General features: G+C 72.1%; 48 protein-coding genes, 1 tRNA gene and 1 pseudogene. 25 read left to right on the top strand and 25 right to left on the bottom strand.

Annotation, left to right across the window (positions count from 1 at the left end; translation table 11 throughout):
* Window positions 1-588: 588 nt before the first annotated feature.
* Window positions 589-660: transfer RNA gene (locus ABT294_RS41190), tRNA-Arg, on the bottom strand.
* Window positions 661-774: 114 nt separating this feature from the next.
* Here ABT294_RS41190 and ABT294_RS41195 point away from each other — a divergent pair.
* Entirely contained in the window at window positions 775-1,164 is a 390-nt protein-coding gene (locus ABT294_RS41195) for a response regulator transcription factor (protein ID WP_350811893.1), read from the top strand.
* A gap of 35 nt (window positions 1,165-1,199) precedes the next feature.
* Here ABT294_RS41195 and ABT294_RS41200 read toward each other — a convergent pair whose 3' ends face one another.
* Window positions 1,200-3,938 (bottom strand): ATP-binding protein, encoded by a 2,739-nt coding sequence (locus ABT294_RS41200; RefSeq protein ID WP_350811894.1) that lies wholly within the window; start codon window positions 3,936-3,938, stop codon window positions 1,200-1,202.
* 103 nt (window positions 3,939-4,041) lie between these two features.
* Here ABT294_RS41200 and ABT294_RS41205 point away from each other — a divergent pair, with 103 nt between their 5' ends.
* Both ABT294_RS41205 and ABT294_RS41210 read left to right on the top strand, forming a co-directional pair.
* The gene (locus tag ABT294_RS41205; protein ID WP_350811895.1) at window positions 4,042-4,662 is read left to right on the top strand and encodes a LysE family translocator; all 621 of its coding nucleotides are present in this window, start codon (window positions 4,042-4,044) and stop codon (window positions 4,660-4,662) included.
* A gap of 4 nt (window positions 4,663-4,666) precedes the next feature.
* A complete protein-coding gene (locus ABT294_RS41210; protein WP_350811896.1) occupies window positions 4,667-5,212 on the top strand; it encodes a TetR/AcrR family transcriptional regulator in 546 nt (181 codons plus the stop codon).
* 19 nt (window positions 5,213-5,231) lie between these two features.
* On the opposite strand, the gene ABT294_RS41215 is transcribed toward ABT294_RS41210, so the two are convergent.
* The 6 genes from ABT294_RS41215 to ABT294_RS41240 all read right to left on the bottom strand — a co-directional run bounded on the left by ABT294_RS41215 (window position 5,232) and on the right by ABT294_RS41240 (window position 13,639).
* Window positions 5,232-6,428: a hypothetical protein gene (locus ABT294_RS41215; RefSeq protein WP_350811897.1), complete on the bottom strand. Its 1,197-nt coding sequence runs from the start codon at window positions 6,426-6,428 to the stop codon at window positions 5,232-5,234.
* Window positions 6,429-6,437: 9 nt separating this feature from the next.
* Window positions 6,438-6,818 carry a RidA family protein gene (locus ABT294_RS41220; protein ID WP_350811898.1) on the bottom strand — a complete coding sequence of 127 codons (381 nt, stop codon included), beginning with the start codon at window positions 6,816-6,818 and terminating at the stop codon, window positions 6,438-6,440.
* 9 nt (window positions 6,819-6,827) lie between these two features.
* Window positions 6,828-7,910 (bottom strand): alanine racemase, encoded by a 1,083-nt coding sequence (locus ABT294_RS41225; RefSeq protein WP_350811899.1) that lies wholly within the window; start codon window positions 7,908-7,910, stop codon window positions 6,828-6,830.
* A 34-nt stretch (window positions 7,911-7,944) separates the two neighbouring features.
* A complete protein-coding gene (locus ABT294_RS41230) occupies window positions 7,945-9,474 on the bottom strand; it encodes an N-acyl-D-amino-acid deacylase family protein (RefSeq protein WP_350811900.1) in 1,530 nt (509 codons plus the stop codon).
* Window positions 9,475-9,554: 80 nt separating this feature from the next.
* Window positions 9,555-12,959, bottom strand: coding sequence for a DUF4153 domain-containing protein (locus ABT294_RS41235; RefSeq protein ID WP_350811901.1), 3,405 nt, complete (start codon window positions 12,957-12,959; stop codon window positions 9,555-9,557).
* Window positions 12,956-13,639 (bottom strand): response regulator transcription factor, encoded by a 684-nt coding sequence (locus tag ABT294_RS41240; protein WP_502912207.1) that lies wholly within the window; start codon window positions 13,637-13,639, stop codon window positions 12,956-12,958. The genes ABT294_RS41235 and ABT294_RS41240 overlap by 4 nt, the downstream gene beginning before the upstream one ends.
* A 73-nt stretch (window positions 13,640-13,712) precedes the next feature.
* On the opposite strand from ABT294_RS41240, the gene ABT294_RS41245 reads away from it, so the two are divergent.
* The 4 genes from ABT294_RS41245 (at window position 13,713) to ABT294_RS41260 (ending at window position 17,563) form a co-directional block, all read left to right on the top strand.
* Window positions 13,713-14,594, top strand: a complete 882-nt coding sequence (locus tag ABT294_RS41245; protein ID WP_350811902.1) for an arylamine N-acetyltransferase family protein — start codon at window positions 13,713-13,715, stop codon at window positions 14,592-14,594.
* 214 nt (window positions 14,595-14,808) lie between these two features.
* Window positions 14,809-15,894: a protein kinase domain-containing protein gene (locus ABT294_RS41250; protein WP_350811903.1), complete on the top strand. Its 1,086-nt coding sequence runs from the start codon at window positions 14,809-14,811 to the stop codon at window positions 15,892-15,894.
* Window positions 15,891-17,264, top strand: coding sequence for a glycosyltransferase family 39 protein (locus tag ABT294_RS41255; protein ID WP_350811904.1), 1,374 nt, complete (start codon window positions 15,891-15,893; stop codon window positions 17,262-17,264). The genes ABT294_RS41250 and ABT294_RS41255 overlap by 4 nt, the downstream gene beginning before the upstream one ends.
* A 104-nt stretch (window positions 17,265-17,368) precedes the next feature.
* Entirely contained in the window at window positions 17,369-17,563 is a 195-nt protein-coding gene (locus ABT294_RS41260; protein ID WP_350811905.1) for a tail-anchor membrane protein, read from the top strand.
* 17 nt (window positions 17,564-17,580) lie between these two features.
* On the opposite strand, the gene ABT294_RS41265 is transcribed toward ABT294_RS41260, so the two are convergent.
* Both ABT294_RS41265 and ABT294_RS41270 read right to left on the bottom strand, forming a co-directional pair.
* On the bottom strand, window positions 17,581-17,898 hold the full coding sequence (locus tag ABT294_RS41265; RefSeq protein WP_350811906.1) for a DUF3817 domain-containing protein: 318 nt from the start codon (window positions 17,896-17,898) through the stop codon (window positions 17,581-17,583).
* Window positions 17,899-17,900: 2 nt separating this feature from the next.
* Window positions 17,901-18,677, bottom strand: coding sequence for an SURF1 family protein (locus tag ABT294_RS41270; RefSeq protein WP_350811907.1), 777 nt, complete (start codon window positions 18,675-18,677; stop codon window positions 17,901-17,903).
* Window positions 18,678-18,781: 104 nt separating this feature from the next.
* On the opposite strand from ABT294_RS41270, the gene ABT294_RS41275 reads away from it, so the two are divergent.
* Complete coding sequence (locus tag ABT294_RS41275; RefSeq protein ID WP_350811908.1) at window positions 18,782-18,955, top strand: hypothetical protein; 174 nt, start codon at window positions 18,782-18,784, stop codon at window positions 18,953-18,955.
* Window positions 18,956-19,171: 216 nt separating this feature from the next.
* On the top strand, window positions 19,172-20,626 hold the full coding sequence (locus ABT294_RS41280) for a flavin-containing monooxygenase (RefSeq protein ID WP_350811909.1): 1,455 nt from the start codon (window positions 19,172-19,174) through the stop codon (window positions 20,624-20,626).
* 17 nt (window positions 20,627-20,643) lie between these two features.
* Here the strand turns inward: ABT294_RS41280 and ggt are convergent, their stop codons facing one another.
* Complete coding sequence (gene ggt, locus ABT294_RS41285) at window positions 20,644-22,422, bottom strand: gamma-glutamyltransferase (RefSeq protein ID WP_350811910.1); 1,779 nt, start codon at window positions 22,420-22,422, stop codon at window positions 20,644-20,646.
* A 95-nt stretch (window positions 22,423-22,517) separates the two neighbouring features.
* Between ggt and ABT294_RS41290 the strand changes: the two genes are divergently transcribed.
* Together ABT294_RS41290 and ABT294_RS41295 are read left to right on the top strand one after the other, a co-directional pair.
* Window positions 22,518-23,633 (top strand): sensor histidine kinase, encoded by a 1,116-nt coding sequence (locus ABT294_RS41290; protein ID WP_350811911.1) that lies wholly within the window; start codon window positions 22,518-22,520, stop codon window positions 23,631-23,633.
* On the top strand, window positions 23,630-24,277 hold the full coding sequence (locus ABT294_RS41295) for a response regulator (RefSeq protein WP_350811912.1): 648 nt from the start codon (window positions 23,630-23,632) through the stop codon (window positions 24,275-24,277). Before ABT294_RS41290 ends, ABT294_RS41295 begins: the two co-directional genes overlap by 4 nt.
* 7 nt (window positions 24,278-24,284) lie before the next feature.
* On the opposite strand, the gene ABT294_RS41300 is transcribed toward ABT294_RS41295, so the two are convergent.
* The 5 genes from ABT294_RS41300 to ABT294_RS41320 form a co-directional block, all read right to left on the bottom strand.
* Window positions 24,285-25,337, bottom strand: coding sequence for a hypothetical protein (locus ABT294_RS41300; protein ID WP_350811913.1), 1,053 nt, complete (start codon window positions 25,335-25,337; stop codon window positions 24,285-24,287).
* A 103-nt stretch (window positions 25,338-25,440) separates the two neighbouring features.
* Window positions 25,441-26,631, bottom strand: a complete 1,191-nt coding sequence (locus ABT294_RS41305) for an ABC transporter permease (RefSeq protein ID WP_350811914.1) — start codon at window positions 26,629-26,631, stop codon at window positions 25,441-25,443.
* A gap of 43 nt (window positions 26,632-26,674) precedes the next feature.
* Entirely contained in the window at window positions 26,675-27,385 is a 711-nt protein-coding gene (locus ABT294_RS41310; RefSeq protein WP_350811915.1) for an ABC transporter ATP-binding protein, read from the bottom strand.
* Complete coding sequence (locus tag ABT294_RS41315; RefSeq protein ID WP_350811916.1) at window positions 27,382-28,443, bottom strand: efflux RND transporter periplasmic adaptor subunit; 1,062 nt, start codon at window positions 28,441-28,443, stop codon at window positions 27,382-27,384. The genes ABT294_RS41310 and ABT294_RS41315 overlap by 4 nt, the downstream gene beginning before the upstream one ends.
* Window positions 28,440-28,970, bottom strand: a complete 531-nt coding sequence (locus ABT294_RS41320; protein ID WP_350811917.1) for a hypothetical protein — start codon at window positions 28,968-28,970, stop codon at window positions 28,440-28,442. The genes ABT294_RS41315 and ABT294_RS41320 overlap by 4 nt, the downstream gene beginning before the upstream one ends.
* Before the next feature lie 130 nt (window positions 28,971-29,100).
* On the opposite strand from ABT294_RS41320, the gene ABT294_RS41325 reads away from it, so the two are divergent.
* The 7 genes from ABT294_RS41325 (at window position 29,101) to ABT294_RS41355 (ending at window position 34,627) form a co-directional block, all read left to right on the top strand.
* Window positions 29,101-29,754: a response regulator transcription factor gene (locus tag ABT294_RS41325; protein ID WP_350811918.1), complete on the top strand. Its 654-nt coding sequence runs from the start codon at window positions 29,101-29,103 to the stop codon at window positions 29,752-29,754.
* Complete coding sequence (locus ABT294_RS41330; protein ID WP_350811919.1) at window positions 29,751-30,977, top strand: sensor histidine kinase; 1,227 nt, start codon at window positions 29,751-29,753, stop codon at window positions 30,975-30,977. The genes ABT294_RS41325 and ABT294_RS41330 overlap by 4 nt, the downstream gene beginning before the upstream one ends.
* A 15-nt stretch (window positions 30,978-30,992) precedes the next feature.
* Window positions 30,993-31,190 carry a helix-turn-helix domain-containing protein gene (locus tag ABT294_RS41335; RefSeq protein WP_350811939.1) on the top strand — a complete coding sequence of 66 codons (198 nt, stop codon included), beginning with the start codon at window positions 30,993-30,995 and terminating at the stop codon, window positions 31,188-31,190.
* Between the two features lie 7 nt (window positions 31,191-31,197).
* Window positions 31,198-31,659: a Clp protease N-terminal domain-containing protein gene (locus ABT294_RS41340; protein ID WP_350811920.1), complete on the top strand. Its 462-nt coding sequence runs from the start codon at window positions 31,198-31,200 to the stop codon at window positions 31,657-31,659.
* Window positions 31,660-31,804: 145 nt separating this feature from the next.
* Window positions 31,805-32,053 carry an SHOCT domain-containing protein gene (locus tag ABT294_RS41345; protein WP_350811921.1) on the top strand — a complete coding sequence of 83 codons (249 nt, stop codon included), beginning with the start codon at window positions 31,805-31,807 and terminating at the stop codon, window positions 32,051-32,053.
* Window positions 32,054-32,138: 85 nt separating this feature from the next.
* Window positions 32,139-33,173: a sulfite exporter TauE/SafE family protein gene (locus tag ABT294_RS41350; protein ID WP_350811922.1), complete on the top strand. Its 1,035-nt coding sequence runs from the start codon at window positions 32,139-32,141 to the stop codon at window positions 33,171-33,173.
* Between the two features lie 53 nt (window positions 33,174-33,226).
* The gene (locus tag ABT294_RS41355; RefSeq protein ID WP_350811923.1) at window positions 33,227-34,627 is read left to right on the top strand and encodes a tetratricopeptide repeat protein; all 1,401 of its coding nucleotides are present in this window, start codon (window positions 33,227-33,229) and stop codon (window positions 34,625-34,627) included.
* Here ABT294_RS41355 and ABT294_RS41360 read toward each other — a convergent pair.
* Window positions 34,624-34,992, bottom strand: coding sequence for a VOC family protein (locus tag ABT294_RS41360; RefSeq protein ID WP_350811924.1), 369 nt, complete (start codon window positions 34,990-34,992; stop codon window positions 34,624-34,626). The two genes, ABT294_RS41355 and ABT294_RS41360, sit on opposite strands and share 4 nt — an antisense overlap.
* Before the next feature lie 48 nt (window positions 34,993-35,040).
* On the opposite strand from ABT294_RS41360, the gene ABT294_RS41365 reads away from it, so the two are divergent.
* Together ABT294_RS41365 and ABT294_RS41370 are read left to right on the top strand one after the other, a co-directional pair.
* A complete protein-coding gene (locus ABT294_RS41365) occupies window positions 35,041-35,367 on the top strand; it encodes a PadR family transcriptional regulator (RefSeq protein ID WP_350811925.1) in 327 nt (108 codons plus the stop codon).
* Window positions 35,364-35,810, top strand: a complete 447-nt coding sequence (locus tag ABT294_RS41370; protein ID WP_350811926.1) for a VOC family protein — start codon at window positions 35,364-35,366, stop codon at window positions 35,808-35,810. The genes ABT294_RS41365 and ABT294_RS41370 overlap by 4 nt, the downstream gene beginning before the upstream one ends.
* Before the next feature lie 30 nt (window positions 35,811-35,840).
* On the opposite strand, the gene ald is transcribed toward ABT294_RS41370, so the two are convergent.
* Both ald and ABT294_RS41380 read right to left on the bottom strand, forming a co-directional pair.
* Entirely contained in the window at window positions 35,841-36,956 is a 1,116-nt protein-coding gene (ald, locus tag ABT294_RS41375; protein ID WP_350811927.1) for an alanine dehydrogenase, read from the bottom strand.
* A 59-nt stretch (window positions 36,957-37,015) separates the two neighbouring features.
* Complete coding sequence (locus ABT294_RS41380) at window positions 37,016-38,398, bottom strand: aspartate aminotransferase family protein (protein ID WP_350811928.1); 1,383 nt, start codon at window positions 38,396-38,398, stop codon at window positions 37,016-37,018.
* A gap of 231 nt (window positions 38,399-38,629) precedes the next feature.
* On the opposite strand from ABT294_RS41380, the gene ABT294_RS41385 reads away from it, so the two are divergent.
* Window positions 38,630-39,985 carry a dipeptidase gene (locus ABT294_RS41385; RefSeq protein WP_350811929.1) on the top strand — a complete coding sequence of 452 codons (1,356 nt, stop codon included), beginning with the start codon at window positions 38,630-38,632 and terminating at the stop codon, window positions 39,983-39,985.
* A 73-nt stretch (window positions 39,986-40,058) separates the two neighbouring features.
* Here the strand turns inward: ABT294_RS41385 and ABT294_RS41390 are convergent, their stop codons facing one another.
* From ABT294_RS41390 to ABT294_RS41415, 6 genes are all read right to left on the bottom strand, one after another.
* Window positions 40,059-40,382 (bottom strand): STAS domain-containing protein, encoded by a 324-nt coding sequence (locus ABT294_RS41390; RefSeq protein ID WP_350811930.1) that lies wholly within the window; start codon window positions 40,380-40,382, stop codon window positions 40,059-40,061.
* 106 nt (window positions 40,383-40,488) lie between these two features.
* Window positions 40,489-41,055 carry a DUF5994 family protein gene (locus tag ABT294_RS41395; protein WP_350811931.1) on the bottom strand — a complete coding sequence of 189 codons (567 nt, stop codon included), beginning with the start codon at window positions 41,053-41,055 and terminating at the stop codon, window positions 40,489-40,491.
* 221 nt (window positions 41,056-41,276) lie between these two features.
* Complete coding sequence (locus ABT294_RS41400; RefSeq protein WP_350811932.1) at window positions 41,277-41,819, bottom strand: TetR/AcrR family transcriptional regulator; 543 nt, start codon at window positions 41,817-41,819, stop codon at window positions 41,277-41,279.
* Between the two features lie 31 nt (window positions 41,820-41,850).
* Entirely contained in the window at window positions 41,851-42,075 is a 225-nt protein-coding gene (locus ABT294_RS41405) for a hypothetical protein (RefSeq protein ID WP_350811933.1), read from the bottom strand.
* Between the two features lie 22 nt (window positions 42,076-42,097).
* Window positions 42,098-42,685 carry an ArsR/SmtB family transcription factor gene (locus ABT294_RS41410; protein ID WP_350811934.1) on the bottom strand — a complete coding sequence of 196 codons (588 nt, stop codon included), beginning with the start codon at window positions 42,683-42,685 and terminating at the stop codon, window positions 42,098-42,100.
* Window positions 42,645-43,097: a winged helix-turn-helix transcriptional regulator gene (locus ABT294_RS41415; RefSeq protein ID WP_350811940.1), complete on the bottom strand. Its 453-nt coding sequence runs from the start codon at window positions 43,095-43,097 to the stop codon at window positions 42,645-42,647. Before ABT294_RS41415 ends, ABT294_RS41410 begins: the two co-directional genes overlap by 41 nt.
* Window positions 43,098-43,193: 96 nt before the next feature.
* Between ABT294_RS41415 and ABT294_RS41420 the strand changes: the two genes are divergently transcribed.
* The 4 genes and pseudogenes from ABT294_RS41420 to ABT294_RS41435 form a co-directional block, all read left to right on the top strand.
* Complete coding sequence (locus tag ABT294_RS41420; RefSeq protein ID WP_350811935.1) at window positions 43,194-43,832, top strand: alpha/beta fold hydrolase; 639 nt, start codon at window positions 43,194-43,196, stop codon at window positions 43,830-43,832.
* Window positions 43,833-43,917: 85 nt separating this feature from the next.
* Entirely contained in the window at window positions 43,918-44,484 is a 567-nt protein-coding gene (locus ABT294_RS41425) for an ABC transporter ATP-binding protein (protein ID WP_350811936.1), read from the top strand.
* 5 nt (window positions 44,485-44,489) lie between these two features.
* Window positions 44,490-45,467, top strand: a complete 978-nt coding sequence (locus tag ABT294_RS41430; RefSeq protein ID WP_350811937.1) for a YhgE/Pip family protein — start codon at window positions 44,490-44,492, stop codon at window positions 45,465-45,467.
* Window positions 45,440-45,528, top strand: a pseudogene (locus ABT294_RS41435) (hypothetical protein); the annotation flags it as partial. The gene ABT294_RS41430 and the pseudogene ABT294_RS41435, both read left to right, overlap by 28 nt.

A 45,528-nucleotide genomic window follows, 5' to 3' on the forward strand; every position in this document is an offset into this window, starting at 1 on the left:
CCGGGGCGACCGAGGGTCGCAACCAGAGGGGCCACCGCGGGAAGGGCGAGAAGGGGAGTGGCGGTCGCCCTCCGGGGCGACCGAGGGTCGCAACACCCACGCCGGTACGAGCCGTAGAGGCCGCGCCGCAGGGAAGTGGCGGTCGCCCTCCGGGGCGACCGAGGGTCGCAACCAGAGGGGCCACCGCGGGAAGGGCGAGAAGGGGAGTGGCGGTCGCCCTCCGGGGCGACCGAGGGTCGCAACATGACGGTCTGCCCCATGCTGCCCTTGATCATGTGGGTGGCGGTCGCCCTCCGGGGCGACCGAGGGTCGCAACTTCGGCTTCCCTGCCCGTGAGCTGGCCATGCACAGGGGACGAGGAGTTCGACCGCTTCCTGCTGCGCCCGCTCAACACCCTCGTCCAGCTCATGGGCAACAGCAGCCTCCGGCTGTCTTTAGGCATGGATCAGACCGATCACGGCTGGCCCACAACTGGCCCACAGCCAGCGAGCGTCAACGAGAACGGGCGGGACTCCGTGAGACTGGAGGCCCGCCCGTTCCTGCGATGTTTGCCCTGGTCAGCGGCTGGAACCGCTGGTCAAGATCGAGTGCCCCCTGCAGGATTCGAACCTGCGCACCCGGCTCCGGAGGCCGGTGCTCTATCCCCTGAGCTAAGGGGGCTCGACGAGTGATAAGGCTACCAGCATCCGCCCACCACTCGGGACAGCGAAAAAGTCCTGGCCACATCCTGGGAAAACCGCACGTGACCGCTCGGCTACGGGTAGCTTTGCGGCCGTGGGTGACGTTCTTGGCAGAGTACTGGTCGTGGACGATGACGAGGTCATCCGTCAGTTGATCGCGGTGAACCTGAGCCTGGAGGGCTTCGAGGTCGCCACCGCCACCGATGGGCAGGATTGTCTCGATCGGGTGCTCGAGGTGAACCCCGACGTCATCACTCTGGACGTGATGATGCCGTGCCTCGACGGGTGGGTCACGGCGGAGCGGCTGCGGAACGATGAGGCGACTCGCCACATCAAGGTGGTGCTGATCACCGCGCGGGCGCAGGATGACGACAAGAGGCGCGGGCGGCGCATCGGGGTCGACGCCTATCTGACGAAGCCGTTCGACCCCGCTGAGCTCATCCAGGTGGTCAGAGATCTGGCCGCTGGCACGTACGTCCCCTGAGCCGCTCCAGCCGCCGTGCTGCTGTTCCTGAGGTCTCAGGTGAGGAGGCCGTGTTGGCGGGCGGCGGCCGCTGCCTGGGTTCGGGTGGAGACGTCGAGTTTGCCCAGGATGTTTGAGACGTGGACGCTGACCGTCTTCTGGGCGATGAAGAGCCGGTCGGCGATCTCGCGGTTGGTGAGGCCTTCCGCGACGAGGTGGAGCACCTCCAGCTCGCGGGCCGTCAGGCCGCGGTCGCCGTGGCCGCCGGTGAAGCGGGCCCGGCGGCCGAACTCCGCCAGGACCTTCTCCAGGGGCGCGGCTCCGAGCTTGCCCGCCGCCTCGCGGGCGAGGTTCCACTCCGACTGGGCCGCGGCGCGGTCGCCGGACGCCAGAAGTGCCTCGGCGAGGCGCCAGCGGGCGCGGGCCGTTTCGTAGACGAAGCCGAAGTCGAAGGCCTCCACCACCTTCCGGCACAGCTCGACGTCGAGGCGGCCGTGGACGCGATACCACTCCGCCTCCACCCGCAGCGCCCACGCCTGGCCCTCCGGGCCCATCTGGCCGCGCTGGCCCACCGGGCCGGACGTCACCGCGAAGCGGGCGCGCTCCGCCAGGTCGTCGGCTCCTTCGGTGGTTCCGAGTTCGGCGAGGGCCCACAGGCCGGTGGCCGCGACGCGGAGGGTGCCCGCGCCGCCGGGGCCCAGCGCGGTCAGGGCGGCGTGGACGTGGTCGAGTGCCCCGGCCGGGTCGCCCTGCCAGAGGGCGTGCTCCGCCGCGAGCCCGCGCGACATGTAGAGGGCGAGCTCGTCGGACCAGAACGGGCGCAGCCACGACAGGCGGTTCTCCACCGCCGGCAGGCCGCGGGCCACCTCGATGAACAGCGCGAAGGACGACAGGGTCGCCTCGTGGATGGTGCCGACGCGGGCGCCGAAGCCGGCCGCGACGGCCTCGGCCTGGTTCCACTCCCCCGCCACGTAGTGGATGAGGAAGCGGAGGAAGCGCAGGTCGGTGCCGTAGGTGCTCCATTTGAGGCCGGTTTCGAAGGCCATCTGGATGCCTTCGTCGGCCACTTCGGCGGCTTGGGTGAGCAGGCCCTGCTCGTAGTGGATGCGGGCGTGGTGGAAGCGGGCGCGCAGGTCCATCGCCAGGTCGCCGCTGCCTTCGGCCATGGCGGTGTCGACGAGGTCGTGGGCGGCGCCCGTGTCGCCCTGGATCTCCTTGTACGTGGCGAGGATGAGCAGGGCGCCCACCTCGGCGTCGCGCGCGCCCACGGCTCGGGCGGTGTCGAGGGCGCGGCGGCCGAGTTGCTCACCTTCCCGATGCCGGGGGCTCCAGGCGATGCTGCGGGCGTAGGTGGCCAGGGCGCGGGCGAGGGCGGCCTGGTCGTCGGACGCCTCCACGGCGCGCTCCGCGGCGGCGATGGCGCCGTCCTGGTCGTCGAGTTCGATGAGGTAGTAGGCGAGGCGCTCGCTCACCTCGGAGGTCTGGGGCAGGGCGCGGAGCTGGGTGACCGCGCGGTGGTTGTCGCCGCTGTCGGCGGCCATGACGGCGCTGCGGAAGGCGAGACGGGCGCGCGACTCGCCGACCTGGGCGGCCGCGTCGTCGACCCGCTCCCACAGGCTGAGGACCTGGTCGTAGTGGCTGTGCGCCTCGGCGGGGGCGCCGAGGCGTTCGGCGAGTCGCCCGGCTTCGACGGAGGCGCGCAACGCTCCCGCGAGGTCGTGGCCCGCCAGGTAGTGGTGGGCGAGTTCCGCCGGTGAGGTCAGCAGCCGGGCGAAGTCGGCGTGCAGCCTGGTGCGCTCGCCGGGCAGCAAGTCGGTGTAGACGGCCTCCTGTAGGAGTGCGTGCCGGAAGGCGTAGCCGTACCCGTCGACGCGCAGCAGGCCGCGCGAGACGATCTCCCGCACCGCGTCCTCGAACTCGGCCAGGGGCAGCCCGGAGACCTCGCGGAGCAGTTCGTCCTCGACCCGGCGGCCGGCGACGGCGGCGGCACGCAGCACGCGCTGGCCGGCCTCCGACAGCACCTCGACGCGCGACATGAGCAGGCTGGCCAGCCCGTCGGGCAGGCTGTCGCCCTCGGCCATGGCGGCGAACAGCTCTTCGGCGTAGAAGGGGTTCCCGCCGGCGCGCGTGACGATCATGCCGAGTTCTTGGGCGTCGACATCGCCTAACGTCGCGACATAATCCGACATCTCGCCAAGATCCAGCGGCCCCAGCTCCACCGCCGTCACCGCGGGCAGCCGCTTCAGCTCGGCGAGCACCGAGCGCAGCGGGTGGCGGCGGTGCAGGTCGTCGGTACGGTACGTGCCGACCATGCACACCTGCTCGGCCTGCACCATGCGACTCAGGAAGACCAGCAGGTCGCGGGTGGACCGGTCGGCCCAGTGCATGTCCTCGATCACGAACAGGACGGGCTGCATCTCGGCGAGCAGCCCCAGCAGGGACCCGAACAGGCGCTGCTGGGTGAGCCCGGCGGAAGGAGCCGACTCCACCCCGGGCAGCAGCTGGCCGAGCATCGGATGGGCCGCCGCCGCCTCGCGCACCGCGGGCTCGGCGCCCCGCAGCGCGTCGGCGAGCGGCAGGTACGGCAGCGCGTCGCCCAACTCCGCGCACTGCCCCACCAGGACGTGGAAGCCGCGTTCGCGCGCCGCGCCGACCAGCTCGGTCACCAGCCGGGTCTTGCCGATGCCGGCGTCGCCGCCGACGAGCGCCACCCCGGCCGCGCCGGACGCGGCCGACTCGAGCACGCGCACGAGTCGTGCCAGCTCAGCACCACGCCCGACGAGAAGACCGTTCACGGCAGACACTATGCCATGCCCTGCCGACATCCCCATTGGCCCACGAACAGCGCTCCCGATTGGCCTTCATGGACGGACCAATGCTCGCATAAGTTCACGATTCGTGATCTCGCTGCCGACCTTCGTCCTGTTCCTGGGCGCCTCGCTGGTCCTCATACTCATCCCGGGGCCGAACCACTTCTACATCGCGGCCAGAGGGCTCGCCCAGGGCAGGCGGGCCGGGATCGCCAGCGCGTTCGGGGTGGAGGCCGGCACGCTGGTGCACATCGGGCTCGCCGCCGCCGGGCTCTCGTACCTGATCACGAAGTCCGCGACGCTGTTCGCGATCGTCAAGTGGGCCGGTGTCGCCTATCTCGTCTATCTGGGCATCCGCGCGTTCACCGGCAAGGAGAACGCGGACGCGGCACAGGCGCCGCCTCCGCAGCCGCTCGGCAAGGTCTTCCTCGAAGGCGTGCTGGTGAACGTGCTGAACCCCAAGGTGACGCTGTTCTTCCTGGCGTTCATGCCCCAGTTCGTCCGTCCGTCGGCGGGGTCGCCGGCGTTGCAGGTCGTGCTGCTGGGCGTCACGCTGCTGGTGCTGGGGCTGATCGCCGACCTGGCGTACGCGTTCACGGCGGGCGCGCTGGGCAGCCGGCTGGCCAGCCGGGCCAGGGCGCTGCGGCACTTCAGCGGCGTGGTCTACCTGGGCCTGGGGCTGGTCACGGCGCTCGCCGGGAGAAAATGACCGCATGGCGCCGAGAAAACAGCAGGAGATCTTCGATGCGACGCTGCGGCTGGTCGCGGAGAAGGGGTACGACGGGCTGACCGTGGAGGGGGTCGCCGAGCGTTCCGGCGTCAACAAGACGACGATCTACCGGTGGTGGCCGTCCAAGGCGGCGCTGCTCGGGGCGGCGCTGGTGGAGGCGGACGTGCTGAGCTTCGAGCCGCCCGACACGGGCAGCCTCCGCGGCGACCTGGTCGAGCTGGTCGAAGGCGTCACGCGGCTGCTCACCGAGCCGCCCGCCAGGGACATCGCGGTCGCCGCGCTCGCCGCCGCCGTCGATCACCCGGAGCTCGACGGACGCCGCTTCTTCGCCGACCGCTTCGTCCGGGAACGGGAGATCTTCGAGCGCGCGGCACGCCGGGGCGAGCTGAGGGACGGGATCGACCCGATGCTCGTGGTGGACCTGCTGGCCGGGGCGGTCTGGGTCAGGGCGGTGTTCAGGGGCCTGCCGCTGCCGGACGGCTTCGCCGCCGACGCGGTGTCGGCGGTGCTGGACGGCGTGACCCCCTGACCGGCCCGGGCCAGGGGCGCTAGGGAGCCTCGGCCAAGGCGGCGGGGATGCGGTCGAGCACCGGGTACGGCACCAGACCGTAGGCGTAGAAGTCGACGGCGTGCGCACCCGCGGCCTTGGCCCCGCGGGCCTTGGCGACGAGCCGGTCGGCGGAGTCGCTGTCGGGGTGGCCGGGGCGCAGCACGGCCCGCACCTCCCGGTCCTTGCCGACGGAGCGCAGGTACGCGCCCACGTCGTCGGCGACCCGCGCGGCGTCGCGGGCGTAGGCGAGCACGCCGAAGCCGGGCACCAGGTCGCCGAGCGCCACCAGGTCGACGCCCAGCTGCCACGCGTCGTGCGCCGCCAGCCCCGGCGAGGGCAGCCCGTCGGTGTAGCCCTTCACGGCCCCGGTGGAGTCGATGAAGACCAGCTTCGAGCCCTCTCCGGCCACGGCGGAGGCGACCTCGGAGACGAGCGTGGTGACGGTCTCGGAGCGGGCCCGGGCGTAGGCGACGACCTCGGGCCCGGCGTACGCGGTCAGCGCGGCCCTGGTGACCTCGCCCTGCGCGGGCGGGTCGCCGTCGAACACGCCGCCGACGATCCTGGCGCACTCGTCGCGTGCGACCTCGGCGTTCACTCCGAGGTCGGTGGCCCTGCGCATGCAGTAGTCGCAGAAGCAGAGCCCGAACAGGTACGCGTCCATCGGCCCGAGCGGGACGAAGGAGCGTTGCGGCTTGAGTGGCCTGAAGTGCAGCGACTCGGCGACCACGCTGTCGACGCCGAGCCTGGCCACGGCTCTGGCCAGGGCGACGGCGTACTCGCGCACGTCGGGGTGGGCCGGGCAGAGGTCGGTGAGAGAGCCGCGGTCGCCGAAGCAGTCGCGGACGGTCACGTCCGGATGTTCGGTGCCGATCGTGGCGTTGCGCAGGAAGACGGTCCATCCGTGGAGCTTGAGGGCACGCTGGGAGCACGCCTCACGGAGGCCGTCGAGCGCCTGTGGGTGGCCGGGCACGGGAGACAGCCGCAGCCCCGAGAAGAGGTCGTCGGGCGGGACGAAGTGGGCGCCGTCGTGGCGGAGGGTCAGGCGGGACAGTCCGTGCGGGGTGACGTCGCGGGAGCCGTGGTGCACGACGCCGACGGTGACGCCCGCCACGCCGTACCCGCTGATCCTGTCGAGCACCCGCTCGACGCCCTCGCCATGCAGGTCCTCGACGAAGACGTACACCGAACTGTCCACGGACCGACTTTACGCGCTCTTGTACGCCACGAAGTCGATCTCCACCAGGATGTCCATCAGGTCGGAGCCGACGGTGGTGCGGACCGGATAGGGCTGGCTGAAGTACGACTTGTACACCTCGTTGTAGGCGGCGAAGTCGCGCTTGAGGTGCTGCAGGTGGACGGTGGACTTGACCACGTCGTCGAAGCCCAGGCCGTGGGCGGCGAGGATGGCGCCGAGGTTCCGCATCACCTGGTGGGTCTGGGCGGCGACGTCCTCGCCGACGACCTCGCCGGTGGCCGGGTCGAGCGGGCCCATCCCGGACGTGTAGACGAAGTCGCCCACGACGAGCCCCTGCGAGTACGCGCCCACGGGGGCCGCTCCCTCGGTCGTCCTCAATTCCTTCTTCATGAGATCACCCTAGAAGTCGCCGAAATGCGTATTTATCGTGTCGACAACGCGGTAGTCCCGATCGACCACCGGGAGCCTCCGCCACTTGTCGAACGCCGTGCAGGGGTGCGAGACGCCGAACGCCACCAGCTCGCCCACCCGCAGGTCGCCGCGGACCACCGTGTGCTGGTCCTGCATCTTCAGCACGGTCACGCCCGGACGGCGGGGAATCGGCAGGCCCTCGTCGTAGGGCGCGTCGCGCTTGCCCAGCCCGATGATCGCCAGGCCGGGCTCGGGCGTGGACAGCACCTGCGCGAAGACCTCCAGCGCCGGACGCAGCTCGCCGTCGATGCGGTTGAACGGGGTGCGCTCGCGGTAGTACCCGTCGTCATGGGTGACGTACGCGCCGCTCCGCAGCAGGATGCGGGCCTGGGTGGCGACCAGCTCGCGGCCGATCACGTCGAACCACTGGCTGCCGCCGACGGACAGGATCGGGTTCCTGACGCGCAGGTAGGCGACGGCTTCCTGCAGCAGATCCAGATATTTCCGGACCTCCTCCGCCGTCTTCAGCGCCCCCTCGTACCCGGCGACCCCGGCCAGCTCCACGCCCGGCGTGCGCTGCACGTACCCGGCCAGTTCGACCAGTTCCGCCACCGTGCGGCACCCGGCACGCCCGCCCTCGTGCCCCAGCTCCACCAGCACCCGGAACGGACGCGGACCGGCGTGCCCGGCCAGGATGTCGACCCCCGCCGCCGAATCGGCGAAGCTCAGGAACTCGAAACCGGGATGCGCGGCCAGCTCGGCCGCCGCCCACTCCAGCCCGGCCCGGTCGACCACCTGGTTGGCCACCATGACCCGGTCGACGCCGAACCCGCGCACCAGCCTGGCCTGGCGGGTCGTCGCCACCGTCAGCCCCCAGGCGCCCGCCGCCAGCTGCGCGGCCGCGATCTCCCCCGACAGGTGGGTCTTGGCGTGCGGCGCCAGCTCCAGGCCGTGGTCACGGGCGAAGGCCGCCATGGTGGCGATGTTGTGGCCGAGCGCCTCCTGGTGCACGACCATCAGCGGAAAGCCGAGCTCTCCGTCGAGCACGGACCGGCCGAGGACTTCCTGCACGACACCCCCTTGTACGCGTCCGACCCTATCCTCATCAGCGCGGCGTGATCGCACGGCCCGGGGTGGCTCCCGTCAGCTTGCCGCCCGCCAGCACCGGCACCCCCGACACCAGCACGTCGTCGACCCCTCGGGCAGGCGTGCGGGGCACGGCGTAGGTCGCCTGGTCGGCCACCGTGGCCGGGTCGAACACCACCACGTCGGCCGCGAAGCCGCGCCGCAACAGCCCGCGGTCGCCGAGGCCGAACCGCCGCGCCGGGTGCGAGGCGAGGTGGACGGCGGCCTGCTCCCACGTCCAGTCGCCGAGCTCGCGGACGTGCTGCCCGAGGAAGCGGGCGAACGCCCCGAACCCCCGCGGATGCGGATGCCCACCCACGTAGATCCCGTCAGACCCGCCCGTGTGGGACGGATGGCGCAGCATCCGCCGGACCGACTCCTCCCCGGCGGGCCCCTCGTCGGGCCTGGCCGACACGCAGCCCGCCTCCAGCCTGGTCTCGATCAGCAGCCTGCGGCAGAACTCGGCCGGCTCCACGCCCGCCCGCCCGGCCGCCGCCACCATGGTCAGCCCCTCGGCCCAGTCGAGGCCGGGCGCGTGCGAGATGGTCAGCCGGGGCCAGGTGCCCTCCATGCCGGACCACCAGGCGTCGAGGTCGGCCTCGGCGAGCATCTCCACGGCCCGCTCCGGCTCGGCCCCGGGCACCTCCGGCGGCAGCACCACCATCGCCAGGATCGTGTTGCCGCGCAGGTAGGGGTAGGTGTCGAAAGTCAGGTCGACGTCCTCGGCGAGGGCCTCCTCGACCAGGGGGAGCAGGACGTCCGCGGGGCCGTGCAGGTGGGAGACGTGCACCGCGGCGCCGGACCGCTGGGCGATCTCGACGACCTCCGCCATGCCGGCGCCCGCCCGTTCGCCGTACGCGCGCATGTGGGTGACGTACGGCAGCCCGCCGAGCGGCTCCGCCAGAGCGGCCAGCTCCTCCGCGGTGGCGTAGCGTCCGGGCAGGTACTCCAGCCCGGACGACAGGCCGACCGCGCCTTCCGACAGCCCGCGCTCGACGTGGGCCAGCATCCCGGCCAGCTCCTCGCGGGTCGGCGCGCTGGGCGAGGGGCCCATGACGTCGTAGCGGATCGTGCCGTGCGGCAGCAGGTAGGCCGTGTTCAGCGCGACCGCGCGGTCGTAGCCGCCGAGCAGGCCGGCCACCGTCAGCGGGCCCTCGCCCAGCGGCCCGTTGACCGCCGCGAAGTAGCGCGAGGCGTAGGCGACGGTCGCGGCGGAGCCGGGGGCGAAGGACAGGCCGTCCTGGCCGAGGATGAACGTGGTCACGCCCTGGCGCAGCGCCGCCAGCTGCACCGCCGGGTCGAAGACGGCCGCGTCGCCGTGGGCGTGGCAGTCGACGAACCCCGGTGACACGTACCGGCCGGTCGCGTCGATCTCCGTCCCGGCCTGGGCGCCGGCGAGGCGGCCCACGGCCGCGACCGTGTCGCCGGTGATCGCCACGTCGGCCCGGTACGGGGGCGCGCCGGTCCCGTCGAGCACCTGCCCGCCTCTGATGATCACATCGAAAGCCACTCCAGGATTAAACCCGATGCGGCAGGCGTGGCGCGGTGCCCGGACGGCGTGGCGCGATGGTGACCGGGCTTCCGGGTTCGCTAGGAGAGGCGCGACGGTCTCGGCGCGCACCTGACCTTCGGGTCGACGGGCCGCTTGGCGAGGACGTCGCGCGCCTGCGACCTGGCCAGGTTCCAGCCGTTCCACGGATCGGGACGATCCAGCCCGTTGGCGGCGACGACGTCGCGGAGCACGCAGCTGCGTTGTGGCTCCGGCAGCCGGTCCAGGGCGGGGACGGCCTCCGCCCCGAGGTCGCCGAGGTAGTCAGAGTCGATCTTCGCGACGCCGCGCACCTCCACCTGGGTCTGGGCCACCTGGAGGTCCGGGTTGACGATGGCGAACGCGCCCAGGCCGAGCCCCGTCACCAGGACGACGGTCCGCGGCAGCCAGCCCGCCCTCCGTCCCAGCAGCCGGAGCGCGCCCGCCAGCAGCACCAGCGCGAACAGCGCGCCCAGCCACCAGACCGTCGCCTGCACCGACAGGCGCAGCCGCGACAGCCCGTACGCCTCCGTGTAGAGGCTCATGCGGTGCAGCGCGGACGCGAGCACCACCATGGTCAGCGCGCACAGCACGCCGAGCTGCCCCGCCAGCAGCCAGCGCTCGCGCCGCTCGGTCTTCAGCGCGCCCCCGGCGACCGCGACGATCCCCAGGACGAACACGCTGACCACCACGAGCTGGAAGAACCCCTGCCTGGCGTACTCCGCGTAGGTCAGCCCGGCCGTCTTCAGCACCCAGGCGTTGCCGCCGAACAGCGTGGTGATCTGCACGGCCACGAACGCGGCGAACAGCAGGTTCACCGCGGTCAGCGGCACCAGCCAGACGGACCTGCCCACGCTGACCTTGACCTCCGGTCCCACCGGGTCCGCCACCGGCCGGAGCGCGACCAGCACCACCGCGGCCAGCAGCACCGCCACGACGGCGAACAGGAAGATCCTGATCGGCGCGGAGTCCGCCCAGTCGGGGGCCGCGGTCAGGCGCTCCAGGTAGGTGGCGAACACCTTGTCGGCGGACGCGAACAGCAGCCCGAACACCACCAGCAGCACCGCTGTGATGCCCAGCCCCACCACCGTCGGCATGATCCGTCTCTTGGCTGTCAGCCCCTTCAGCGGCATCGCCAGGAACCACGGCACCGGGGCCAGCGCCAGCAGCACCGACACACCGCCTCTGATCACGCCCAGCCAGCCCGTCCCCGCCCCGGACACGGCCAGCGCGCCCAGCCCGGCTCCCGCGACGAGCAGCAGCCCGACCAGCCAGTCGGCGTCCCGGACGGCGGCCGTCGAGACCAGCCAGTACGCGGTCAGGCCGAACGCCACCGTCCACGGGGTCAGCCGTCTGGCCAGGGCGGGCAGCGCCGCCGCGCCGACCACCATCGCGACCAGGACGACGCCCAGCCCGAGCTGCGCGTCGGGGAGCGCCACCGCGGCGAACACCCCGGCGACCGCCGCGGCCGGCAGCAGCCAGCGCGGCGTCTCGGGCAGCTCGGGACGCGGGAAGAGCGGCGGCGGCACGTACGGTGGCGGCGGCTGTTGCGGGCCGCCCGCCTGCGGCTGGCCTCCGTACGTCGGGCCCTGCGCCCCCTGGAGTTGCGCGCCCGGCGGGTGCGGGCTGTGCGCCTGCGCGACCCCGAGCTGCGAGCCCGGCGGGTGCGGGCTGTCCGTCTGCGTGCTCGGTGGGTTGAGGGCTTGTGGGGTTTGGGGCGGGACGGGTGACGGGCTCTGATACGGGGACGTGTGCGCCTGCCGGCGCCCCGGGCCGGCCCCTAGGGCGGCCCCGATCGCACCGGCCAGCCCGGTGCACAGGATAAGCGTGACGAGCGCGGCCCCGGCGCCCACCATCATGCTGGCGAGCACCGCCGCGAACAGTCCGAACATGAAGCCGACGATCAGCCCGAGAACGGTACCGACGACCAGCCGCACCAGCGCCCTCCTCGACCGCGCCTCCCCCTGATGGGGCCCCACCTGGGGAAATGCGTGGACATGGTCTCCTGGGAGGGGTGCCGTGTGACCCGCCTCGGCGGGCGCCGTGTGGGGGTGCGCTGCCTGCACGGCTGTCCCTTCGGGACGTTCCCCGGGCGCGGACCTCGGCACCGGTGCGGCCGCCGCGACAGCGGGCGCCGTCGGCACGGTTCGGCCCGGCCACGGCAGCGCCCCCGTCCCGCCGGCCACTGAGGCAGGCAGCAGGGCCCCGTCGGCAGGCAGCACACCGGACACCGCCGCCGCGACGGCGGGCAACGCAGCGGACACCCCCTCCGCGACGGCGGGCAGCGCCTCCACGATGGGGGGCGGCGAGCCGGCTTCGGCGGCTGCCGCGCCCGGCTCTTCGTGAAGCGCCGCAGGCGCCGACTCCCCCTCAGCCGACTCCCTCTCGGTCGACTCCCTCTCGGCCGGCATCGCGTCGGCAGGCCGTTCCGGCAGCGCCCCCGGCTGCTGGTCGAGCTCCAATGGCGTGTCCGCCATCGTCGTCCTTCCTGGTAAGTCGACGACCATGCGGCACCCCGCGCAGTCGTCGATGCGGATCGAACCCCCGTGCAGTTCGACGATCTCCTTGACGATCGCCAGCCCGAGCCCGGCGCCTCCGGCGTCCGCCGCGCGGCCCGCGTCCAGGCGGGAGAAGCGTTCGAAGACCCGCCCCCGGGCGGACACGGGGATGCCGGGCCCCTGGTCGGTGACGGTGATGCGGACCCCGGCCCCCTGCGGCGCGCCCGTCACGCTGACCACGCCGCCCGGCGGGCTGTGCCGTACCGCGTTGTCGAGGAGGTTCGCCAGGACCTGCGCCAGCAGGCCGGGGTCGGCGCGCACCACGAGGTCGTCGGGGACCGCGGGCACGAACCGGACCTCCTCCCGCGCCAGCCCGGCCTCCCGCACCGCCTGTTCGAACAGCGGCGCCAGCTCCAGCGCCTCGGGCTCGATCAGCCGGACGCCGGAGTCGAGGCGTGACAGGTCGAGGAGCTGGGCGACGAGGCGTCCGAGCCGCTCGGTCTGGGCGAGCGCGGTGCTCATGGTCACCGGGTCGGGAGCGGACACGCCGTCGACGACGTTCTCCAGGATGGCGCGGAGCCCGGTGATCGGAGTCCGCAGCTCGTGGCTGACGTTGGCGACCAGTTCGCGCCGCTGCCTGTCGACCTCTCCCAGGTCGGCGGCCATCGCGTTGAACGCCCTGGCCAGCTCGCCGACCTCGTCCCGGGACGTGGCGCGGACCCGCAGCGAGTAGCTGCCCTTGGCGATCGTCTGGGCGGCCCTGGCCATCTCGCGGAGCGGCTTGGTCATGCCCATGGCCAGCACCTGCACCATGATCAACGCTAGGACGAGGGCCACGGCGATCCGGACGTCGCGGGAGATCCCGGAGTTGAGGCCGACCTCGTTGACCACGAACGCGGTGCCCACGGCCAGCACGATCGCCAGGCCGAGCTTGACCTTGATCCGGCCCAGGAAGTCGAGCGGCCTCATCGCCGGACCAGCGCGTAGCCGACGCCGTGGACGGTCCGCACCACGTCGGAGCCCAGCTTGCGGCGCAGCGCCCGGACGTGGCTGTCCACCGTCCTGGTGGCGGCGGCCTCGGAGAAGCCCCACACGTCCGACAGCAGGCGGTCACGCTCGAAGACCTGCCCGGGACGTTCCGCCAGGCGGCGCAGCAGGTCGAACTCCGTCCTGGTGAGCTGCGCCTCGGCGCCTCGCACGAACACCCTGCGGGCCGCGGTGTCGATCTCGACCTCCCCGACTCTGATCACGGTGTCCTCGACGGCCAGTTGGGCGGCCCGCTCCACCCTGCGCAGCAGCGCGTGGATCCTGGCGACCAGCTCGCGCATGCTGAACGGCTTGGCCAGGTAGTCGTCGGCGCCCACGCCGAGGCCGACCAGCACGTCGGTCTCCTCGCCCAGCGCGGTCAGCATGAGCACCGGCACCGGCCTGGCGGCCTGCATCCGGCGGCACACCTCCAGCCCGTCGAGCCCCGGCAGGAGCCGGTCCAGGATCACCAGGTCGGGTTCCGCCCTGCCGTACTGGATCAGGGCGGTCTCGCCGTCGCCTGCCACCCTGACGTCGAACCCCTCGGCGGCCAGCCTGTTCCGGACGGCCAGCGCGATCGTCTCGTCGTCCTCGACCAGGAGGATTCGTCGCTGCTCTGCCACGGACGAAAGCCTAGAAGTGGGCTGTGCAGACAGCACTCCCCAATTTGTGCACATCCGGTGCAGACTTGCTCGGGTGAACATCGTCGGATACCTCCACCGTCTCGGGCTCCCGTCCCTTCGCACCGCCCCGCCTTCGGCGGAGAACCTGCGCGCGCTGCACGTCGCGCACGTCGAGCGCGTCACGTACGAGGCGCTGGAGATCTGGCTGGGACGCACCACCACGGTCGATCCGCTGGAGTCGGCCGAGCGGATCATCGGCGGGCGCGGCGGCTACTGCTACCACCTGAACGGGGCGCTCTCGCAGCTCCTCCTCGCGCTCGGGTACGACGTGACCAGGCACGTGGGCGGCGTGCAGAACCGGGGCGCGGAGCCGGGCATCACGGGGAACCACCTGGTGCTGACGGCTCATGGCCTGCCATCGGCGGACAATCCGGGCGGCGCGTGGCTCGTGGACGTCGGGCTCGGCGACGCGCTCCACGGCCCGCTCCCGCTGGTGGAGGGCGGCTACCAGCAGGGGCCGTTCAGGTACGGGCTGCGCCCGTCGGAGATCGCGCCCGGCGGCTGGCGGCTCGACCACGATCCCGCGGGGTCGTTCGTCGGCATGGACTTCGACCCGGCTCCCACCGCCATGTCCGCCTTCACCGCGATGCACGAGCATCTGACCACGTCCCCTGAGTCGGGGTTCGTGCGCGTCGCCAGCCTCCAGCGGCGGGACGCGTCCGGCGTGGACAGCCTCCGCGGGCTCGTGCTGACGCGCCTGGGCGTCGGCGCGCACTCGATCACGCTGGAGACGTCCGGCGACTACTACGCGGCCCTCGCCGACGTCTTCCGCCTCCCGCTGGACGACGTGACGGCCCCGGAGAAGGACGCCCTCTGGCGCCGCCTGGACGCGGCCCACGAGTCCTGGCTGGCGGCCACCCCGCCTCCACCCACCGCGCCCACCCCCGCCGCCTGAGCAATCAATCCAGCCCCCGCCGCCCGAACCGACCGTCACCCACCCCTTCAAGCCCGCCCGAACCGACCGTCACCCACCCCTCCCGACCCCGCCCCAGCCGACCGTCACCCCACCCTTTCCAGCCCCGCCCGAGCTGACCTCATGCGAAAGATCGGGGCATTAGCGGAATGGCCATGGCTCTGCCCGGAGATGTGCCGCTATCGTGCACCTCGACATGGGAGAGACCGGGAAGCTCGCCGACCGCTACAGGCTGCTGAACCCGCTGGGCGGGGGCGCCGTCCGGCTGGCCTTCGACGAGGTGACGCACCGCGACGTCGCGGTCAGGCAACTGCGCGAACCAGCGGAGGCGCACGAGGCCGCGCTGGCCGCGGCGAGGCGGGCCGCCGCGCTGCGGCACCCGTCGGTGGTGCAGATCCTGGACGTGGTGGCCGAGCGCGGCGAGTTATGGCTGGTCATGGAGTTCGTGTCGGGGCCGTCGCTCGAACAGGCCGTGCTGTCACGCCACCCGCTGCCCGTGCTGCAGACGGCGCGGGTGGGGGTGTGCCTGCTGGGCGCGCTGCTCGCCGCGCACGCCGCCGGGATCATCCACGGCCGGGTCAATCCGGGCACCGTGCTGCTCACCACGACGGGCAGGGCGGTGCTCTCCGGGTTCGGGTTCGCGCACCATCCAGGGCTGCGCGCCTCGGCCGACCTGTGGTCGCTGGCCGCCACGCTGCACTTCGCCGTGGAGGGCCGCCCGCCGGGCCTGGAGCCCGCCGCGGCCACGGACCCGCTCAGGTCCCTGATCAGGGCCATGCTCGACCCGTCGGGCCCGCCGTCGACCGAGGTCGTCGCGGAGACGCTCGCGCGGCTCGCCGTGACGCGCTCGCTCGACCAGGTCATCGCCGCGTCAGGCCCGATGCCGCCCGCCCAGGTCGCCGCCGTCGGCCTGGACGTCCTCGAACAGCTCGCCGAGCTGCACCTCCGCGGCACGAGCCACGGCGGCGTGCAGCCCGCCAACGTCATGCTCGGGGCCGACGGCCACGCCACGCTGGCTCCGCCGCTGGCCACCGGTGTCCAGCCCGCCTTCACCGCCCCTGAACGGGTGGTCAGCCCGGCGGCGGACCTGTGGTCGCTCGGCGCCACCCTGTTCGCCGCCGTCGAAGGACGTCCCCCCGCCCCTGGCGCCCCGCTGACCAGGGCGGGCGCCCTCGCCCCCGCCCTGTTCCGGCTCCTGGCGGGCAACCCGGCCTACCGTCCCACCCTGGACTCCCTCCGTCAGGAGCTGCATGCCGCCGCCGACCCCGGCCAGCGGGTGTGACCGTTCTCCCCCGCGCCGGCCGGCCGGCGATCGTCACGATCCTCCCTGCCCTGGTCGCGGCCGTGCTGGGCGGCTGGAGGCTGGGCGTGCCCTCGCTGTGGCGGGACGAGTCGGTCAGCGCGCTGGCCGCCCGGATGTCGCTCGCCGACCTGCGCCGGTTGCTGGCCGACATCGACACCGTGCACGCGCTCTACTACGTCCTCCTCCGGCCGTTCGCCGCGCTCGGCGGGCCTCCGGAGGTGCCGTTCCGGCTGCTGTCGGTGGTGGCGTTCACGGCCGCCGCGTTCGGGGTGGCGGCTCTCGGTCAGCGGCTGGCCGGGCCGGTCGCGGGGTTGTCCGGCGGCCTGTTCTACGCGCTGACCCCGATAGCCGACAGGTACGCCCAGGAGGCCCGCTCGTACGCGCTGGTCAGCGCGGTCGCCGTGCTGTCCACGTGGCTGCTGGTCAGGCTGGTCGACCGGCCCACGCCGTGGCTGCACGTCGGGTACGCCGCCAGCCTGGCCCTGCTCGGCTGGCTGCACCTGTACGCGGTTCTGCTGGTGCCGGCCCATCTCGTGGCCGCCTGGCTGGCGGGGCGCCGGTCGGCCCTGCTGTCCGCGGCCGGAGCGGGGGTGGCGCTGCTGCCGCTGGTCGCCATCGCGGCGGGGCAGCGGGACGCGCAGGTGTTCTGGCTGCACGCCCCCGGGCTGAAGGAGGTGGCCGCGTTCCCTGTCGAGGTCGCGGGGAGCTGGCCGGCGGCGGCCCTGCTGTTCGGGCTGGCGTTGTGGGGCACCTGGCGGGTGCCGGTCGTGACCTTGTGGGCGGTCGTGCCGGTGGTCCTGTCGATGGCGATCTCCCAGGTGCAGCCGATCTACCATCCGCGTTACGTGCTGTTCGCCGTTCCAGGGCTCGCGCTGCTGGCGGGGATCGGCGCGGAGGCGCTGCTCCGCCGCTGGTGGCCCGCCGTGACCGTGCCGGTGGCCGTGCTGGCCTTCGCCGTCCTCACGTACGGGACGCAGGTCGCGCTCAGGGAGCCGAACGCCCGTCCGGACGACCTGCGCTCGCTGGCCGCCGCCCTCGCCGCCGAGGAGCGTCCGGGAGACCGGGTCCTGTTCGTGCCGCAGCGCTACCGCCTGTTCGTGGCGGTGTACGGCGAGCCGTACGAGCGGCTCGTGGACCTGACCCGCGCTCCCGGCGCGGCCGAGCCGCGCACGGCGGCCGAACTCGGGCAGGCACTGGCGGGCGCCGAGCGGGTGTGGCTGGTGTCGCCGCGCATCGGCCCCAGGTACGCGGACGACGAACGCTACCTCGCCCTGAAAAAGCGCCTAAAACCAGGGCGGACGCGCACGTTCGGCTCAATCCACCTCACGCTCTACACACGCGTCAATTGAGATACATCGCGAATGGAACCCGAGCCGGGGCCCCACTCGTTGGACTGGCGACGCACAATGTGGAAGAGGCGGGGCGCGCGCTCCGCGTTCGGAGGAAGTTGAGGATGTCGCCAGTCCAGAAGTACGCCATCGGCGCGGGCGCCGCGGTTCTGCTGTCGCTGATGATCTTCGGGGCCGGATGGGTCACCCTGTTGGTCGTCCTCGGCGTGATCGCCGCCCCGGTAGTCGGTTACCTGATGCTGGACCCGTCGCAGCGCGAGCGGCTCAAGCGAGCCCGCAGGCGCGGCATCGGCAGGTGAGGCGGAGCGGCGGAGGCTCAGGCGGCCTCCGCCGCGGCCGCGATGTCCTGGTGCACCCGGTGGGTCACCCGCCGTTCGATGTGGAACGACAGGAACGGCACGGTGCCGCCGATCATGATGCCCAGCATGTACTGCCAGGTCCAGCGGCCCTTCATGCCCAGGTTCAGGACGGTGACCAGGTAGATCATGTAGAGGAAGCCGTGGATCGGCGCGACGACCTTCGACATGCCCGCGATGTCGAAGCCGTAGCGCAGGACCATCGCCACGCAGAGCACGAGCAGCATCACGCCCACGACGTAGGCGAGCGCCCGGAAGGGCTTGAGAGCCGATTCCACCGTTAACCTTCCAGAACCATCTCAGGGGACTTGGCACGGTCCCGATCACTTCGGACGGCGTCGCGCACGAAGTGGAACCACATGAACACGGCGAATCCGGCGAAGATCCACCAGTTGGCCGCGTAGGCCAGGTTACGCCAGGTCAGCTCGCCGCCCACGACCGGCGGCGACGCCTTCACCTGGGCCAGCGCGCCCGAGGGCGGCTCTGCCACGACGTAGCCGTTGCGCACCTTCTGACCGCTCCACAGGTTGATCAGCTCACCGGTGGACACCGTCTGGACCTGACCTGACGGGAGCCCATCGGCGCGCCGCTGCACGCTGTCGGTGCCCTGTGGCGGGCGCAGCCGCCCGGTGACCGTGACCCTGCCGCCCGGCGCCGCCATCGGGCCCGCGGCCTCGGCCACCCACCCGCGCACGACGGGCATCAGCGTGCCGTCGTCGAGCCTGAGCGGCGTGAGCACCCAGTAGCCCTGGCCGCGCGAGACGTTGCCGCCGGGCGCGTCGACGTCCGGCCGCCTGTCGGCGACCAGCAGCTGCCTGGCCGGGTCGTAGACGCCCTCGGCCGTGACCCTGCGCCCCACGGACGTGCCCTGCATCTGCGCGCCCACCTGGGAGAGGGTGGCGACCCCCACCGGCGCCGGATCGGTCGCCGCGTGCGGCCTGCCGGAGTCCTGGAAGACGCCGAGTTGCCAGCGTCCGAGCAGGATGAACGCGACGACGACCCCGATCGTCAGCAGGTGCAGCCCCATGACGCGGGGCGAGAACAGGGTCCGGAGCATGTTTCAAAGCTATCCGCACGGTGGACCGGTCCCGTCATCAGCCCACACCTACAGATCACGGTAAAAGGCGCAAATGGCGCGAGTGATCCCGCTAGGCTGCTGGCATGTCTGACCAGCATATCGACCCCGCGGGCAACACTCAGCAGTTCAAGGCGTTCGCGCAGCGGTCCGAGCAGGAGGCCGCCGCGGCTCCGAAGAAGTCGCCTATCCTGCCGATCATCGCCGTGGTCGCCGTGATCGCCGTGATCGGCGTCGGCGCCTTCCTCCTGCTGCGCTAACCGCCTTCAGGAGGAGACACCCGCCGCAGCGCCGCGGCGGGTTCTTGGCGTCCGGTCGAGCGGCGTTCTCGCGGCCGGGCGGCTGGGCAGGCCCACGCCCCGCACATACCGTCCGGTCGGTGTGACCCGGCTCACCGGACGGAACCCCTGGCTCGGACGGGAGTCGCTGACTACATTGGACAGTAAGTCCAATAGTTCGGGGCTGCGGGAGGACCAGTGGTCGAGCCAGGAATAGTGATCATCGGTTCGGGCTTCGCCGGGATCGGCATGGCGATCAAGCTCAAGGAGGCCGGGTACCACGACTTCGTCATCCTGGAGAAGGCCGACGACCTGGGCGGAACCTGGCGGGACAACACCTACCCCGGCTGCGCGTGCGACGTGCCGTCGCACATGTACTCCTACTCGTTCGAGCTCAACCCCGGCTGGTCGCGGATGTTCTCCCCGCAGGAGGAGATCTGGGAGTACATGCGGACGTGCGTCGACAAGTACCGCATCGCCCCGCACATCCGGTACGGCAAGCACGTCGTCTCCCTGGAGTGGGACGACGCGGCCCGCCGCTGGGAGGTGGCCACGGACGACGGCGCGACCCTGACCACGAACGCCGTCATCTCCGGCATCGGCGCCCTCCATGTACCGTCATTTCCGGACATCCCGGGGCGGGAGTCGTTCGCCGGCCCGGCCTTCCACTCCTCCGAGTGGGACCACTCGGTCGAGCTCGCCGGCAAGCGCGTCGCGGTCATCGGCACCGGCGCGTCCGCCATTCAGTTCGTCCCGCGGATCGCCCCCGAGGCGGCACACCTCACCGTCTTCCAGCGCACACCCCCGTGGATCCACCCGAAGCCGGACTTCGCCCTCACGTCCCGGATGAAGCAGGCACTGCGGCTGCCCGGCGCGGCCAGGGCGGTGCGCGGCGCCGTCTACTGGGCGCTGGAGACCCGCGCGCTGGGCTTCACCGTCGACCCGCGCCTGATGAAGGTGCACGAGAGGCTCGCGCTCAAGCACCTGCGGTCGCAGGTCCCCGACCCCGAGCTGCGCCGCGCCCTCACCCCCGACTACACGATCGGCTGCAAGCGGCTGCTCCTGTCGAGCGACTACTACCCGACCCTGACCAGGGACGACGTCTCACTGGTGACGGGCGGGGCCGCCGAGATCAGGGAACACGCGGTCGTCGACTCCGCCGGACGCGAGCACGAGGCGGACGTCATCGTCTTCGGCACCGGCTTCAGGGTGACCGACATGCTCAAGGACCAGCGGATCATCGGCAGGAACGGCCTGAAGATCCAGGACGCCTGGCAGGACGGCATCGAGACCTACTACGGCATCACCACCTCCGGCTTCCCGAACCTGTTCCTCCTGCTCGGGCCGAACACCGGGCTCGGGCACCACTCGGTCGTGTTCATGATCGAGTCGCAGGTGCGTTACGTCATGAGCTGCCTGCGCCTGCTCTCCAGGACCCAGGCCAGGGCGGTGGACGTCCGGCCGGAACGACAGCGGGCGTTCAACCGGCGCCTCCAGGAACGGCTCGACCCGCTGGTGTGGAACGCGGGCGGCTGCCGCTCCTGGTACCTGGACGAACACGGCGTGAACCGGACGATGTGGCCGGGCTTCACCGTCGAGTACTGGGCGCGCACCCGCAAGGTGAAGCCCGACGCCTACGAGCTCATCTACTAGTCCTCATCAACTGGGCCTCAGCTACCGGGCCGGACCACCAGCGCGCTGCCGCCGCCGCGCCTGACCGGTTCGGCGACCGCCTGGACCTTCCCCCTGCCGAGGAACTCCAGCGCGGTGGCCGCGCCGATCTCCGGGTTCAGCACCAGGTCGTGGCCTCTGGCCTTCAGCTCGGCCCCGTACTTGTCGAGGAAGGCCTGCTCGGCCTGGGTCTGCGGGGTGTTGCGCTGCGTGGCCCGCGGCGCGGCGAGCGCGTCGGGCAGGTTCATGCCGAACTCGTAGCGGTTGACCAGGATCTGCAGCACGGTCGTGATGATCGTCGAGCCGCCCGGCGACCCGGCCGCCAGCACCGGCCTGCCGTGCTCGAACACCAGGGTGGGCGCCATCGACGAGCGCGGGCGCTTGCCCGGCCCCGGCAGGTTGGGGTCGCCGGGGGCGGGGCCGAACGTGAAGTCGGTCAGCTCGTTGTTGAGCAGCACGCCGCGTCCCGGGACGACGATGCCGTTGCCGCCGGTGGACTCGATGCTCAGGTTGTAGGCCACCACGTTGCCCCAGCGGTCCGCGACGACCAGGTGCGTGGTCTCGGGGCCCTCCTCGACGGTCGCCGTGGCGGTGCCCGACGGGGTGGCGCAGGGGCCGTAGTCGCCGTCGGGCTCGCCTGGCGCGGCCGGGCTGGCCAGCGCCCTGTCGCCGATCAGGCAGGCCCGTTCCTTGGCGAACCCGTCCGACAGGAGCTCCTTGAGCGGCACGTGCGGGAGGTCGCCGACGTACTTGTTCCTGTCGGCGAAGGCGAGCCTGGACGCCTCCAGGTACTCGTGCACGCCGACCTGCGGGAGCGCCTCCAGGATGTTGAGCGCCTCACCGACCGTGGAGCCGCCGGAGGACGGCGGCGCCATGCCATACACCTGCATGCCCTTGAAGTCGATCCGGGTGGGCTCGCGCGTCAGCGCCCGGTAGTCGCGCAGGTCGGACAGCTCCATCAGGCCGGGTCGGACGTTCCTGGTGGAGCCGGGGGTGACGGGGGGCTGCTTGACGGTGGCGACGATCTCCCTGCCGAGCTGCCCGTCGTACAGCCAGCTCGGTCCGCGCCTGCCCAGCTCGCGGTAGGTGTCGGCGAGTTCGGGGTTCTTGAAGACGGAGCCGACGGGCGGCGGGGCGCCGTTCGGCAGATACAGCTTGGCGGTGGACGTGAAGTCCTTGAACCTGGCGACGTTCTGGGCGGTCTGGTTGTAGAAGGTCTGGTCCACGACGAAGCCCTTGGACGCCACCTCGATCGCCGGCCGCAGCGCCTGCTTCAGCGAGAGCGTGCCGAACCTGCGCAGCGCCAGGTCCCACTGGGCCACCGTGCCCGGCACTCCCGCCGACAGGCCGCTGGTCACCCCCTCGTCGAACGGGATGCCCGCGAGCGTGGTGGAGGTCATCGCCTGCGGGGCCTTCTCGCGTCCGTCGACGGTGTAGACCCTGCGCCGGCCGGCGTCGTAGTAGACCATGAAGCCGCCGCCCGTCAGGCCCGAGGAGTACGGCTCGGTCACGCCGAGCACCGCCCCCGCGGCGACCGCCGCGTCCATGGCGTTGCCGCCCCGGTTCAGGACGCCGATCGCGGCCTTGCTGGCGTCGAGGTCGACGGTGGCGACGGCGCCCCCGTACCCCTCGGCGACCGGCACCTTCTGCGCGGGTTCGGCCTGCGTGGGTTCGGCCTGCGTGGATTCGTGCGGGGGTTCGGCGACCGCGGGCGGGGCCGCCAGAAGGGAGGTGAGTAGTGCTGTCGTTGCTGCTGCGGGAACGATCACTCGGCGCATGGTCTCCACGATGACTCAGGTACCCCCATCGTGGTAGGGCCCCCTCCCACGGAGGGATGATGCGCTGGTCAAGGAGGTTGGCCTAGCGTTGGGGGGTGCGCAAGAAGTCCGGCTTCGACCCCTACCTCGCATTGATCACCGCGGTCGCCCAGGTCGTGCTCTCACAGGGGGCCGCCTGGGGGCAGCGGACCTTCAGGGCGCAGCTCGACCCGCTGGCGTACGTGTTGCTGCTGGTCGGGCCGCTGATGCTGCTGGCCCGCCGGAGATTCCCTGTCGCGTCCACGGCCGTCGCGCTCCTGGCGACGTACGTGTACGTGTGGGCCGGCTATCCGTACGGGCCCGTCTTCCTCGCCCCGATCATCCTGCTGTTCTCGCTCGTCATGAACGGGCGCCGGCTGGCCGCCTGGATCCTGGCCGGGGTCACGATCGCGGTCTTCCTCGCCTACGCCTCGCTGGGCGACTCCTCGCCGCAGTTCTGGGTCTTCCACACGTTGGCCATCAGCGCGTTCGTGCTGCTGTTCCTGCTGGCCGCCGAGCTGGCCAGGACCCTGCGCGAGCGCCGCACGCAGCAGCAGCGAGCCGCCGAGGAGGAGGGCAGGCGGCAGGCCAGCGAGGAGCGCCTGACCATGGCCCAGGAGCTGCACGACGTGCTGGCGCACAACATCTCGCTCATCCACGTCCAGGCCAGCACCGCCCTGCACCTCATCGACGACGACCCCGAGCAGGCCCGCAGCGCGCTCGCCACCATCAAGACCGCGTCGAAGGAGGTGCTCGGCGAGATGCGCTCGGTCCTGAACGTGCTGCGCGAGGGCGCCCCCCGCTCCCCCACCGCCGGGCTCGACCGCCTCGACGACCTGGTGCAGCGCTCCGGCCTGGACATCACGCTCAAGCGGATCGGCTCGCGTCCGCTCCCTCCCCAGGTGGAGCGGGCGGCGTACCGCATCGTCCAGGAGTCGCTCACGAACGTCGCCCGCCACGCCCCCGGGGCGCGGGTGACGGTCACCCTCGAGTACGGGCCGCGGGAGCTGCTCATCCGCGTCACCGACACGGGGGCGACGGCGCCGGCGGTACTGTCCGAGGACGGCAGCGGCAACGGCATCCCCGGCATGCGTGAGCGCGCCTCCGCCCTGGGCGGCACGCTGTTCGCGGGACGTCTGGACAGCGGCTTCCAGGTCGAGGCCGTCCTGCCCCTACCCGAGGAGACCTCGTGATCAAGCTGCTGCTGGCCGACGACCAGGCCCTGGTCAGAGCGGGTTTCAAGGCCCTGCTGAACGCCCAGCCCGACATGACGGTGGTGGCGGAGGCCGCCGACGGCGCGGAAGCGGTGCGGCTCTCCCACGAGCACGAGCCGGACGTGGTCCTCATGGACATCCGCATGCCGGGCACCGACGGCCTGACGGCCACCCGCCAGATGCCGCCCGGCCCCCGCGTCATCATCCTCACCACCTTCGAGCTGGACGAGTACGTCTTCGAAGCCCTCAGGGGCGGAGCCAGCGGCTTCCTGGTCAAGGACACCGAACCGGCGGAGCTCATCCAGGCGGTCAGGGTGGTGGCGGCGGGCGAGGCCCTGCTGTCGCCGAGCGTGACCCGCCGCCTGATAGCCGAGTACGCGACCAGGGCCAAGGAACCGGTCACGACGGCCGGCCTGGACCAGCTGACGGACCGCGAACGGGAGGTCCTGGCCCTGGTGGGCACCGGCATGACCAACGACGAGATCGCCGCGAAGCTCTTCATGTCCCCGGCCACGGCCAAGACGCACGTGAGCCGCGCCATGATGAAGCTCCAGGCCCGTGACCGGGCCCAGCTCGTGGTCATCGCCTACGAGTCCGGCCTGGTCAGGCCCGGCTGGCTCTGAGCCACGCTCAGGCTTCCCGGCCGCATGCCGGGCGGGTGCGGGCGGCGTAGGAGCAGGCGGCCACGAGGAGGCCGACGCCCAGGCCGGCGAAGGCGAGGCCGCCGAACGCGGTCATCCACGCCATGCCGCCCGCGCCGGCGAAGAAGAAGGGGAAGGCGACGAGGATCCCCGTCCCGTACAGGGCCAGCGTGAGGCCGGTCAGCCAGGCGGGGATCAGCGGCAGCAGGCGCGGCACCCGCCTGCCCGACAGGAACAGCGTCCATCGGGGGAACACCTGCCCCCACCGGTACATCAGGCCCACCATCAGGAACCACGCCAGCATCGCGGCCAGCACCGTGAAGTCGATGCCGACCGACGCGAGCGCCTTCGTCACCCCCGAGCCGTCGGCGTTGGCCGCCCGCCACTGCTCGGCGGTCATTCCGAGGGCGTCACCGCCGAGGGTCCAGATGGTCTTGGTGATCGCCCACGGCAGGATTCCGGACATGCCGGCGTAGACGGCCACCTGGACCTTCGCCGACGCCCTGGACGGGGCCGGGTGCTCCAGCGGCCTGTCGCTGCCCCAGGCGTGCGCCTGGCCGCACCGGGGGCACCGACCGCGGGCCCGCCTGCGCACGGACAGGCCGGTGACCAGCAGCAGCCCGGCGCCGGGGATGTCCAGCAGCAGGTGGGCGAGGCCGGCGCCGCTGGGCCCCGCGCCCCCGATCAGGGAGACGAACTCGATCGGCGCGCCGAACGTCCCCAGGACGAAGACCGGGACGACGACTAGCAGTGTCGCGCCGGCCGCCGTCCGGGCGAACCGGCCACGGGCCCGGACGGCGGCCAGGCAGGCCCCGGCGGCCAGCAGCGCCAGGCCGGCCAGCACGAGCTGGACCGCGGGCGGGAACGCGTGATGCGCGCCGAGCGGCAGGGCGATGCCGCGCGCCACCCAGGCGAGCTGGACGGCCGCGTACGCCACCCCCCAGACCGCCGCGGCGTAGGGCGCCCACGACGGCCACCGGCGCAGGACCACCGCCCATCCCGAACTCCCGCGCCCCACCTGCTGGTTCGCCGGTACCGCCATCGTGACCTCCAGGTCTTCGTACCACCGACCCAAAGATCGCCTTTCGGACGTGCCGGCCGCCTCCCCCGCGCGGGCCACGGGCGTCCCTCGCCCGGGGGAAGGGTCAGGTGGTGGTCAGGGCGACCGTGGGCGACAGGCGGGCGGCTCGCATGGCCGGGTAGATGCCCGCGATCGTGCCGATGACCAGGGTCGCCGCGACCGCGCCGCCGATCGCCCACGGCGGCACCACCGGGGGCCAGCCCCGCGACAGGGCGTACCCGATGGTGGCCAGGGCGCCCAGGACCGCCCCCACCAGCCCGCCCAGGGCTGACAGCAGCAGGGACTCCGACAGGAACTGGACGCGGACCTGCCCCTGGGTGGCGCCGAGCGAGCGGCGCAGGCCGATCTCCTTGCGGCGCTCCAGAACCGAGATGACCATGGTGTTGGCCACGCCGACCCCGCCCACCAGCAGCGCCACCGCCCCCAGGCCGAGCAGGAGGTTGGTGAAGGCGCCCGCCGCGGCCGCCCTGGCCGCCAGGGCATCGGAGGGCCTGCTGACCTCGACCTCGCTCGGGTTCTCCGGGTTGACCGTACGCGGCAGGACCGCCCGCACCGCCTCCACCGACGTCTCCGCCGAGCGTTCGTAGACGGTCGTGGGGTGGCCGTCGAAGCCCAGGTACCGTTCCGCCGCCGGGAAGCCGACCAGGGCCGAGCGTTCGATCTCGGGGGCGAGCGGCATCGGGCCGAGGATGCCGATGACGGTGAACCAGCGGTTGCCGAGCCACACCTGGACACCGGTCCGCGCGAGGCCGAGCCGCTTGGCCGCCTCCGAGCCGAGGACGACGGCCGGCTCGCGGGCGGTGGCCGCGTTCAGCCAGGTGCCGTGCACGGCGCGGCCCTCCAGCGTGGTGAGCAGTTCGGTGCTGGCGGCCTGGACGGCGATGCCTCCCGTCACGGCCTCGGAGATGTGGTTGGTCCGCCGGATCGTGGCGTCGATCGTGCCGGTCGCCGAGGCCGTCTGGACCGCCCGGACGCGCTTGACCATGTCGAGCGAGGTCGTGGGCAGCTTGGCCTGCTCGCCGAAGAGCGTCTTGCCCGGCGCGACCGTCAGCAGGTTCGTGCCGAGGCGGTCGAGCTGGCGCAGGAGCTGCTCCCTGGACGAGGACGAGATCCCGACCACGGCGATCATGGTGGCGATGCCGATGGCGATGCCCAGCGCCGACAGGATCACCCGGGTGGGACGGGCCCGCAGCCCCGCCGCCCCCACCCGCAGCACGTCGGACGGGCTGAGCCGAGCCGGGGCCAGCCGTGTCATCGGCGGACCCCCTTCCGCGACCCGGCAGCCAGGGCGTGGCCCGTCATCGGACGGCTCCCTTCACGAACTCGGCCGGAGGGGTGCGGCCGTGCCCCGAGTCGGCCGTGATCCGGCCGTCGCGGACGCGGACCTGGCGCGGGCACCACTCGGCGATCTCCATGTCGTGCGTGATGATGGCGATCGTGGTCCCCCCGGTGTGCAGGTCCCGCAGGATGCCCAGGACCTCCGTGCCCGCCGCGGAGTCCAGGTTGCCGGTGGGCTCGTCGGCGAGCAGCAGCGGCGGGTCGCCCACCACCGCGCGCGCCACCGCGACCCGCTGCTGCTCGCCGCCCGACAGCTGGTGGGGCCGGTGGCCCAGCCGGTGGCCGAGCCCGACGCGTTCCAGCGCGGCGGCGGCCCGCTCCCGGCGCGTCCGCAGCGGGGTGCCGGTGTAGAGGAGGCCGTCGGCCACGTTGTCCAGCGCGCTCACTCCTGGCGCCAGGTGGAACTGCTGGAAGACGAAGCCCAGGATGCGGCCCCGCAACGCCGACAGTTCGCGGTCCGACAGCTCGGCGATGTCGTGACCGGCGATGCGCACGGTGCCCGTGGTGGGCCGGTCGAGGGTGCCGATCAGGTGGAGCAGGGTGGACTTGCCGGAGCCGGACGGGCCGGCGATGGCCAGCAGTTCGCCGTCCTCGACCGCGAGGTCCACCCCGCGCAGCGCCTGCACCTGGCCGTTGTAGGTCTTGGTCACCTGCCGAAGGTCCACGATCATGACGCGGGCACCCCGACCTTCATGCCCTCGCTGAGCCCGTCCCCCTTGACCTCGACGAGGCCGCTGCCGAAGGCGCCGGTCTCCACCGCCACGATCCGGCTGGCGTTCCCCTCGACGACCTCGACGCCGAAGCCGCCCTCGCGCAGCGCCAGCAGCGCCTCGACCGGCACGGCCAGCACGTTCTTGTGCCGCTCGCTCTCCAGCTCCACCTCGACGGGGGCCTGGTCCAGCTTCGACCTGGGCGGCTTGGTCAGCGTGATGTCGACGTCGATGGTCGTCGTGCCGTCGTCGTCCTGGCCGGACCCGGAGGACTTGGCGACGGTGCCGACCGAGGAGATCTTCCCGGCCGCCTCCTCGCCGCCGGGCAGCGTCACCGTGACCTTGGCGCCCTTCCTGGCCATCGCCTGGTCGGAGGTGTCGAGGTCCACGCGCACCAGCCGCCGGGTGCCGCTGACCGTGAGCACCGGACCACCAGGGGCCGCCCTGCCGCCCACCTTGGCCTTGGCGTCGGTCACCCGGACGGCGGCGGGCAGGAACACCACCTGCGCGGCGTCCACCTCCCCCGTCTCGGACAGGCCGCGGTCCTCCTGCCACTGCTTGACGGCCAGCCGGGTCGCGTAGCTGAAGTGGTCGTCCACGGTCAGGTAGTCGCCGTAGCCGAGCGCCTTGAGGTTGCGTTCGAGCTGCTCGACGTCCGGGCCGTCGGAGACGCCGAGCCGCAGCGTGCGGTAGAGCGGCACCGACCCGTACATCAGCGTGACCGGTTTGCGGTCCACCTTGAGCAGCGACCGGCCGCGGCGGATCACCGCGCCCTCGTCGGCCACCCACGTCACGGTGCCGGACGCGCCGGCGGTCACGTCCCGCTCGTCGGAGTAGGTGAGCCTGCCGTCCACCGTCTTGGTGTCGATCAGGTCCTGCCTGGTGATCGCGGCCGTGCTCGGCGGCAGGGACGCGGCGGGCGTCGCCGCGCCCGTGTCCCTGCCGCCGAGCACCGCGACCGCGGTCCAGGCGGCGGCCACGGCGAGCAGCCCGGCCACGATGGCGAGCCCGGCCTTCACGGCTGTTGCTTCTTCCCGAAGCCGGGCGCGAACTCCTTGCACGCCTCCTCGGCCGCCTTCATCTTCTGCTCGCCGCCCTTGCTGATCTTCGCCCTGAACTCGCCGTTGGGGCCGGGGTCGGGCATGTCGACGCCGTGCTCGCGCATGCAGGCGGCGAACTTGACCATCTGGTCGCGCTGCGCCTGGTCCATCGGGCCGCCCATCTTGTTGCCGACCGCGTCCTTCATGAAGTGCTGGCAGGCCTGCATCGCCTTGCTGGGGTCGGGGCCGCCCTGCTTGCCCTTGATCATCACCCGTCCGGACGAGTCGGGGTCGGGCATGTCCACGCCGTGCTCGCGCATGCACTGCGCGAACTTGAGCCGCGCCTCCTGCGGGTCCAGCGAGGGGGACGCGGACGCGGACGCGGTCGGCTTCGCGGTGCCGCCGCCCGCGCTGGCGATCCCGTCGTCGGCGGGTTTCGAGCCGCACGCGGCCAGCGTCATCGCCAGCACCGGCGCCAGCCCTGCCAGCATGAGCCGAAATTTCATGGCTTTCGCTCCTCAGCACCACGGGACGGACGCCCAGGTGCGGCCCCCACTCCAGCCCCACCGGTGCTAAACCCGAGTAAGGGAAGATCGCCTTACTCAGGCCTAACACCCGATCGGCCAAGGTCTGACCATGCGAGTGCTTGTCGTCGAGGACGAGGAACGGCTGGCGGAGGCGATCGCCCGCGGCCTGCGCCTGCACGCGATCGCCGTGGACGTCGCCTACGACGGCGAAGAGGCGCTGGACCTGGCCTCCTTCACCGACTACGACGTGGTCGTCCTCGACCGTGACCTGCCCGAGGTGCACGGCGACGACGTCTGCCGCGAGCTGCTGACCACCAGCTCGGCCAGCCGCATCATCATGCTCACCGCCGCCGGACAGGTCCGCGACCGGGTGGACGGGCTGTCGCTGGGCGCCGACGACTACCTGGTCAAGCCGTTCGCGTTCGCCGAGCTGGTGGCCCGGATCCGGACCCTCGCCCGCCGCTCGCCCAAGGCCGTGCAGCCCACACTGGAGCGGGCCGGGATCAGGCTCGACCCGGCCCGCCGCACCGTCACCAGGGACGGCAGGCAGGTCACGCTGAACCGCAAGGAGTTCGACGTCCTGCGCGAGCTGCTGGACGCGGGAGGAGCCCTCGTCCCGTCCGCCGAGCTGCGCAGGAACGTCTGGGACGAGTACGCCGACGCGACCAGCGGCGTGCTGCGGGTCACCATCACCTCGCTGCGCAAGAAGCTGGGCGCTCCCCCGGCGATCGAGAACGTCCCCGGGAAGGGATACCGGCTGTGAAGGCGATCAGGCTGGGCCTGCGTATGCGGCTCACGTTGCTGTACGGGGGGCTGCTGCTCGTCGCCGGGTCGGCCCTGCTCTGGATCACCTACCTGCTGACGGCCAAGGCGCTGAGCCAGCAGTTCGGCGTGGGGTTCATCCGGATCCAGGCCGGACTGGCGGACCCGTCGGTGACGCCCAAGGAGGTGCTGAAGAGCGAGATCAGCGCGCAGGCGCAGCAGGAGGTCGAGCGGCGGGCCGCCAGCGTGCTCGACGAGATGCTGAGGTCGTCCGTCGTGGTCATGGTGCTGATCGGGGTGATCGCGCTGGTGCTCGGCTACCTGGTGGCCGACCGCGCGCTGCGCCCGCTCGACCGGGTGACCGAGACGGCGCAGCGGCTCTCGGAGAGCACGCTGCACGAGCGGATCGCGCTGCGCGGCCCCCAGGACGAGGTCAAACGGCTGGCCGACACCTTCGACGCGATGCTCGACCGGCTGGGCCGGGTCTTCGACGCGCAGCGCCGCTTCATCGCCAACGCCTCGCACGAGCTGCGCACCCCGCTGGCGATCAACCGGACGGTGCTGGAGGTGTCGCTGGAGGAGCCCGAGACGTCGGAGGACCTCAAGGCGCTGGCCCGCGCGCTGCTCGGCACGAACGCCCGCTACGAGCGGCTGATCGAGAGCCTGCTGCTGCTGGCGCAGTCGGAGCAGGAGCTGGCCGTCCGCAAGCCCGTGGACCTGCTGTCGCTCGTCCGCACCGTGCAGGAGCAGCTGGACCTCGAACCGCGCAAACGGCAGGTGCGTGTCCACCACGACCTGCATCCGGCCGTCACCGAGGGCGACCCGCTGTTCCTCGAACGCTGCGTGTTCAACCTGCTGGAGAACGCGGTCAAGTACAACGTGCGCGGGGGCGAGGTGTGGGTGACGCTCCGGCGGGTGGGCGACCGGGTGCGGCTCACGGTGGCCAACACCGGGCACCTGGTGCCGCCGTACGAGGTGGACGACCTGTTCGTGCCGTTCACCCGGCTGCAGGGCGACCGCGTCCGCTCGGCCAGGGGGGCCGGGCTCGGGCTGTCGATCGTCAGGGCCATCGTGGACGCGCACGGCGGCGCCGTCACCGCCGAACCCCGCGAGGAGGGCGGCCTCACCGTCACCGTGACCCTGCCCACCCTCCCTCCGAGCGTTCCCCAGGACGAGGACCATCGCCGTCAGTCCAGATTGACAGAATCGGCGCTGTCAATCTAATCTGACAGCGTGGACATGGGAGAACTCTCAGAGCGCATCAAGTCGAACGACCCCGCCATGGGCCTGCGCGCGGTGGGCGCCCTGCACCGCCTCGCCGAACAGGTCGAGGCCGTCTCCGTCGCGCTCGCCCGCGAACAGGGCTGGACGTGGGAGCAGATCGGCGACGCGCTCGGCATGTCACGACAGTCGGTACACGCCAGGTACGGGAAGTGAGGGCCGCATGTTCGGCAAGGAGAGAAGCCCCTTCGCGAAGGTCGTGACCGCCGCGCTGGAGGAGACGAGACAGCGCGGCGACCGGCGCCTCGGCACCGAGCACCTGCTGCTCGGCCTGCTGCACGACCCCGACTCGCCCACGGCGCGGGCGCTCGGCGTCCGGGTCGCCGACGCGCGGGCCGCCCTCGACGCGCTCGACCAGGCGGCGCTGAAGGCGATCGGCATCGACGTCGGCGTGCCGCCGAAGAGCAGGCCGCGCAAGCACCCGGCGGTTCCGGGCACCGCGCTGACGACGAGCGCCAGAGCCGCCATCAACCAGGCCGTCAAGGCCACGACCCTGCGCACCCGCGACACCGCCCCCAACCATCTGCTGCTCGTCCTGCTCGCCCAGAGCCGCCCCGACCCGGTCGCGGAACTCCTGGACGAACTGCGCATCGACCGCCCAGCCATCCGAGCCCGCCTCACCTGAGGAGTGGGCCTGACGAGCGGGCCTGAGGAGCGGGCCGCTACCCCAGCGGGCGTACCTGCGGCGGGCCCGGCCACTCCCCTGGGCGGACCTCACGACGCATCCACGGCCCGATGCGCCCCGCCTGCCCAGCGGCGACGCTGGACCCATGAACACGATGACGCACTGGGGGTGGAGCGGAGGCTTCTGGCCGCTCATCCCGCTCTTCTGGGGACTGTTCTGGGTCGCCGTCGTCGCCTTCGCCGCCCGCGCGTGGCGCAGGGGCCAGTGGGGGCCGCGCCGGGCCGAGGTCCGGGCGACCGCGTCGGCGGAGCAGATCCTCGCCGAGCGATACGCTCGCGGCGAGATGAGCCATGACGAGTACTTCGAGCGGATGTCCGTACTCAGGGGTGGTTAAACCGGCGATCGGGTGAAACAACTGTGACTGGCCGCATCCGGCGCGCAACGTTACGTTGCGACCAGGACGTCACAAGGGGGACGAGGTGCAGCCGACCGCCCTGCTCGTCACCGGGCTCGTCGCGGGACTGGTGGCGGGCACCGCCTCCTGCACCGCCGTCCAGGGCGGGCTGCTCATCGGCCTCCTCACCCGCCCCTCGGACGGCAACCCCGGCTCTCCCCATCCCGTTCACACCACCTGCCAGAGGCCTGACGCTGAGCGTCAGGCGCCGGTCGCGTGGTTTCTCGCGGGCAGGCTGGCCGCCTACTCCGTCACGGGCGCGCTGCTGGGCCTGCTCGGGTCGGCCGTCCGCCTACCTCCCACGCTCCGGGCGGTACTGCTGGTGGCGGCGGGCGTCGCCGTCATCGCGTACGCGCTCAACCTCCTCCGCCGAGACCGCCCGGCGTGCGCCCCGAACGACCTCCCAGACGAGCCGCACTCACCCGGCGGGGTGGGACGGGCCTCACTGCTGGGGGCAGCGACGATCCTCGTCCCGTGCGGGGTCACGCTCGGGATGGAGATGGTGGCGGTTTCCAGCGCGTCGGCGGTCGGCGGGGCGGCGGTGATGGCGGGGTTCGTCGCCGGCACCGCGCCCGCGTTCGCGGTGCTCGGGTACGTCCTGCGGAAGGTGGCCCGTACCAGGCTCGTCAAGGTGGCCGCGGCGGTGGCGGTCGCGGCCGGGGTGTGGACGGTCGGGGCGGGCCTGAACCTCGGCGGCTGGCTGCCGACGCCACCGCTTCCTGCCAGTGCCGCCGCCACCGTCACGAAGCCCGGCCGGCCTGCCCCGCAGGCCACCACGTCAGGTCGGACGGCCACGGCTGGAGTGGGCGCCCCGGCCGGGCAGACCGTGACGATCTGGGCGACGAGCGAGGGCTACCGGCCGGGCGCGGTGATGGCCAGGGCGGGCGTCCCCGTCGAGGTGGTCTTCAAGCTGGTGAACCAGGGCTGCACCCGCACCGTCACGATCGCCGGCCAGGACCTCGCCCTCCCGGCCACCGTGCGCCTCCCCCCGCAGCGACCAGGCATCCTGCGCTACGTCTGCGGCATGGGCATGTACTCCGGGTTCATCAATTTCTCGTAGTACGCTCGGCAATTGCGCTCCGCACCCGAACGGTTACGTGCCACCCTGTGCCCATGGCGTGGTGGCAAGGTGAGGTGGCGCCGCCGGCCGTTCCGGCGCCACGCGTCGGCGACGAGCCCGAGCTGCTGACGGCCGCCGAAGAGGGCGACGCCGAGGCCGCGCACCGGCTCGGCAGGCTGTACGCCCAGAGCGGCGACCGATCCGCGGCGAGGCGGTGGTGGGAGCGGGCCGCCGCGAGCGGCAACGTCGACAGCGCCTACAACCTGGGCATCTGGCACGAGAAGCACGGCAGTCTCGAGGACGCGATCTCCTGGTACGAGCTGGCCGCCGGCACGGGCGACGCCGAGGCCGCGGTCAACCTGGCGACGTTGCTGCTGGAGCAGCGCGGCGACGTCGGGGCCGCGCGGAGCTGGTTCGAGAGCGCGGCCCACGCGGGTTCCACCCGGGCGGCCCGCAGGCTGGCGCTGATCTGCGAGGACGCGGGCGAGGTGCCGGCAGCGCGGGAGTGGCACCGCAGGGCGGCGGCCGACGGCGACGCCACGTCCGCGTACGACCTCGGCTTCCTGGCCTATTCGACGGGCGAGGAGGAGGAGTCGGTGCGGTGGTGGGAGTACGCCGCCCGCTTCGGCCACGCCGACTCCTCCTACTACCTGGGCCTGCTGCTGCACGCCAGCCGCGATCCGGAGGGGGCGGAGGCGTACTACCGGCTGGCCGCCAGGTCCGAGCATCCCGGCGCGGCGTCCCAGCTGGGGAGCATCGCGCTCGGCCACGGCGATCTGCGGACGGCGCGCGCCTGGTTCGAGCGGGCCGCGAACGCCGGGCGCCTGGAGGACCAGCGGATGGCCGGGTTCGTCTGCCTGGAGCTGGACGATCCCCAGAGCGCCAGCCACTGGTTCGGCAGGGCGGCGTGCAGCGGCGACGCCGAGTCGGCGTTCGACTTCGGGCTGCTGCTGATCGCCGAGTTCGACGACCTGGGCGGCGGGCAGCACTGGTTCCGCCAGGCGGCGCTGGCCGGGCACCATCAGGCCGCCGTGGAGCTCGGCGGGCTGCTCGTGGCGGCGGGGCGGGAGAGCGAGGCGCGGCAGTGGCCGGCCGCACCCCTGGCCGATCCGCCTCCGCCGGCCTGGGACCGTCCGGCCGAGCCGGAGCTGGTCGCGCGGGCGGAGCTGGCCTCGGCGGCGACCGGGCGCAGAGGCGGCGTGCCGCTGCCCGTGCCGGAGCTGACAGAGTTGCTCAGCACCTGGGACCTCGTGACCAGGCCGTTGCACGACCCCGCCGAGGTGCTGTCGTGGCTGGTGGAGCGGAGCGGGCTGCACCGGAGCGCCGTGGAGCACCTGGCGTCGGTGCGCAGCACGCTGTTGCGTCCCGGTAGCGCACCGTGGCCGAGCCCGGGCGAGATCGCCCACGTGCTGACCACGGCCCGCCTCCTGCGGCAGCGGCTGGGCGTGCGTTAACGCTGGCCGAGGTGGAACAGGTTGCCCTCGTCGTCCTTGAAGACGGCTGACCAGCCCCAGTGCTCCTGCTTGGGCGGCTGGGTGAACTCGACGCCGCGGGCGCTGAGCTCCTCGTGGGCCTTGACGATGTCGTCGGCGTGGAAGAGGACGTAGTTGGGCCGGTCGGTGTCGAGCTTCGGCCAGCCGGGGCCCGCCTTCATGATCGCCATCCTGGCTCCGTCACCGGGCGGTTCGATCTCGATCCATCGGTCCTGTCCGTAGGGCAGGTCCCTGGTGACGGTGCAGCCCACCTTCCCGACCCAGAAGTCGACGGCCTTCTGCTGGTCGTCGACGTAGAGCGCGACCTGGCTGATTCCAAGTGCCATGAGAAACCTCCTTGTATCCAAAACGGATATAACCAGGATGGTGTTATCGTGTCAATCGTGCTGACGGCTGCCGGATTCCACGTGCTCCTCGCGCTGGCCAGTGGCCCCGGGCACGGATACGCGGTGATGCGGTTCGTCGAGGAGATCAGCGAGGGGGCGGTCAGGCTGGGCCCCGGCACGCTCTACCGGACCATCAGCAGGCTCGTCGCCGACGGGCTGGTCGAGGAGTCCGAAGGGGGCGACCCGGCGGCGCCGCACGACGCGAGGCGCCGCTACTACCGGCTGACACCCAAGGGCGAGCAGGCCGCACGCGCCGAGGCCGCGCTGATGGCGCGGATGGTGGGGGCGGCGCGAGAGGCAGGTCTGATCACGTGACATCGCTGCGGCCGCAGGGCCTGAGCCCGCACCTGTTCGTGCGCGACGCCGAGGCGGCGATCGGCTTCTACCGGCGCGGCCTCGGCGCGGTGGAGGTGTTCCGCAACACGCTGCCCAACGGCGTGATCCTCTTCGTCGAGTTGCAGCTCGGCGCGGGGCGGCTGCTGGTGAGCGAGGAGACACCGGAGCTCGGCGCGCCGGCCCCGCCGACGCTGGGCGGCAGCCCGGTGCTGATCCTGCTGGAGGTGGACGACCCCGACGGAGTGGCCCGGCAGGCCCTGGACGCGGGGGCGGAGGTGGAGATGCCGGTGCAGGAGATGTTCTGGGGCGAGCGCTACGGCGTGCTGCGCGACCCGTTCGGGCACCGGTGGGCGGTCACGACCGCGAGGGAGCAGCTCACGCCCGACGACATCATGGGGCAGACGCCCGGAGACGTGACGTAGGGGCGCGGCGGCGTCCGCACCCCTACCAGATCAGGCCGCGAGGATGTCGGCGACCGGGATGTACGGCAGCGCGAGCGCGCTGGCGACCGGCTCGTTGGTGAGCTTGCCGTCGTGGGTGTTGAGGCCGCCCGCGAGGCCGGCGTCGGCCCGGAGGGCCTCCTTCCAGCCCAGGTTGGCCAGCTTGACCGCGTACGGGAGGGTCGCGTTGGTCAGCGCGTAGGTGGACGTGTTGGCCACCGAGCCCGGCATGTTGGCCACGCAGTAGAAGATCGACTCGTGCACCTTGTAGGTGGGGTCGGCGTGCGTGGTCGGACGCGAGTCCTCGAAGCAGCCGCCCTGGTCGATGGCGATGTCGACGAGCACGGAGCCCGGCTTCATCCGCGAGACCAGGTCGTTGGAGACCAGCGTCGGAGCCTTGGCGCCGGGGATGAGGACCGCGCCGATGACCAGGTCGGCCTGCAGGACCTCCTGCTCGATGGCGTACGAGGTGGAGACGAGCGTCTTGAGGCGTCCCTGGTAGATGGCGTCGATGAAGCGCAGCCGGTCGACGTTGGTGTCGAGGACGGTGACGTCCGCGCCCATGCCGACGGCGATCTGCGCCGCGTTCAGCCCGGACACGCCGCCGCCGATCACGACGACCTTCGCCGGGGCCACGCCGGGGACGCCGCCGGGCAGCACGCCGCGCCCGCCATTGAAGCGCATCAGGTTGTACGCGCCGACCTGGGGCGCGAGCCGGCCAGCCACCTCGGACATCGGGGCGAGCAGCGGCAGCGCGTTGCCCACCTGCACGGTCTCGTAGGCGATGCCGGTGCTCCGCGCGCCGAGCAGCGCGTCGGTGCACGGCCGGGACGCGGCCAGGTGCAGGTACGTGAAGAGCACCAGGCCCTCGCGCAGCCGGTGGTACTCCTCCGCGACCGGCTCCTTGACCTTGAGCACCATGTCGGCCTGGGCCCAGACCGCGTCGGCGGTGTCGAGGATCTTCGCGCCCGCCGCGAGGTACTCCTCGTCCGTGATCTGCGAGCCCAGGCCCGCACCTCGCTGGACGGTCACGTCGTGGCCGTTGCGGACCAGTTCGTGCACGCCTGCCGGGGTGGCGGCGACGCGGTACTCGTGGTTCTTGACCTCGGCAGGCACGCCGATCTTCATGGCCGATTCCTTTCAGGAAAGATCCGGCACGGCGGGTCGCCGTGCCGGATGGGAGGTGTTTAGAGGCGAGCCCACGCTTCGGTGAGCACGTTGCGGAGGATCGACCCGATCTCGTCGAACTCCTTCGGACCGGCGATCAGCGGGGGCGCGAGCTGGATGACGGGGTCGCCACGGTCGTCGGCGCGGCAGTAGAGGCCCGCGTCGAACAACGCCTTCGACAGGAAGCCGCGCAGCAGCCGCTCGGACTCCTCGGCGTCGAACGTCTCCTTGGTGGCCTTGTCCTTGACCAGCTCGATGCCCCAGAAGTAGCCGGACCCCCGGACGTCGCCGACGATCGGCAGGTCGCGCAGGCCGTCCAGGGTGGCCTGGAAGAGCGGCTCGTTCTTGGTGACGTGGCCGAGCAGGTCCTCGCGCTCGAAGATGTCCAGGTTGGCCAGGGCGACGGCCGCGGAGACGGGGTGGCCGCCGAAGGTGTAGCCGTGGGCGAACATGTTGTCGCCGTCCTTGAACGGCTCGAACAGCCGCTCGTGCGCGATCATCGCGCCGATCGGGGAGTAGCCGCTGGTCAGCCCCTTCGCGCAGGTGATGATGTCGGGGACGTAGTCGAACTTCTGGCCGCCGAACATGGTGCCGAGACGGCCGAAGGCGCAGATGACCTCGTCCGAGACGAGCAGCACGTCGTACTCGTCGCAGATCTCGCGCAGCCGCTGCCAGTAGCCGGGAGGCGGCGGGAAGCAGCCGCCCGCGTTCTGCACGGGCTCGGCGAAGACGGCGGCCACCGTGTCGGGGCCCTCCATCTCGATGGCGCGGGCGACGCGTTCTGCGGCCCAGATGCCGTACTCCTCGGGCGTCATGCCCTTGACGCCGGTGATCTCGTCGGCGCGGTAGTGGTTGGTGTTCGGCACCCGGACGGAGCCCGGCACGAGCGGCTCGAACATCTGCTTGAACGCGGGGATGCCGGTGATCGACAGGGCGCCCTGCGGGGTGCCGTGGTAGGCGATCTGGCGGCTGATGACCTTGTGCTTGAGGGGCTTGCCGACGAGCTTGTAGTACTGCTTGGCCAGCTTCCAGGCGGTCTCGACCGCCTCGCCGCCGCCGGTGGTGAAGAAGACGCGGTTCAGCTCGCCAGGGGCCTGCTCGGCCAGGCGCTGGGCCAGCTCGGCGGCCTTCGGGTGCGCGTAGGACCAGAGCGGGAAGAAGGCCAGCTCCTGGGCCTGCTTGGCGGCGGCTTCGGCCAGCTCGTGGCGTCCGTGGCCCACCTGGACCACGAAGAGCCCGGCCAGGCCGTCGAGGTAGCGCTTGCCGTGGATGTCGTAGATGTACGACCCCTCACCGCGGACGATGGTCGGGATCTCGGTCTGCTGATAGGCGCTGTGCCTGGTGAAGTGCAACCACAGGTTGTCCTGAGCGGCCTTCAGGACGTCTTTTTCCGGCTGCGTCATGGTTATCTTCCCTCGTGTCTGAGCTTCCCACAGTCTCCCTGTTCACCTGCGGTTTGCCAAGGGAAAGCGTCGCAACACTATGCAAGAAATCCGAGATCCGCAGAAGCGCTATGTAAGCGCTACGAAATCCGCAGGTAGATTAGCCCGCGGGTCAAGGGGTTTCCAGCAACGCGGAACCGTCTGTGATCCAATGAGACGTTAACTATCGAGAACGACCCGGGGGACCGTCCCGTGACTCCTGACCAGATCGAGAGCGCAGTCGCAGCCGCGATGCCTCAGGCCGTCGAGGAACTGAAGCGGCTTGCCGCCATTCCCTCGGTGGCCTTCCCCGGGCATCCCGAGGAGCCCGTCTACGCCGCCGCCGCCGCGACCGAGGAGCTGCTGCGCAGCACCGGGCTCGCGCGCGTCCAGCAGATCCCCGTCGACGGCAGCTTCCCCGCCGTGTACGGCGAGTCGCCCGCCCCGCCCGGGATGCCCACCGTGTTGCTGTACGCCCACTACGACGTCCAGCCCGCCGGTGACCCCGCCGCCTGGCGCACCCCGCCCTTCGAGCCCACCCTGATCGACGGCCAGCTCTACGGCAGGGGCACCGCCGACGACAAGTCGGGCGTCATCTCCCACGTCACCGCGCTGCGTACGTTCCAGGGCCGCTTCCCCATCGGCATCAAGGTCATCATCGAGGGCCAGGAGGAGTACGCGGGCGAGCGCCTGGAGGCGTTCGTCGAGCGCAACCCCGACCTGCTGCGGGCCGACGCCATCGTGGTGGCCGACTGCGGCAACCCGCGTGTCGGCGACCCGGCCGTCACCACGTCCCTGCGCGGCATGGCGGCCTTCACCGTCGAGGTGCGCACGCTGCGCGAGCCGGTGCACAGCGGCTCCTTCGGCGGCGCCGCACCCGACGCGCTCGCTGCGCTCATGCGCATGCTGACCGCGCTGCACGACGACAACGGCGACATCCGCGTCCCCGGCCTGCCGAGGGGCGGCTTCCTCGGCCAGGGCCCGTCGGAGGAGGAGTTCCGCAAGACGGCGGGCGTCCTCGACGGCGTGTCGCTGGTGGGCTCGGGCTCGCTCGCCGACCGCCTGTGGTCCTCCTACGCGATCACGGTGACGGGCCTGGACGTGCCCACGGTCTCCGGCGCGATCAACGCCGTGCAGCCCGCGGCCAGGGCCAGGGTCACGGTCCGCGTCCCTCCGGCGGGCGACCCCAAGACCACGGTCGACGCGGTGGTGGACTTCCTGCGGCAGGTGGCGCCGTGGGGTGTGCAGGTGTCGTTCGGCGACTTCACCGTGGGCTCCGGCTTCCAGGCCGACTCGGGCGGCAAGGCCAGGTCGGCGCTCAACCGCGCCATGGAGCGCGCGTTCGGCCGCCCGCCGCGGGACGTGGGCGCGGGCGGCTCGATCCCCCTGGTCAGCACCCTGCTCAAGCAGTTCCCCGCGGCGGAGATCCTGCTGTTCGGCGCGGAGGACGAGGACGCGGCCATCCACGCGCCCAACGAGCGGGTGAACCTGGAGGAACTCCGCAAGACCGCCACCACGGAGGCCCTCTTCCTCCACGAACTCGGCCTGCCCTCAGCCCTCGGCATCTGAGGCACTCACCGCGCCCCTTTCTCCCTCCCTGCCAGGCCGAAAGGGGCCGCCGGGCTTGACGGCGCGTCCGGGCTCACACCGTGATCGGGAGGCTGCGGTCCAGGCCGGTCATGTGCAGCAGCCTGATCATGAACGGGCGGGGCGCGGCCAGGGCCAGCGTGATGCCCTGCGCTCGGGCGCGGTGCTGGACACCGACCAGGACGGCCAGGCCGGAGGCGTCACAGAACGACACCTCGGACAGGTCGAGGATGAACGTGCTGGTGCTGGAGCGCAGCAAGTCCAGCAGGCTCTGGCGCAGCGCCTTGGTGCTGAAGATGTCGATCTCTCCCGAGAGGTAGACGGTGGTCGGAGCGGACGGATCGGCCCTGCCGAGCGGGTAGCCATCGGTGATAGTCATGAGGTTCTCCGATCGGAGAAAGAGTAGGAACGCGGCGCCTGCCGGCCGCCGGTCGGTCAACCGACCGGCCGACGGTGCGGGCACCGTGATCGCGTGACCGGCATGCTCAGCCGGCCGATGGAGCGGATGATCGCTGGTCGGCGAGGTGTCCGCCTTCGTTCTCCCAGTCAGCCCAGCCGTCCACGTCCGCCGGGCCGGCGGGTGAGGTGGCGGGCTGGTGCGCGCCGGTGAGGATGTCGGCCTCGCCGAGGCCGGCCGCGTCGTGGGTGGTGAGCGCGGCCGTGGCGGAGCCCTTGGCGGTGCCCGGCGGGATGACCAGCAGGACGATCGGCTTGGCGTCCGCGACGCTCAGGACGACCACGCGGGGATCGGTCTGGTGGAAGCAGCCGACCTGCACCTGACGCCCCCGTGCCGGAACGTGTCGCGGGATGTGCTCCCACGCGTCGCGATACATGCCCACGCTCAGCGTGGCCCGGCCGAGCCGCTGATCGACGGCGGCGATGAGTCCGGGCAGCTCGGCGGCGGCGTCACGGGAGTAGGGCCACCACACCCCGTCGACCACGGCCCGCCGATCCAGCGCGGGGCTCAGGCTGAGCCGGACCGCGGAGTCGATCACGGAGACCGCGGAGATGGCGCCCAGCGGCTTGAGTCGAGAAAGAATTGTCGGCGTCATGATCGCCTGGCCTACCCAGGCCCCGCAAGGAACCCAATGAATGGTCTATCGCCGCGGGCGACGCCGACCTGGGTGCCAACGCACGAAATGTCCTCGGTACTTTGAGTCTACTCCCCTCCACGACCGCTTCCGGAAGGCTGACGGTCGCCGGCGCTCCGGCGCTGACGGCGAGGATGCCTCGCTCGGAGAGAGCGCGGATCGACACGCGCGCCGAACAGGTTTCAGGATTCCGGGAGCAGACCGCGTCCGACGACGGCGAGCAGGCGGTCGGCCTGGTCACCGTCGGCGGTGGCCAGCGCGACGCCGTTGACGAGGGTCAGCAGGTCACGCACGTCGAGGTCCGCACGGACGGCACCCGCCCGCTGCGCCCGGTCAAGCAGCTCGGACGCGGTCGTCAGCATGGACTCGTGCCACGTGGAGAGCAGCGCCGAGCGCTCGGTGTCGCGGTCATGGGCGACGGCCAGGGCGAGGTCGCGCTTGGCGGCCACGTGCTCGACGAACAGGCGCAGCCACTCGTGCAGCGCGTCCTGCGGAGATTGCGCGCCGAGCAGGGCCGCGCCCGTGGCGCAGAGCTCGGCGACCTCGTCACGGTAGACGGCGATGATCAGGTCGCAGCGGGTCGGGAAGTGCCGGTACATGGTGGCGTTGCCGACCCCGGCGCGGCGGGCGACGTCGTCGAGCGGCGCGTCGGGGCCGCGCTCGGCGAAGATCTGCCTGGCGGCGGCCAGCAGCAGGTCGTAGTTGCGTTGGGCGTCCGCCCGCATGACACTCCTCGCCAAGTGGGGCTTTCCCCGGTCAGTCTAGTGAATGGACGAGCCTGAGCCCCGTCTCCACCAGCACCCAGCCCAGCCGCCGCCGGAGGGCGCGCACGGCCGGCATCTGGGTGACCGTCCTCTGAAGGGTGCGCACGGCCGGCGGCCGGCTCGCCGTCAGCCTCCTTGCCCGGCGCCACTCCGACGCCCTCCCCCGCAGTTCGCGGGCTCGGTCACGTTCGATCAGCAGGTACAGGTCGGGGTCCATGACAGTGTCTCCTTGGCTGCGGTCACGGCCGGAACGGGAAGCCGTACATGTGCACGGCGACGTTCTCGCGGCCCTCGGTGTCGGCTGCCTCGCGGGCGGCCCGGCCGTGCGCCTGCCACTTCGCGACGAGCGCCTCCGCCTCGCCCTTGAACTGGCCGAACTCGGAGGCGGTAAGCCAGATCAGCGACTCGGAGCCGAAGGCGGCATCACGCCACTCCTGCTCCCAGCCGTCCTGCGAGTCGAGGTAGTGCTCGTACATCTCGCCGCGCTGGCGGGCCGCCACCCGCGAGAGCGCCGTGTGGGCGGCGACACGCTCGGGGCTGTCGCGGAAGTCGCGATCTCGGGTGCTCACGCCTCTGTGGGCCAGCCGCCACCAGCGCTCGCGGGCGTCGCCACCGGGCCGGTCGGCCTCCTCGATGAGGCCGTGCGCGGCCAGTTTGCGCAGGTGGTAGCTGACCAGCGACACGGCCTCGTCGACCTGCTCGGCCAGCATCGAGGCCGTCGCCTCGCGGGCGACGTTCAGGGCTCGGTAGAGCCGCATGCGCAACGGGTGCCCCAGCGCCTTGAGCTCATCGAGATCGGTGATGCGGCGGTTCTTCTCGGCGGCCATGGCACCACCATAGATGCACAAGGAAATTTGCGCAATAAAAATTTCCTATCTCGGCCGGCGGTACCGAGTGTGGCTGTACGCCGAGCCGCAGCTCCACCCGGGCGTCGAAGCCCCGGGCGGCCTCCGCGTCGAAGGTCGACTTCAGGGCCAGGACGAGCGCGTCGACGCTCAGCGGGGCGTCCGACCGCAGCGGCGCGCGGCTCCCCCAGCGGGCCAGCGCGAGCACCACGGGCTCCAGTTCGAGGCCGCGGTCCGTCAGCTCGTAGACCCGGCTCGCGGCGGGCGGCGGGAGCCTGCGCCGCCGCACCACGCCCGACTCCTCCAGCTCGCGCAGGCGCTGCGCGAGCACGTTCTGGCTGGCGCCCGGCAGGCCGGAGCGCAGGTCGGTGAAGCGTTTGGGGCCGAGGAGCAGCTAGTTTAGGACCACATTCGATGAGTGAACTGCCACAGGCGACGTGCGCCGCTGGAGCACGAGGTCGCCCGGCGCCCTGGCGGGACGGAGCTGAGCGTGGCGACCTTCGTACTGATCCACGGCGGCGGCGGGAGCGCCTGGCACTGGCGGCTGGTCGAGCCAGAACTGCGCGCGCACGGCCATGACGTGGTGGCCGTGGACCTGCCTGTCGAGGACGAGTCGGCGGGGCTCGGCGACTACGCCGACGCGGTGGTCGAGGCCGTCGGCGACCGTCGCGACCTGGTCGTGGTGGCCCACTCCTGGGGCGGCTTCGTCGGCCCGCTCGTCTGCGACCGCGTCAAGGCCGATCTGCTGGTGCTGGTGACGGCCATGATCCCGGCTCCGGGCGAGCCGCCCGCCGACTGGTGGGGCAACACCGGTTTCAGCGCGCCCGCCATGGACGACACGGTGGCGGTCTTCATGCAGGACGTCCCGCCGGACCTGGCGGCCGAGGTGATGACGACGGGGCGCGAGCACGCCGAGAAGGCCCTGGGCGAACCGTGGCCGCTGGACAGGTGGCCGGACGTCCCCACGAAGTTCGTGCTCTGCCGCGACGACCGCTTCTTCACCCCCGCGTTCATGCGCGAGGTCGTCAGGGAGCGGCTCGGCGTCGTCCCCGACGAGATCGACGCCGGTCACTCCCCCATGCTGTCGCGCCCCGAAGAGCTGGCCGCCCTCCTGGAGAGCTACCTCTGACCACGTGACGAATCCCACCAAGCACTGACAACACGGCTGCGTTACTCTTTGTACTGACCGGTCAGTTCAAGAGAGGAAAGCTGTCGTGATCGTCGCCAAGGGCCTGTCGGTCGAGGGGGCCTACCCCGAGGTCTCGTTGGAGGCCGGACCGGGCACGCTCACGGTCGTCGCCGGCCCCGCGGGCAGCGGGCGGACCAGCCTGCTGCTCACGCTGGCCGGCCGGATGAAGCCCACCGCCGGCGCCCTGAAGGTCGCCGGGCACACCGCGCCGCGCGCCATCCGCAAGGCCGCGGCGCTGGCCCTGGTGGACGGGGTGACGGATCTCGACAGATCGCTGACCGTCAGGGAGCACCTGCGCGAGCGCAGGCGGGCGCCTCACCGGGGCGCGCTGAAGGCGGCCGGTCTCACCGTGGACGAGCGCACGCTGGTCCGGGAACTGGACCGCGAACAGCAGGTACGGCTGGGCGTCGCGCTCGCCCTGCTGGACGAGCCGAAGGTGATCGTCGCCGACAACGTCGACGCCGGCCTGCCGGACGACCGGCAGCAGGCGCTCTGGTCCGTGCTCGGCGACCTGGCCGCCGGCGGCGCGACCGTCGTGGCCTCCTGCGTGCAGGCTCCCACCCGCTACGACCACCTGGTGGAGTTGTCATGAAGGGCATGCTGCGTTCCCGCCTGACCAGGATGGCGTTGGCAGCGGTGATCCTGCTGCCGCTGCTGTACGCCGGGCTGTACCTGTGGTCGTTCTGGGACCCGCAGGGCAACCTGGACCGGCTCCCCGTCGCCCTGGTGATGGAGGACCGGCCCGCGACCGCCGGCGGCACGACCCTGCACGCCGGGCAGGACCTGGCCGCGGAGCTGCGCGACAGGAAGGTCTTCGACTGGCACGAGAGCACGCCCCAGCAGGCGGCCGACGGGGTCGGCGACGGCAGCTTCTACCTGGCGCTGACCGTCCCCGCCGACTTCAGCGCGCGGCTGACCTCGCCGTCCGACCAGGCGGGCACGCCCACGCCGGCGCAGCTCGGGCTGCGCCTCGACACCGGCCGCAGCTACATCATGGGCAGCATCTCCGACGCGGTCTTCAACGAGGTGCGGGCCGCGGCCGAGCGGACCGCCGTGCGCGGTTACTTCGACAAGGTCTTCATCTCGATCTCCGACATCCACGACAAGACGTCCGAGGCGGCCGACGGCGCCGGCAAGCTGCGTGACGGCGCTCTGCAGGTCGGCGACGGCGTCTCCCAGCTCAGCACCGGGCTCGGCACCGCCGAGAACGGCGCGCAGAAGCTCTCGGCGGGTCTGAACACCGCGAACACCGCGACGGGCAGGCTGCGCAACGGCTCCGCCCAGGTCACCAGCGGGATCACCCAGGCACAGCAGGCGATCGGGCAGCTCCGCGACGGGCTGAACAAGCTGGGCGACGGCACGGGGCAGCTCGCCGACGGCGCGCGGCAGGCGTCCAAGCAGGTGCACGCGCAGACCAGGACGGTGGACCGGCTCGCGGACCAGTACGTCCCGGTGCTGGACGAGTGGGGCCCCAAGGTGGCCGACGCCGCCGAGGCGGTGGCCGGCGCGGCCGACCAGGTCGCCGACGGGCTCGACGCCCACCCGGCCAGGTCGAGCCGTTCTTCCCTGACCTGAGCGACGAGCGTTACGAGACCGCCATCGCGCTGGTGCACTCGCGGTTCTCCACCAACACCTT

It is taken from the genome of Nonomuraea sp. NPDC000554, assembly GCF_040300065.1.
Classification (GTDB): Bacteria; Actinomycetota; Actinomycetes; order Streptosporangiales; family Streptosporangiaceae; genus Nonomuraea.

Bases quoted from the DNA above. Each gene is read 5' to 3' on its own strand.
- ABT294_RS41300 (WP_350811913.1), bottom strand. From the start codon at position 25,337: ATGGCGGTACCGGCGAACCAGCAGGTGGGGCGCGGGAGTTCGGGATGG.
- ABT294_RS41410 (WP_350811934.1), bottom strand. From the start codon at position 42,685: ATGGCCGCCGAGAAGAACCGCCGCATCACCGATCTCGATGAGCTCAAG.
- ABT294_RS41320 (WP_350811917.1), bottom strand. From the start codon at position 28,970: ATGAAATTTCGGCTCATGCTGGCAGGGCTGGCGCCGGTGCTGGCGATG.
- ald (WP_350811927.1), bottom strand. From the start codon at position 36,956: ATGAAGATCGGCGTGCCTGCCGAGGTCAAGAACCACGAGTACCGCGTC.
- ABT294_RS41275 (WP_350811908.1), top strand. From the start codon at position 18,782: ATGTCTGACCAGCATATCGACCCCGCGGGCAACACTCAGCAGTTCAAG.
- ABT294_RS41305 (WP_350811914.1), bottom strand. From the start codon at position 26,631: ATGACACGGCTGGCCCCGGCTCGGCTCAGCCCGTCCGACGTGCTGCGG.
- ABT294_RS41400 (WP_350811932.1), bottom strand. From the start codon at position 41,819: ATGCGGGCGGACGCCCAACGCAACTACGACCTGCTGCTGGCCGCCGCC.
- ABT294_RS41310 (WP_350811915.1), bottom strand. From the start codon at position 27,385: ATGATCGTGGACCTTCGGCAGGTGACCAAGACCTACAACGGCCAGGTG.
- ABT294_RS41390 (WP_350811930.1), bottom strand. From the start codon at position 40,382: ATGACTATCACCGATGGCTACCCGCTCGGCAGGGCCGATCCGTCCGCT.
- ABT294_RS41250 (WP_350811903.1), top strand. From the start codon at position 14,809: ATGGGAGAGACCGGGAAGCTCGCCGACCGCTACAGGCTGCTGAACCCG.
- ABT294_RS41355 (WP_350811923.1), top strand. From the start codon at position 33,227: ATGGCGTGGTGGCAAGGTGAGGTGGCGCCGCCGGCCGTTCCGGCGCCA.
- ABT294_RS41345 (WP_350811921.1), top strand. From the start codon at position 31,805: ATGAACACGATGACGCACTGGGGGTGGAGCGGAGGCTTCTGGCCGCTC.
- ABT294_RS41260 (WP_350811905.1), top strand. From the start codon at position 17,369: ATGTCGCCAGTCCAGAAGTACGCCATCGGCGCGGGCGCCGCGGTTCTG.
- ABT294_RS41220 (WP_350811898.1), bottom strand. From the start codon at position 6,818: ATGAAGAAGGAATTGAGGACGACCGAGGGAGCGGCCCCCGTGGGCGCG.
- ABT294_RS41360 (WP_350811924.1), bottom strand. From the start codon at position 34,992: ATGGCACTTGGAATCAGCCAGGTCGCGCTCTACGTCGACGACCAGCAG.
- ABT294_RS41340 (WP_350811920.1), top strand. From the start codon at position 31,198: ATGTTCGGCAAGGAGAGAAGCCCCTTCGCGAAGGTCGTGACCGCCGCG.
- ABT294_RS41325 (WP_350811918.1), top strand. From the start codon at position 29,101: ATGCGAGTGCTTGTCGTCGAGGACGAGGAACGGCTGGCGGAGGCGATC.
- ABT294_RS41235 (WP_350811901.1), bottom strand. From the start codon at position 12,959: ATGAGGCCGCTCGACTTCCTGGGCCGGATCAAGGTCAAGCTCGGCCTG.
- ABT294_RS41270 (WP_350811907.1), bottom strand. From the start codon at position 18,677: ATGCTCCGGACCCTGTTCTCGCCCCGCGTCATGGGGCTGCACCTGCTG.
- ABT294_RS41405 (WP_350811933.1), bottom strand. From the start codon at position 42,075: ATGGACCCCGACCTGTACCTGCTGATCGAACGTGACCGAGCCCGCGAA.
- ABT294_RS41430 (WP_350811937.1), top strand. From the start codon at position 44,490: ATGCTGCGTTCCCGCCTGACCAGGATGGCGTTGGCAGCGGTGATCCTG.
- ABT294_RS41380 (WP_350811928.1), bottom strand. From the start codon at position 38,398: ATGACGCAGCCGGAAAAAGACGTCCTGAAGGCCGCTCAGGACAACCTG.
- ggt (WP_350811910.1), bottom strand. From the start codon at position 22,422: ATGCGCCGAGTGATCGTTCCCGCAGCAGCAACGACAGCACTACTCACC.
- ABT294_RS41395 (WP_350811931.1), bottom strand. From the start codon at position 41,055: ATGACGCCGACAATTCTTTCTCGACTCAAGCCGCTGGGCGCCATCTCC.
- ABT294_RS41335 (WP_350811939.1), top strand. From the start codon at position 30,993: ATGGGAGAACTCTCAGAGCGCATCAAGTCGAACGACCCCGCCATGGGC.
- ABT294_RS41210 (WP_350811896.1), top strand. From the start codon at position 4,667: ATGGCGCCGAGAAAACAGCAGGAGATCTTCGATGCGACGCTGCGGCTG.